Raw genomic sequence first — 57,671 nt, 5'->3', positions numbered from 1 at the left:
AAGCCGCAAGATAAAGAAAAATTGCTTGAGCGTTGCAACGATATTTTCCAAACTTTGCTTGACACTCAAGTTATTGAATGTAGAGAGCTTTCGGACGGTTCTTGCGATTATGATCTTGATGTTGCTATGCCAGAGGGTTTTGCGCTAGATCAGCCACTTTCGCCGTTCTTGCTTGCTGCTTTGGAACTTCTAGACCCAGAATCTGAAAGTTACGCGCTTGACGTAATTTCTATGGTTGAGTCAACTTTAGATGACCCGAAGCCTGTTCTTCGTGCTCAAGAGCGTAAAGCTCGCGACGCTGCAATGGCTGGCATGAAAGATGATGGCATTGATTACGAGGAGCGCATGGAACGTTTGGCGGAAGTTAGCTACCCTAAGCCTCTTGAAGATTTGCTTGAGCCTGCTTTTGCGCAATATCGCAAAGATGTTCCGTGGGCAAACGACTACTGGATTAAGCCTAAATCTGTGCTTCGAGACATGGTTGAAACAGCATCCGATTTTACTGGCTATATTTCGCGCTATGGCATTGCTAGAAGTGAAGGAACGCTTCTTCGTTACCTTTCGGACGCTTATCGTTCGCTTGCTCGCACTGTGCCAGAAGACATGCTTAACGAAGAATTGCGCGATATTATTTCGTGGCTTCGTCTTGTTGTGCGCTCTATTGATTCGAGTTTGGTTGACGAGTGGGAGAGTGCTGGAGGGTCGGACGCTGAAGCTAGTGCTGTAACTATGGCTGCGCCTTCAACTGCTGAGTCTGTTGTTGCGGATCGAAGAGGACTTATTGTGTTGATTAGAAATGCAATGTTCCGCCGCGTGCAACTTATGGATTTGGAAGATGCGGATGCTTTGGGAGAGCTTGACAAAGCTTGGGGTTACGGCGTTCACGAGTGGAATGATGTGCTTGACGACTATTACGACGAACATGAGTATGTTGGGATAGATTCCAAAGCTCGTGGCGGAGACTTGTTTATTTTGGATGATTCTCTAGAAAAAAATGAGCATTCGTGGAAAGTTCGGCAAATTATTGACGATTCGGACGGAGACCATAATTGGGCTATTACTGGAATTGTTGATTTGGATTCCACACAAGATACAGGCGAAGTTGTGTTCTTTGACTACAGCGTGTCGCATGTTTAGTGTTGTTCTACTTAAGTTTTATTTGCGTTTTGTTTATATTTTACTTATGTTTTATGCAAAATCTAAAATATAGTCGAACGTTTGTTCTATGGATTGAGTATACTTAGATTATGGTTCAGGATTTATTTACAGCAAGTAGTGCGCCTAGCGATGTAACACGTCCATTGGCTGTGCGTATGCGACCGAGCGTTATCGAAGACGTTCTTGGGCAGACTCATGCGCTAAAAGATGGTTCGCCTTTGCGTAGGCTTGCAAATCCTCAATCTAAAGGTTCTCTTACATCTCCAAGTTCTGTTGTGTTGTTTGGGCCTCCAGGTGTTGGTAAAACTACGCTTGCTTATATTGTGGCTCAACAGTCTGGTCGCGTGTTTGAAGAGCTTTCTGCTGTAACTTCTGGAGTGAAAGATGTTAGAGCGGTGCTAGATCGCGCGCATGAGCGTTTGGTTAGTAAAGGTCAAGAAACAGTTCTGTTTATTGACGAAGTTCATCGTTTCTCTAAATCACAGCAAGATGCTTTGCTTCCAAGCGTAGAAAATCGCGATGTAACTTTTATTGGAGCTACTACCGAAAATCCAAGTTTTTCAATTATTAAGCCACTACTTAGTAGATCAGTAGTTGTTAAACTTGAGTCTCTTAGTGTAGAAGATCTGCGCACGCTTATTGAACGCGCAATTTCTAGCGAAAATGGTCTTAATAATCAGCTTAAGATTGATGACGATGCAATAGATTCAATTATTCGTTTAAGCGGGGGAGACGCCCGCAAAACTCTTACGATTTTAGAGGCGGCTGCAGGAGCAGTAACAGGAGATGTTGCGTTGCAGCATGGCAAAAAGAAGCCTGTTATTACTGCCGATATTGTTTCTAACGTAATGGATACTACTACAGTTCGCTACGACAAAGATGGAGACGACCACTACGATGTGATTTCTGCTTTTATTAAGTCAATGCGTGGAAGTGATGTTGACGCTTCTTTGCATTATTTAGCGCGAATGCTTAGAGCTGGGGAAGACCCGCGTTTTATTGCAAGGCGAATTATGATTGCTGCTGCGGAAGAAGTTGGTATGGCAGCTCCGCAAATTTTGCAAGTAACTGTTGCTGCAGCTCAAGCGGTTGCTTTAATTGGCATGCCAGAAGCGCGGATTATTCTTTCGGAAGCTGTGATTGCTGTAGCAACTGCTCCTAAATCAAACGCAAGCTATAATGCGATTAATAAGGCTTTGCAAGATGTTGATGCTGGAAATATTGGTCAAGTTCCTCTTCATTTGCGTAACGCTCCGACTGCTTTAATGAAAAGTTGGGGAAATCACGATGGGTACAAGTATGCTCACGACTACCCAGGAGCTGTTGCATCTCAGCAATATATGCCAGATGAGCTAGTTGGTTGCGAATATTATCACCCAAATAATCGCGGATACGAGCACGAGATTTCACAACGTTTATCTCAAATTCGCGCCATTCTTCATAAATCCGATGACAATAAATAAAGTCAATAATTAAAAGGCTCCTTAGAATTTTAAGAAGCCTTTTAATGCAGTATTACTATTTTTTTTTAAGATAGTTTTAGTCACGAACAAGCATAATGTGGTCAATATCTTCGCGATTTGAAACGCGGAACAGCACAAAGCGGTTGCCAATTACTTGCACAACTTCTGCACCAAGATGCTCTGCAAGTTCTTGTGCAGCTTCTTTAGCACTTAAGCCAGAGCCATCTTGCACAGCACACTTCATAAGCTCGTGCGATTGCATTGTCTCGTCTGCTTGCTTAACAGCAGCATCGCTAATATCATTTTTTCCAACATAAAGCAATGGGCTTAAAGTGTTAGCGAGCGCACGCAATTGCTTAATCTGCTTTTTAGTTAATGCCATTATTTTCCTTCCAAATCGCGTTCAACATGCGTAAAACGCTAAAACGTCAATTTTCAAAACATTAAAACACTAAAACGTCAAAACGCTATATTGTCAAACGCAATTATCAACAACCAACTATCGACCATCTATTTATAACGCTTAAATTTTCAATGCTTATCGGATTATACATTAACCGTAAGAATCTGCGCTCAATGCGCTCAATACGTTCAATACAATAAATCCGCTCAATGCGTTCAATACGCTCGATTATAAATATTCAGGCTATATAAATATTCCAGCAAAAATTATTCCGCACACAATAGCTAATGTAACGCTTAAAAGCGCAAAGTCTTTTATGTGAATTTTCTCTGTATGTAAGTGCGTGCGCTTTGCTCCAGGAACGTAACATCTAGAATCTAGTGCAAGCCCTAGTGTGTTTGCGTGCCGAATCACGCTTGCAAATCCTGGAACTATAAGAGATGTTATTGCTTGCAATCGCTTTTTTATAGACCCGTCTTTTATGTTTCCACCTCTTGCGATTTGAGCTAAGGCTACAGATTCTGCTTCTTTTGAAAGAGTTGGCAAAAATCGCAAAGCAAGGCTCATAATAAGGGCAATTTCTTGACTTGGCAATCCTACGCTTTTAAGAGGCGAAATAATAGACGCGCATGCTTCAGTCAATCGCGTTTGGCTTATTGTTAGTACAATTATTGACCCGATTAGTATAACAAGCGAAAATCTTGAAGCGAAAAGTATTGCAAACTTTATTCCATCATCTGTTATTAATAGCGGCCCGATTCTAAAAAGTTCTCTTCCAGAATGCACAACTAGAAGATTAAACATTCCAGAAAATACGAATATTGCAATAAACATATGCAATGACAATAATAATTTTATAGGCGATATTCTAGCGAGAAATATTAGAGCAAGCGTTGATAGTGCAAGAATTCCTAGTTGATAGAAGTTTGTAATGCTAAACGCGCTAAACATAAGAATTAAGCAAGATATTAGTATTATTCGCGTATTGAATAAGCTTAGCAATGACTTGTTTTTGTTTTTGTTTTCGCTACCATTTTCGCTAGCATTTTCAATCTTTTCGTCTTGTGCTTGTGATTGTTCTTGTTCTTGCACTCGCTTCTTTTTGTTCGAATCTAACGTAACTATGCGCGCACCAAGCGATTTTGCTTCATTTAAATCGTGAGTAATAACAATAATTGTTACGCCTTTATTGTGTAAATCGCTTAAAATTTTTAGCACGATTTTTGCATACTCAAAATCTAATCCTGCTGTAGGCTCATCTAAGACCAAAATTTTTGGATTGCAAGCTAAAATTCCTGCGATTGCTGCTAGTCGTTGCTGGCCTCCAGAAAGCTCGAATGGGGATTTCTGCGCTAAGTGTTCAATATGCAATGATTTTAGCGTGTTTAATACGCGGGAATCTAATTCGCATCCTTCTAATCCAAAGTTTTTTGGTCCATATGCTACATCTTCAAAAACAGTTTGCGCAAAAAGTTGTTGTTCTGGCAATTGCATAACGTAACCAATGTTTTTGCGAATTTCTCGCATTTGCGATTTGCTTGTTTTTTCGCTAATTTTTATTCCGTTTACGCAAATAGAGCCAGAATCATATTTAATAAGTGCGCATATTGCTTTTGCGAGCGTTGATTTTCCGCATCCATTTTTTCCCATTATTGCAACGATTTCGCCTGCTTTTACGCTTAGAGAATAATCGCATAATATAGGAGTTTGATTTTTGCTATAGCTAAGTCTTAGATTCGATATTTCAATTGCTATATTCTTGTTTGTTTTATTGGAATCATGTTTATTTTTGCTTGCTATGTTTGAATTTTCTACATTTTCCGTCATGCTTTTTGATTCAATAACAGCTGGCGATTTTTCCGTGAAAAATTCATCTAATTCCAATAAACTTACATCACGCAATTTTCCGTTTTCTAGCATTAATATTCGATCCGCATTTTTGCATTCGCTAATCTTATGCGTTACTTGCACGATTGTTGTGCCGCTCGCTTGCAACTTGTCAAAAAGCTTATTCACATCTTCTTTTGCGCAAGAATCAAGCATGCTTGTAGGCTCATCTAATACAAGAAGTTTTGATTTTGTAGCAATCGATGACGCAATAGCAACACGCTGCTGCTGACCTCCACTCATATTGCTCGGGTCGCTAAAACGGTGATTTTCCATGTTTACAGCGCGTAAAGCATTGCTTATATTTTTCTTCATAAATTCTTTAGAGGCGCACAAGTTTTCAAGCCCAAAAGCAACATCGTCTTCTACAACTGTTGTAACGATTTGGTCTTCTGGGCTTTGAAACAATGCTCCAATAGATTCTCGTGCTTTTTGGTACGATTTTGAATCAACATTGTTTGCTTCAAAAACTTTTATTCCGCATAGCGTAACAATTCCAGAATCTGGGGAAGAAAGTCCTGCAATAATTTTAGATAGCGTAGATTTTCCACTACCATTTTTGCCTATTATTGCAATTCTTTGACCATATGCTATTTCAAGATCTATTCCGTCTAGAATCCAAGTTTTTCCGCTATCATAGCTAAAGCGAACTTTTTGCAAAGAAACAGCATTATCTTTTTTAGCACAATAATCCGTATTGCTTTTTTCGTCTTTGCAACTTGTTTTATCTTGAATAACTTTATTGCTTTGCATAATCAGCTTGCTTTTTACTTGATTGACGAATGCTATTTTGGCTAATGCTATTTGTTTACTACTTGTTGTAGTTAAGAAGTTTTGAAACAGGCTTATAAACAAGCATAGTTATTACGCAATGAATCGCAAGCTTAATAGCATTAAACGGTAGCAGAGCTGGAACTATAAGAGCAGCAACTTGCTCAACGCTAATATGAGCATAAAGCGGCGTAATTATAAGATTTCCGACTATTGCAAGAGCAATCGCAACTACAGAGCCAACCACAAGTGAAATAATAGCGCCTTCTTTGGTTCTAATTTTTTTGTAGACGATTGCAGCGCTAACAGAAGCGCCCATTGAAACCAATATTGCCATTATTGCGCCAAACGGGTTAGTGAAGAAGTGTGGAGCAAATCCTAGCACGCTTACGATTGCAGCGGCGAATGGTCCGTATGCAAATCCTGCAATCAAACACACAATTCCCGAAGGATCGTATTTAAGGTAGTTTACGTCTGGAATAAGTGGAAATTCTATAAAGCTTACAGCAATAGAGAGCGCAACGAATAGCGCGTATTTAGCAATTTTTTCGCTTGACCAATAGTTTGTGCCAGAGTAAGTTGCGTGATTATTTGCTGTGTGATTGCTTGTTTTACGATTACTATCGTTTGAAATGCCCATTAGAGCCTCCGTTTCTTTCATCCGGACTTTAACCGTTGGCTTCGGATTTTAACCGAATCAGCAGCGCAATGCCGCTCGCGGGCTTCGAGTCAATTCAATAATCCAAGAATTACCTCGTTACCGCCAGTAAGGATTTTCACCTTCCCTGAAACTACACTTTATTTTTATCTTATGCTAAGAACATTTATTGCTAAGTGCTAAAAACATTTAGCAGTTTGATTAACTTTTGACTTGTAACGCTTTTTGATGGCAATGCTAAGTGTAAGATTAAAAGCATGAGTGAAATTACGAATACTTCTGTTAATACTATAGACAAGCTTGCGATTATTGTTGTTACTTATAAGCGCCAGGAGCTTCTTGCAAATTTGTTCAAATCATTTGAGTGTTTAAATCAATGCCCGTGGCGAATTGTTGTTGTAGACAACGAAAGTAGCGAAAAAACGCACAAAATGGTGAATGATTTAAGCGATATTCTTTCGCGCAGATGGGGCGCTTCTAGTGCGGACGATTCTGGCGATTCAAGCCGCGTTGTTTACGCGCCACAAAGTAGCAATCTTGGGGGAGCTGGCGGTTTTAGTGCTGGCGTTAAAAAAGCGTATGAGCTTGGCGCACAATGGTTTTGGGTTATGGACGATGATGTTGAAACTGTTCCAGAATCTATTGAGCGTCTTTGCAAGTGGACTAAAAGCCACGATGTTATTCAAGGAAGCCGTTTAGACTACGACGGTGGCGATTTTTATTGGCAATATAACTTTATTGTTTCTCTTGGAATTCCTAATCCAATCGCTCCAGCAGCATTTGGGCCATCTGGCTACCGCGTTATGAACACAATGTGCTTTGAAGGTGGATTGTTTAAGCGCAATATTGTAGAGAAAATCGGACTTCCAGATTCGCGCTACTTTATTTATTGGGATGATACTACTTATGGCTATCTTGCTAGCAAAGTTACGAATCCGATTGTTGTAAATGACATTATTCTTCGCAGAACTCGTAATATTCCTAATTGGGATATTGCTGGAGTTCGTCAACTAAATTCCACTTCCGACATGAATCGTTATCATATTATGCGAAATCGTGGTTTTATGGCGCGCTACTTTATGATACATGGCGATTTTAGGCCATTTATGTTTGCTCTTGGAACCGCTTTGACTGCTGCAAAAGAGCTTATTAGGCTTGTTGCTGTAGATCGCGAGCATATTTTAAGTGGCGTTAAAAAGCTTTTTACTGGTTGGATTGCAAGCAGAAAAATTTTGCATGATCCTAATTGGAAGCCAATGCCTCCGTTGAAATAGTGTACAAAAATTAAGTCTTAAAGCATCTTAAAGAATCTTAAAACTTCTTAAAACATAATCTAGAAGCCACCTAGCGTTTGCTAAGTGGCTTCTAGATTTTTATTTTATCTCTTTTTTCAGTGGGAGAGGTCGATTACCATTCGACCGCGAATCTTACCGCTGAGCATCTCATCGAAGATGTCGTTAATGTCTTCCATCTTGCGCATATGGCATTTTGGAACAACCTTGCCTTCAGCACCAAACTGGAACGCTTCTTCCAAATCCTTACGAGTTCCAACAAGGGATCCAACCAAGCGGATTCCGTCGAGAACAAGGCGAGGGATGCTGAGTTCCATATCTTCTGGTGGAAGACCAACAGCTGCAACAGTGCCGCCTGCTCGTACAGAGTCAACTGCACAGTTAAAAGCAGCTTTGCTTACAGCGGTTACAACAGCGCCATGAGCGCCGCCTACCTTCTTCATAGCAAATTCAGGAACATTTTCCTTAAGTGGGTTTACGCACAAATCTGCGCCATATTCCTTAGCAAATTCAAGCTGAGCATCGTTAACATCTACTGCGATTACGTGTGCACCAAATACGTTCTTTGCATATTGCAACGCAAGATTACCAAGACCGCCAAGGCCAAAGAGAATAAGCCATTCGCCTGGGTGTACGCCCGACTCCTTAATAGCCTTGTAGGTTGTAACACCAGCGCAAGTGATAGAGCTTGCAGGAGCTGGATCCAAGCCTTCTGGAACCTTTACAGCGTAGTCAGCTGCAACAATGCACTCTTGAGACATGCCACCATCGGCAGTGTATCCTGCATTCAAAACGCTGCGGCAAAGTGTCTCGCGGCCAGTAGTGCAATATTCGCAATGTCCGCAGCCCTTAAAGAACCATGCTACAGATGCACGGTCGCCTGGCTTTAATGTTGTAACACCAGGGCCAACTTCCTTAACAATACCAATGCCTTCGTGGCCTAGAACAACGCCAGTTTTATCGCCAAAATCTTGGTTCTTAACGTGAAGATCGGTGTGACATACGCCGCAGCACTCCATATCGAGTAAGGCTTCACCAAATTCCAATGGACGAAGTTCCTTCTCTACAACCTGAGCCTTCTTATCTTTGGTTGCAACAATAGCCTTCATAGAAACCTCCTTGTTCTATGCTTCATCTTTGAAAAACATTGCTTTTTCAGTTTTCTTTTACCTGTTTGGTAAAAGCTATTTTTTATTCTACATTATTTTTACGATTTTTCATGATAAAAATCACATTTTAAGAAAAATTTTTATAAAAATTTATGGCTTAATGATAATAATTATCGTATTCAATATTTTTCTTATCGTTTTCTTATCTTTTTCTTCTGCTCAACACTCCGTAAAATTGCTTGAATACAGCAGAAAATCACTATATATTTTTTTATTTTTGATTATAACTTGCATTCAACAATAAATCAGGCTACTATGGCATCTTGCTTGCGGATATAGCTTAGTTGGTAAAGCGCAACCTTGCCAAGGTTGAGACCGCGGGTTCGAGTCCCGCTGTCCGCTCCATTTGATTTCTCAGCAGACATGTCCTCATATCTACTGAGATTTTTTATTTTCTATTACATGTCTCAGCACGTATGCCAGCTTTCGGTGTTATAGGCAGCCAAAAGGGTATAGGCCAAAACTGCGTAAAGCTAAGCTGATGAATATTCTGAAAATAGAATTAGTCAGCCTAGCTTTGGACTATAAAGCAATTCTTTTTATTCAATGTGTATAACTTTTGTTAGATAATCCTTGATTTTTCGGCGAAAATTCAAGCGTTATGAATGTTTTATCCACATATTAAATTAACTCTTTTATTTTTTGCAATAAGCTGTATGCTTTACTTAAACATTAGAAAATAATGTGAAAACAAAATTAACAAATAAGGAATTAAAAAATAAATGACTTGACAAAATTTTAGGAAAGAAGGAGAGAATGAGAAATTTTTCTAACACTCTGTTATACGCAAACGATGATGATAATGAGACATTTTGGGAGGTTATTAATAGTAACTTCCCAGATCAAGTAGATCCGTCGCGGTTCCAGACTAAAGATAGAAGACCTTTTCCAGTTTATGAAGGTTTAATACCAGTTGGGTCTTCTCGCTCAATGGCAAGTTATCACGTATCATCGTGTTTCAATAATACGCATGGTAAAAAGATGTACCTATATCTTGCAATGCAAATATGCAAAGTAGCGTGCATAGTAGGTGATATTTCTCACGGCAGGCCAATATCGCCAGAGATGAAAAGAGCATTAACAAAAGAGTGTATATACAAACTCGAGAATATGTGGTACTTGATTAATGAATGCTACAAAGATAAGCATAATGAGGCAGAAGTTTCTAAGCTAAGAAGCAATCCAACAATACCTAAGATGATAAATGGAATACTGGTTTCTCCATCACAATTAGAGGCAGTTGTTTTGCTTCATATTGGAGATACAGAATATTGGACATCTTTAACACTTAGATTCATAATGGGAAAATGGGTTTGCACGTTAGCAGATATAGGTTAGGTTTTACCTAATCGTAGTTTGCATAATATGAATTTTAAGTAGTTATTGATTTAATTAAGTATGTACATGCATAAACATGTTGGATTATGTAGCTTATTTGCGTAACGCCCCTAGAATATAATTTGCATTTGCTGTTTTACTCAAGGGGTTTTCTAAATCATTATTTGTTAAATTGTTATTTTGTAAAAAATGCCAATTTTCTGTGCATATTTTTGTATCTTCATAGTTTTGTGTTGGCATGCTTATACCGTACAATTAAGAATATGCTGCGAGAATTTTCTGTAGAAGACATTCACCCAACTAACGATGGTGACACAATTTATTCATTGCTTGCCAATAGGGCAATGCGAGACCCGCAAGGCGTGATTGCACAATGGCAAGATGACAATACTCGTCAATGGCACGATGTTAGCGCATCACAGATGCTATCCAAAGTTCGTTCTACTGCAAGAGGCTTAATCGCTCTTGGTGTTAAGCAAGGAGACAAAATCGTTATTTACTCTCCAACTTGTTACGAATGGGGTGTTGTTGACTTTGCGTGCGCTTGTATTGGTGCTGTAAGCATACCTATTTACGAAACTGACTCCGCTCTTCAAGCTGCAGATATTATTTCGGAAGTAAAGCCTGTTATCGCTTTTGCAGGAGACGATGAGCATGCGCAATGCTTGGAAAGAGTTCGTCAAGACAATAAGCGAATTTCGTTAAAAACGGTTTTTAACTTTAAGGCCAATGGTATTGATGCTGTTATTGATTTTGGAAAATCAATAAGCGACGATGAGCTAAATAATGCTATTAATCAAATAAAAGCAGATGATTTAGCAACTATTGTTTACACTTCTGGCTCTACTGGCAAGCCAAAGGGAGCAATGCTTACTAATAGAAACTTTACGCACATTGTTTACGCAGCATACGATGTTCTAAACGACATGTTGTATAAGCCAAGTAGAATACTTCTATTCCTTCCTCTTGCACATTGCTTTGCAAGGTATATTCAATATGTTGCAGTTGGAGCGAACGGCGTTATTGGTTATGTTCCAAACGCTAAGCATTTGTTGGCAGATTTGCGTAGTTTTAAGCCTACGTATTTGCTTGGCGTTCCTCGAGTGTTTGAAAAAGTTTATAACGCAGCATCTCAAAAAGCTGGCGCTGGAATCCGCGGTAGAATCTTTGCTAAGGCTGTTCAGCATTTTGCTGAGTGGTCTAAAGACGAAGTCGAAGGAAAATCGCATTCTATTTATGCAAAATTGCAGCACGATTTTTATATGAAGACTGTTGGTTCTTCTATAAGATCTGCACTTGGTCCTAATTTAGCGTGGCTAGCTTGTGGTGGTGCTCCAATAAATGCAGAGCTTGCTCACTTCTTTAATGGATTAGATGGAATAACTTTTATTCAAGGTTATGGAATGACGGAAACAGCTGCTCCATGCGTTGTTAACTTTGAGCATGCTAATCAAGTTGGTTCTGTTGGAAAGCCTGGTCCTGGAATCACAATTCGCATTGCAAATGATGGCGAAGTTCTTGTAAAAGGTCCTAATGTTTTTGTTGGATATTACGGAAAGCCAGAGCTTACTGCAGGAGTTATTGACCAAGATGGATGGCTTCATTCTGGCGATTTAGGCGAGATTGATGATGAGGGCTTCTTAACAATTACTGGCAGAAAAAAAGACATTATTATCACTGCTGGCGGAAAGAACATAAGTCCTGCTCCTCTTGAAACCATTATTGCAAAGTGTCCTATTGTTTCGCATGCAGTGGTTGTTGGAGATGGAAAGCCATTTGTTTCTGCTCTTATTGAGCTTGAGCCAGATATGGTTCGTTCTTGGCTTAATAATCAAGGAATGGATGAGACTATTCCAATGAAAGATATTGCACAAAATGATGCAATCCGATCTGTTGTTCAGCAATTTATTGATCAAGCTAATAGCACAGTTTCTAGAGCGGAGTCTATTCGTAAATTTGTTATTTTAGACGAAGAATTCTCTCAAGATGCTGGTACGTTAACGCCAAGCATGAAGGTTGTGCGTCCAAAGGTTTTGAAGAAATATAGCGATATTATTGAAACGCAGCTTTATGCTCCAAAACCTAATAGTAGGCCACTTCCTGCAACGGTTAAGATTTTAGATAAAACAACCGAAACTGTTAAGCAGGCTCAAGAAACTGTTAAGCAAGCTCAAGAGGTTGTTACTCCTAAAGTTAAGCAAGCTATTGATCAAGCTGCAACGCATTTGAAGCGTTTTGGAGAAGATTTGCCTGTGCAATCCGATTCTAAGGAATCTTATTCAACTAATGAAGATGGAGTAAACCAAACCGTTAGTGAATAAGATTATAAAATAAGATACTAATAGGCTAATTAACAATTGCAAATATAGATTTACAGCTGGTATTACGATAAAGCTTGTATAATTATAGATTGCGATTTTAATTAGCCTTTTGTTTTAAGGAGTGCCGTGACTATTAGACAAATCCGCGTTGTTCCAGACCCTGTTCTTAGAACACCTTGTGATGAAATTCGCGAGATTACACCATCTGTTAGAAGTCTTGTAGAAGATTTATTAGAAACTGTAAACGACCCAGGTCGTGCAGGTCTTAGCGCAAACCAAATTGGTGTTAATCTTAGAGCATTTTCTTATAACATTGATGGAACAATAGGCTATATTCTAAATCCTGTTATAGAAGAGCTTAATGGTGAACAATACGGAGATGAGGGCTGCTTATCGGTTCCAGGATTGTGGTACAAGACCCGCAGAGCTGATTATGCTAGAGCAAGAGGAATAGATCTAGACGGTAAAACTGTTGTTTTAGAAGGTAAAGGCTTAATGGCCCGCATGATTCAACATGAATGTGACCATCTTGATGGTCATGTGTATATTGACCGTTTAGAAAAAGATGTTAGAAAGCAAGCTTTACGCCAATTGCGCAATAGCTCTTCTAAGTAGCTAATTTAGATATTGTAGATAATTTTAAGTAGCTAATTTAATAAATTATCGCGATTTTTTATAGAGATTGATTACAAAGTTAGTATAAAGCTTCTGTTATAATTTGGATTTGCGTGTTCGCTTTGAGCATGAGTGTTGTCGCGTTATACGATTGCTCGTTTTTTATTGTCTATCAGAATGCGCATATACGCGCCATGTACGCGTCCGTTCGTGTCGGTCGGCTTGGATTTAGTTATATGCTAGCCAAGTTGCATGCGAACAGACATGGCCAGGCAAGAACCGACAAGAAAGGTATATAGATATGGCACAGATTACCATGAGCGAAATGCTGAAGGCTGGTTTGCACTTCGGTCACCAAACTCGTCGCTGGAATCCAAAGATGAAGCAGTTCATTCTTACTCAGCGCAATGGTATTCATATCATCAATTTGTTCAAGTCGCTCGACATGATCGACAAGGCTTATGACTTTATTAAGCAGACTGTTGCTCATAATGGCACTGTTTTGTTTGTGGGTACTAAAAAGCAGGCTCAAGAAGCTGTGCAAAATCAGGCTACTCGCGTAAACATGCCTTACGTAAGTGAGCGCTGGCTCGGCGGTATGTTGACTAACTTCCAAACTGTTTCTACTCGCGTAAAGCGTTTGAAGGAACTCGAGGAAATGGACTTTACCGACGTTCGTGGATCTGGTTTAACCAAGAAGGAACTTTTGCTTCTTGAGCGCGAAAAGGATAAGCTTTCCAAGCAGCTCGGCGGTATTCGCAATATGAACCGTACTCCTTCTGCAATGTTTGTTGTAGACGTTAACAAGGAAGCTTTGGCTGTTGAAGAAGCACACAAGCTCGGTATTCCAGTTGTGGCAATCGTTGACACCAACACCGATCCAGAATCCGTTGAGTATCCAATTCCAGCAAACGACGATGCAATTCGTGGTGTAGAGCTTCTTACAAGCTTGATGGCCGATGCTGTTGCAGAAGGTTTGCTTGATCACGCTGGCAAGGGTGCAAAGGCTGAAGATGCCAATGCTCAGCCAATGGCAGCATGGGAAAAGGAACTGCTCACTAAGGAATCTGAACAGTCCGACAATGAAGCCAAGGCTGAATAAGCCTGTTGGCAGTTAATGAGGAGAACAAAATGGCAGCAATTACTGCAGCGTTGATTAAGCAGGTGCGCGAAGAAACTGGCGCAGGCATGATGGACGTTAAGAAGGCTCTTACTGAAGCCGAAGGCGATGTAGCTCGCGCTAAGGAAATCATCCGCGCTAAGGGCATTCAGGCCGCTGGCAAGCGTGAAGGTCGCAAGGCTCAAGAAGGAACCGTTGCTTCTAAGGTTGTTAAGACTGCAGAAGGCGAAACTGGTTATGCAGTTGAGTTGAATTCCGAAACTGACTTTGTTGCTAAGACACCAAAGTTTGTTGAATTCTCCGAAACTGTGTTGAACAATGCTATTGAAGCCAATGCTTCTAATGCAGAAGAGCTTCTTGCCGCTAAGGCTGGAGATGCTACTGTTAAGGAAGAAGTTGAAGAAGCAGCAGCATTGTTTGGCGAGCACGTTAAGGTTGGCCAGATTGCTAAGGTTAGCGGTCCTCACGTTGAGGTTTATGCTCACAAGAAGTCCGTTGAATTGCCTCCAAGCATTGTTTCTATGATTGCTACCGACGAAGCAGGCGCTAAGGTTGCTCACGAAGCTGCTTTGCAGATTTCCGCTATGGGTGCTCAGTGGCTCCGCCGCGAAGACGTTCCAGCAGATGTGTTGGAGTCCGAGCGTCGCGTTGCTACCGAAAAGTCCTTGGCAGAAGGCAAGCCAGAAAAGATCGTTCCAAAGATTGTTGAAGGCCGTTTGAACGCCTTCTTCAAGGAAACTGTTCTTCTTGAGCAAGCTTATGTTAAGGATCCTTCCAAGACTATTGGCGACTTGTTCAAGGAAGTTGGCGGCTCTGCTTTAGCTTTCGCTCGTGTTGAGGTTGGCAAAGGCTCTGCTGAATAGTTTTTGCTAAGTTTCAAATAATTTTCTTTTACTGAAAACTATTTGAAATGTAAAAATGGACTTGCGTGTTTAACGCGTGAGTCCATTTTTGTTTGCAACATATTGTTTGAGCAGATAAACTATTAATCACAATGCATACAGGGAGGCTGCGTTAAATGGACAACACTTTTGAATTGTCCGCTGCAAAGATGCGCGAACACGGTATGAGCGAAGTTGCTATTAGCCAATTTGAACGTCTTTATAAAGTGTGGAATGAAGATAAAACTGGCGGATTTATTCGCGAAAACGCAGTAGAACCTATTAAGACTGTGCCAAATTTTCATGAGATTTATGAAACAATTGATCACAATAAAGCAGTTAACGCGTTTTCAAAAACAGCATTTATTAAGCTAAATGGTGGTCTTGGAACGTCAATGGGATTGTCTTGTGCAAAGTCGCTATTGCCAGTTAGAAGACATAAAGCTCGTCAAATGAGATTTATTGATATTATAATTGGCCAAGTTCTTACAGCGCGCCAACGTTTAGGCGTTGATTTGCCTTTGGTTTTTATGAACTCTTTTCGAACGTCTAAAGATACGTTACAAGTATTAAAGCGTACAAAAAAGTTTTCTCAAGAAAATATTCCTGTTGAAATTATTCAGCATCAAGAGCCAAAGCTTCTAGAAGAAACGGGGGAGCCTGTTTCTTGTTCTAAAGATAGCAGTTTAGAATGGTGTCCTCCAGGCCATGGCGACATTTTCTCTACTATTTGGGAATCTGGATTGCTGGATATTCTAAAGAAAAATGGCATTAAATACTTGTTTATTTCTAACTCCGACAATTTAGGTGCAAGACCCTCTAGAACTCTTGCTCAGCATTTTGAAAATACTGGTGCTTCAATCATGATTGAGGTTGCTAAGCGTACTCAAGCAGACCGTAAAGGCGGTCATATTGTTAGAAGTCTTGAAACTGGCAGAATGATGCTTCGAGAAATGACTCAGGTTGCCGCAGAAGATAGGCGAAGTGCGCAAAGCATTAATAAACATCCTTATTTTAATACTAATAATATTTGGATTCGCGTTGATGCTTTGCAAAAGATTCTTAAAAAATATAAAGGTGTGCTTCCTCTTCCAGTTATTTGCAATCACAAGACTGTTGACCCAACTGATGATTCAAGCGAAAAAGTGATTCAGCTTGAAACTGCTATGGGTTCCGCTGTTTCGCTTTTTGACGATGCGATTTGTGTTGAGGTTGATAGAATGCGATTTTTGCCTGTAAAGACTACTAACGATTTGTTTATAATGCGTTCTGACCGCTTCCATCTTACAGATTCTTACGAGATGGAAGATGGCAATTACATATTTCCAGATGTGGATTTAGATCCACGATTCTACAAAACTATTGATGATTTTAACGAAAGATTCCCGTATTCTGTTCCAGCTTTGGCTGCTGCAAAATCCGTTACGATTCGAGGCGATTGGACTTTTGGAAGCCAAGTTTCTATGTTTGCGGATGCTATTTTAGAAGATACAGGGGAGCCAAGTTACGTTCCAAATGGCGAATTTGTGGGTCCGCAGGGCATTGAGCCAGACGAGTGGGTGTAGTCACAAAATAAATTCATTCGGGCGTGTCGTGTGGAAAATGGCCTTATTTCAACGTTTTTATAGTGTTGATTATTGTATTTTCAAGAAATTTGATGACTTTTTTTGAAAATGTCCACACGTATGGCAAAACACCATTAAAATAGTTAAGGTGTGTGTTGAGAATTTAGCGTTTTTCGCATGTTTTTAACACAAAGTGAAATTACAAAGAAACGATACGTGAGGACAAATGGCAGAAGGAAGTAACGGAAGACGTCGTTTTTCCGATAAGTGGGGCAAACACGAGCTTGATGTACTGGCTGTGTTGTCTTCCGCATTTCCACAATGGCTGACTTCGCGTCAGATTGCGCAACGAGTTAAGGCTTATGCCGATTCTTATGGAGAGCTTGCCGATCAAGCTGCAAAGGCTGCGTTTGCAAAGCAATTCCAAAGAGATCGTGCCAAGCTTGCAGCTATGGGTATTGCGATTGAATCTCGCCAGCCTGAATATTCTTCAAAGTCTGAAGGCCAAGATTTTGCATCCTACAGGTTGCAACTTGGTGACGAACCACGCGTGCGTATTCGTTTTGAACAAGAAGAGCTTCCTGTTCTTGCGGCTGCTAATTATTTAGCTCGTTCTATGTCGATTTCTTCTTCTGAATCACGCAAAGTAGATCAGCAACATTCTTCTGCGTCTCGTACTGCTCCGCGCGTTCCTCAAACGCCTATTCCTGGCTTGGGCTTAGATTCGATTGCTCCAGGGCTTGGAACTCAAACAATTCCAGACGCATTGGTTAAGGTTATTGATTCTAGAAGATTTGCAGCAACTGTTGACGTTGATGGTGAACATTTGAACGTTGCATACACTGATTCCGACGATTTAGCAATGTTTGTTCTTGAGCATCCAGGTTCTTGCGTTGTAAGCCCTCAAGAAGCGGTTGATGCTTTCCATAGAAGACTTAATGCTGCTACGCAATTCGTTGAATGCGACGAGAATTACGCTGATCAAAGCGTTGATTCTGCACGTTCTAATGCGGAAGATAATCAAGATCTTTCGGAAAACGAGCCAGACAAGTCTCGTCAAAAAAAGACGTCTTTCCAAACGGGAAGTGAAGTAGATCGCAGACTTCGACTAATGCTCTTCCTTTCTGCTCATCTTGGAGAAGAATTCCCACTAAATGAGCTTGCTGTAAGATTTATTGGCAAACCTAAGAATGACGATGAGCTTCGTAGATTTGTTGCGATTTTGCATAAAGACATTAATACGCTTACTACCGTTTCCGACGATGGAGAGATGGCAGGTAGCCAATTCTTCGATATTGATTGGTCGCTTTTAGAAACGGAAGGTATTGTTTCCGCAACTAACTCGCTGGGTCTTGAGCGTTTAGCAGGAGTTTCTCAACAGTATATGAGTATGCTTACTGCTTCTATCAATTACCTTGCGCATTCTCCTCTTTTGCCTGTTGAACAAAGAGATCAAGCCAAAGCGCTTTACATGCGTTTGCGTAGACATGTTAGCCCTGGTGAGACTCCTTGGCTTAGCCTTACTGGTTACGAGGTGGAGCCTAGAAATTGTTCCGTTGTTCGCAGTGCGATTAGCGCTAACGCATTAATCGACATGGAGTACACTGACGGCGCTGGTAGAACTCGCAGAAAGATTGTTGCTCCTTCTAAGATTTTTGTTGACGAAGGCGTGTACTACGTTGCTGTTTGGACAGATGTTGAGAATCAAACTCCACAAGATAAGCGTAGTTTTGTTGCAAAAGACACTTCGATTAATAAAGCGAACGGTTTGCCTAGAATTTGGCAGGTTTTGCGCGTTGCAAGAATTGAGCGTGCAGAAGTTGTTAAGCCTATTTGTTCTGTAGAAATTCCAGATGTTCCAGTTAGTGAACTTAGAAAATGGAGTTTTGACAATGGCACTCAAACATGCTTTATTACAGATGAGCCAGATTTGAACTTCTTAAAGAGTCTTTCTGGAGCTACCATCGAGCCTTGTGGGGCTGGTGTTAAGGTTCACTTAACGGTTTCTTCCGACTCCTGGTTTGTTGCATTTTGCATTGCCCACGCTCGTCATATTAAAGCTGTTTCTCCAGAGACTTTGCGCACTATGATTATTGCTCGAGCACAGCGAGAATTAAGCGTTAATAATAGCGATTTCCAAAACGTGGAGAATTAAAATGCCATGGTGGATTTGGCTTTTATTAATTCTTTTTATGCTATGCATGATTGGTGCAGGGCTTGCGTACGCACTTAAATGCGCGTATAAGATTTTAACGAATTGCACTAGTTTTTCCACTAAGGTTTATTCTTGTTTTGAAAAGTTGCAAAACGGTGATGATTCGTTGAAAAAGAATTCATATCCATTTTTTACGCGTCCGATTAGCGATGCTGCGCAATGTGTAGAAGAGGCTCGCATTCGAGTTTTAAGACGCAGAGAAAAAGTAGGGGATTCTCATAGGACTGTTTGGCAGCATTGGAATAATGTGTCTTTGCGTAAGGAAGATATTGACAATCCAATTTTTAAGGAATCTAAAGAAACTAAAGGAAACTAACGAATAGTTTATGACTACGCTCCCATTATCTCCGTCGCAACGATTTAGTGCGTTTCGCAAGACTTTGCAGCATTCTAAATCAATGGCTGCAAAATTTGAAAGCTCTTTAAGTTTTGACTTGGATGATTTTCAACTTGAAGCAATTGATGCTCTAGAAAATGGAGATAATGTTCTTGTTGCTGCTCCTACAGGCGCTGGTAAAACGGTTGTAGCAGATTTTGCTGTTTTTTTGGGCGTTAATCGTGGTGTTAAAACCTTCTATACAACTCCAATCAAGGCTCTTAGCAACCAAAAATATCATGATTTTTGTGAAGTTTATGGCTCTAATAAAGTTGGTCTTTTAACAGGAGACACGTCTGTTAACAGTGAAGCAGATATTGTTGTTATGACAACAGAAGTCTTACGCAATATGCTTTATGAGCGTTCAATAACACTTAATTCTCTTGGATTTGTTGTTTTAGACGAGGTGCATTATTTAGCAGATAAATTCCGAGGAGCAGTTTGGGAAGAAGTTATTATTCATCTTCCGCAAAGTGTTAAAATTATTGGACTTTCGGCAACTGTTTCTAATGTTGAAGATTTTAGCGCATGGATTTCTTCTGTTCGCGGAAACACTCATTTAATTGTTGATGAGCATAGGCCTGTTCCTCTTGAACGTCATGTTATTATTCAAAAAGATGGCCAAACAGAGCCAGAGCTTCTTAATCTTTACGATACAGACAAAAATGGTAATGCAACGAATCGTGTAAATCTTGCTTTAACTAGAAAGTTAAGCCAGTTGGAAAACGCTGCTTTGCGCAAAAAATCTTCTTATTTAAGTAAAGATAAGCGTTCTTATAAAGGTAAGTTTTCTAGAAGAAAATCGCGAGATCGTTCTAGTGATTTACAAAAAAATTCCAAGTCGTCTTTAACTGTTCGTCATACTCCTAAAAGATGGGCTGTTATTGACGAGCTTGATTATCTTAATATGCTTCCTGGGATTTACTTTATTTTCTCACGTTCTGGTTGTGATCAAGCTGTTCAGCAATGCTTAAACGCTGGTCTAGCTCTTACCAGCGATGAAGAGATGTACGAGATTCGTAGAATTGTTGATTCAATGATCTCGCAAAATAAGCTTTCTAAAAGTGACTTAAAAGCTCTTAGATTTGAACGCTTTAGATATGCTCTTGAACAAGGATTCGCGGCTCATCACGCAGGCATGATTGCGATTTTTAGGCATATTGTTGAAACTCTTTTTGAGCGTGGTCTTATTAAGATTATTTTTGCTACAGAAACGCTTGCTTTAGGCTTAAATATGCCAGCTAGAAGCGTTGTTGTAGAAAAGCTAGTTAAGTATGATGGCACAGGTCATGTTCCTCTTACTCCTGGAGAGTTTACTCAACTTACTGGCCGAGCTGGCAGGCGTGGAATTGACGATATTGGTCATGCTGTTTTAATAGACAATCCTGATTTTGACCCAGCTAAAGCGGCTTCTCTTTCTAGCAAGCGTGTTTATCCTCTTCACTCTAGCTTTGTTCCAACTTTTAACATGGCTGTTAATCTTCTTAATAATAGCGATGCAAAAACAGCTCGAGTAACACTTAGCAGCTCGTTTGCGCAATGGGAAGCAAATGCTTCTGCAACGCGCCTTTTGAGTCGTATTGAAGAGCTTCAAGAGGCGATTAGTGGCTATGAGCAAGCTTTCCATTGTTCTAATGGCGATTTTGCTGAGTTTATGACTCTTAGAATGCGCCTTAAAGACGCTCAACATGATCAGCGTAGAAAACTTAAGCATACGCTGTTTTCCAGCGATTTAGAGCGTTCAAATGCATTCAAAGAGTTAGATAACAAAATTGCTAGCTTGCGCATTCAAGAAAGAAACCATCCTTGTGCAAATTGCCCAGATATTCAAAACCATTTACATTGGGGATATTATTGGGCTAGAGAAACAAAAGAGCTAAATCAAGTTAAAGAGCGTTATAATTCTAGAACTGGTTCTGTTGCAAGATGTTTTGACAACATTTGTAATGTTTTATGTAGTTTGGATTACTTAAAACAAACAGGTAATACGTTTGTTTTGACTAATAAGGGTCAGCTTCTTAGACGACTTTATAACGAGCTTGATGTTGTTTTTGCGCAAGCTATTTGCGAAGGTATTTTTAACGATTTAACTCCTATTGAGCTGTTGAGTTGCGTATCTTCTTTGGTTTATGAGTCTAGAGGCCCAGTGGGATCAGAGCCAAGAAGATATCCTGGTGGATTAGACGGCGCTGTATTCAATACTGTTTCTAGATTAAAAGAATTGTTTATGCGCATAAGCAATATGTGCTTAAACAATCATCTTGATGCGTTGAAATCGCTGGATTTTGGCGCAGTAGACCTTATATATGATTGGGCGCAAGGCGCTGACTTGCTTGATATTTTGCAAAATACGGATATTACGGGTGGAGATTTTGTGCGCTTTGCTAAAAGACTTATAGACTTGCTTAATCAGCTTGCTGTTCTTAGCGATTATTTAAGAATTTTGCCTAATGTAGACGATTCTTTAGCACACAAAGCATATGAAGCAGTTCAAATAATTAATCGTGGGGTAGTAGCCTATTGTGATGTTTAGTATGCGTGCAATGGAATGCATGAACCTTAATGAACCTTGTGTAGTCCGTGCAATTCGCTAGCTTTATAATGGAAACTAAAAGGAGAATATAATATGGCAGAACGCAGTTTACGTGGTATGAGCATTGGTGCAAAGTCGCTAGAATCCGACGATAATGTTGATTTTGCAGCTCGTAATGATGTTACATATGTTTGTCCTAAAGGGCATAGGACTATTCTCCCTCTTGCTCAAGGTGCAGAAGTTCCAGAAGAATGGGAATGCCGTTGCGGTGCTTTAGCACATAAAGAAGGCGACGCAGATAGGCCAGATGATGATTTTAATAAGCCAACTCGAACTCATTGGGATATGCTTTTAGAGCGTAGAAGCGAAGAAGAGCTAAAAGCTTTGCTTGATAAGCGCTTGAAAATGCATCACGAAGGTTGGATTCCTGATTACGAGTAGTCTTTGATGTGTAGTTTTACTTTAATTTTGTGATTAATCACTAATATTAATTATTTAATTTAGGATTTTAGGGAAAACTCCATGAAAGTTGTTTTGCTTGATTTAGATGGCACTTTGACTCAATCTCATATGGGAATTATTGCGTGTGCTAAAAGAGCTATGAGCGATTTAGGCATGCAAATTCCAGACGATGAAGAGATGATGCGCTTTGTAGGACCATCTATTCTTGAATCTTTTCAACGAAATGGCATGCCAGAAGATTTGCAATTAGAAGGCGTAAAGTTGTATCGAAAGTATTATTCCGAAGTTGCAACTTTTACAGATCAGAAAAATCCTAGTGGTAGTAAAATCACTGGAAGTCTTTTGAATAAGGTTTACGAAGGTATTCCAGAACAATTAAAGAAACTACGTGAATCTGGATATTATCTTGCTACAGCATCTTGCAAGCCAGAATATCAAGTTAAGCCTATTTGTGATTATTTTGGTTTAACAGATTTAATTGATGGAATTTACGGCGCAAGTGCCGATATGTCTAGAATTAAAAAAGACCAAGTTATTCGCTATGTTTTGAAAAATATTGGTTTTGACTATTCGCTAGACAAAGCATTAATGGTTGGCGACCGATGGACGGACGCAGATGGTGCTTTAGCATGCTACATTGATTGTCTTGGTTGCGCTTGGGGCTACGCAGAGCCTGGTGAGCTTAAAAAGCACGGTGCTTATAGGATTATTGACAATGTTTGTGATTTGAGCATTGCTATTGATGAATATTTTGATAATACTTTGCGCAAATAGTATTTCTATATAAAAATAATTCTATATAAGTATCCGATAATGTACGTTATGTCAGATTTGTTATAAATCACGAATACAACACACTAAATAAGAATTAGAATCAGCACACCACTTTCATTTTTTATTATTCATTATTTTTTTTTATTCTTAATATTTCAATATTTTCAATATGATATAAAAATTTTATGTTTTAAGATTCTTTAGTTTTAAGATTCTTTAGATAAATCAGCTCGTACTTGCTTAACAATGCATCCAACTGCGATTGCAAAAACAGCTGAGCCGCCTTCGAGCATGCTAAACATGTTTTCTTGATTATTGTTACATTCCATAACAGATTGACCATCGCAAATTATTGTCATGCGCTCAAGATGATTAACACTATAACAATTCAAAAAAACTATAGCTGTTGTAACGTTTGTAAGATTTACACCAGCGTCTAAAAGTCGCTTAGCAACCGCCATAATAGAAATATCTTTGAAAGAATATAAACGCCTAGATCCAGACCCGTGTGAAGGATTAATCGAAGGCATAATAATGCTTTTTCTAGCCCAATAATCAAGTTGCCTATAGGTTATTCCAGCAATCTTCATTGCAACGCTTCCGCGATATCCAACGGACTCTTCTCCATCGCTAGAAAAAGAAAACAACTCCCCCTGCACTGGCTGATTATTAGATTCATCAAAATCGGCCAGCGCATTCTTTTTAGAAGAGTTTTTCAATACCATTATTGTTTATTGTGTTTATTGTGTTTATCGCTATCGTTTACTAACAGCACTTTGCGTAAAGAACATTAAGCGATATTTGCCAATCATAATCTCATCGCCATTATTAAGAACTGCTTCATCAACTCGATTACGATTAACATATGTTCCGTTTAAGCTGCCCGCATCTGCAATGCTAAAAACGTTCCCATTCCTTCTAAAAACAGCATGCGCTCTAGAAACAGTAGAATCGTCAAGCATAATATCTGCTCTAGAATCACGCCCAACCGATACAACATCTTCGTCTAACAAATAACGAGACCCAGAAACTGCTCCACGCGTAGAAATAAGCAAAGCGGTGCCTGGCAGCAGTTTTGCTATTGTGTCTAAATCATCCTGTTTTAGTGGACGGTCTGCGTTCGAGTTTATTGGAATAGTTATTGCTGGCATGCCAATAATGGTTGTTTCGCCAGCTGTAGGAATAGGTTCAGTCATAATTGCTATTTTACCTTCTTATTCGACCGGTTTTGCGTATTGGTACTGTTTTGGTTCGCGTGTTGAACGAATCTCAACCTCTTCAGGCGTTGAAACGTATACGGAAGCGCCAAATTTAACTTTTAATCTAGATCCAACTCCCCCTGCAATATTTACGGCGTTTTGCAAATTTTGCGCATCGCCAATCGCCTTAACTATGTAAGGAGGATTTATCTCAATTCCATCGCACAGCAATCCATGCTTAGTGTCGGAAATATAAGTAGAAGTAACAATGCGAATATCATTAATAGACATAACTTCCACGCCAGCGTTGCGAAGCTCCTCTATAAGTTGAAACATGGTTGCAGCATCTACACGCTCTTTTTCTCCAGCTGTAATATGAATAATTACACCTTTTCCGATTGCTGGAAGTCTACCAGAAATCAAGCCGCTTGTTTGCGAATTTTGCTTAGCAATTCTAGCAGCTTCTTCTTGCTTATTAACAGATGCTTTTAGAGAATTAAGCTGACTTGTTAATTCAAACTTTCGCTGCTCAAGATTTTGTATTTGAGAATTAGTTTCCGTGATCAATCGCGTAAGCTCATCTTCGCTCATAGTTTGATACACAAGAGCACTTCGATTTACTTGAATCATGTATGCAAAGCTAAGAAGTGCGCAAAGAAGCATAACAAGCAAGCCTGTTAAAATGCGCGTTCTAGTAACATGACCTTGCAAAGATGGCTTATTTTTGCGCTTAACGATTGGGAAGGAACCCGTTTGCGTGCGGTCGCTTTCTCGATCTTTAGCATGCTGGCGATGAAGCCGTTTAACAATATTGTCTACATTTTTATCAATATTATTATCGCTTAATTCATTGTTTTTTATACTGTTTTTTGAAGTATTCGCAAGTGGATGTTTCATATTATCCCCTGAATCTATCCCCTAAATATAAAACGACGAATTGCAGAAACGTTAGAGAAGATTCGTATTCCTAAAACAACAATAACAGCTGTTTGCAATTGTGCACCAACTCCAAGCTGGTTGCCAAGCAAAACTAAAAGCGTTGCAGCAATAACATTTGAGAAGAACGAAATAACAAACACTTTGTCGGAAAAGCTGCGCTCAAAATAAGCTCTAGCAGCGCCAAGAAGAGCATCTAGTGCAGCAAGCACCATGATTGGCAAATACGGTTGAATAACCACTGGAATATCTGGATGCACAACAATGCCAATAAGTGCTCCTAAAATCAATCCAAGAATAGCTGTCATAACCTATTTCCTATCTTTCCTATCTTCTACTAGTCAACTCTTTTGCAAAATTGACTTCTCCCGTTCCAGCTGCCGACAACTTTAAGTTATTAGTAGCTGAAACTTGTGGATTAATACCAGCATTTGTAAGAGAAGTAAACCATTCAGAATGCTTTTGAGAATTTAACTTTTCAATAAGGCTAGAGCTGTCTCCTATTGCCTCAATCGTATACGGGCTTTGAGTTTGATTAACACCAACAAGAATTGTGGATCCTGCAGTACGAATTGATGTTTGAGAGCCAATCCTGTATCCGTTAACTGATATTGCTTCCGCTCCAGCATCCCAAAGAATGGAAACAAAGATTTGAATATCCCTATCGCTAACAACCTTGATTCTAGCGCCTTTAGACATTTCTCTAGGAAGAGAACCATTAGAAACATCGTTACTTGCAGAAATAGGATTTGCAATAGTTAAAACAACACCAGGCCCATATACAGCGTGAGTACCATTAGTCATGTTGTCGGATTTATCAACTTGATTTTCGTACGGAGTGTTAATTCTTTTAGACTCTTTGTCTACACTAGCGCGAAGCTTTGCAACTTCTTTAACAAGATTATCGAATCTGCTTGCGTGAGTCGTAAGCTCGTTTGCTAAAGATACGCGTATAGCTTTACGCGAATCAGCGTGTAGTTTACGTACAAATTGGCTACCAACAGTGCCAACAGCAATGCAAATTAAAAAAACAATTATTCTTGTAATCCAAAGACTAATCTTGCTAACATTTTGCCTATTTAGTCTAGAATCCATAAAAAGCGGATCCACTGGCCTGTTGCTTAAATCATCTATTAGCCTAAGAGAATAATCTTCAAGCCTACGACGCCTATCTCGATGCGACGAAAAAGTATACGATGAATTTGTAACGTGATGAGCGCCTAAATTAAACACGGATTTAGAAAATACTGCTCTGCGCTTAGAAAACAAAACAACAGTTGGAGCAGGAAAAGACTCTGGAGCTTTGCCACTAGAGGCATAATCTCCACTTTGATTTAGATTAGAAGTCTTTTCCACCATGATTCATCCGTTGTTATTGATTAGTTTTCAAAAATCGTAAGAATTATTTAGCCTTTTTTATTAGTAGCTTATAGGCTTGTATGCAATATAATATTCCCGCAAACCAATAAAGCGTTATTCCCCAAATCGCACATGCAATTGCAGCAGCATATAGAATAAGCATTGGCTCTGTTGCAATCGCGAAAACAATCATAAATAGAACAATAGTTACCATTAGCAATGCTGTTCCAGTTTTGCCCATAAAATTAACAGGCAAAGGGCCATAGTCGAATTGTGCAAGAATCACAATTAAAATTGCCATTATTGCGTCTCGCAAAACAACTAAAGCTAATGCCCACCAAGGTATAATCTTTGCAAATGCTAAAGCTAATGTGCTGCAAACTATAAGAAGCCTATCTGCAATAGGGTCTAGAATCTGACCTAATTTGCTAACTTGATTAAAAGTTCTTGCAATATAACCGTCAATACAATCAGAAAGTGCAGCTATTGCAAGAACAATTAAAGCAGGCCACATTTTGTGTTGCGCAATTAAAACAGCAAGATAAGGTATTGAGCATATTCTTAAAAAGCTAATAACATTAGGCACAGTAAGAACTCGATTAAGCGCTTCAGGACTGTATTCCTGACTATAAACGAATTTGACCATACCTAATTTCCTTAAAACTTGCTAAAAATAAAATTTCAATACTAATACTATTGCGAATAATAAAATATTGGGGCACTTTTATGCCCCAATATTTCTACGCACGCCAAGCTTCTTGAGCAATATTACGAATAGAATCAATTGCTTGAGCTGGGCTACTTGCTCCGTAAACTGCAGAGCCAGCAACAAGAACATCTGCTCCAGCTTGTGCAACAGTTGCAGCAGTAGATGGGCTAACACCGCCGTCAACCTGAATATGCGTGCTTAGTCCGCGGCGCGTAATCTCATCGCGTAAGCGGCGAACCTTGTTCATTTGATTGCTTAAGAACTTTTGACCACCAAAACCAGGCTCTACAGTCATAATAAGAACCATGTCGAACTCGTCTAAAATATCAAAAATAGGCTCAACTGGCTCAGCTGGGCGAACCGCAAAGCAAGCTTTGCAACCCATATCTCTAAGCTGACGAGCAAGGCGCACAGGAGCGTGAGTTGCACCCATGTGGAAGCTAACAGAATCAGCCCCGAGCTTAGCGTATTCTGGTGCCCAACGGTCTGGATCCTCAATCATCAAATGAACATCTACAGGAAGATTAGTAACTTCGCAAATGCGCTTTACAATCGGCTCCCCCAAAGTCAAATTTGGTACAAAATGATGATCCATAACATCAACATGAACAAGATCAGCGTTGGAAATTGCTATAAGATCTCTTTCAAGATTGCAAAAATCTGCAGAAAGAATGCTAGGTGCTATTTGTATATTCATGTGTTCCATTCTAAGAAAAGCAAGCGACTAGAAAAGCAAAATCTAGCTAAATCTAACTATTTAACTTAGATTCCTCTTTCGCTTCGTTTTTGGAAACCATTTTTGCTTTGGATTGAAGTTCACGCTCACGCTCGTATGCTGTAATGTCAATCAAGCGGTTCACAAGATTTGCTCGCGATTTTTTACTATTTTGCAAAATAACAAAAACAATAATCGAAGCAATAAAAATTGCAATCGACACCCAAACGTTAATTCTTACTCCAAGGAAAGTGTGTGAAAAATCAATACGTAAAGCTTCAATCCACATTCTTCCAGCTGTATACCACATTACGTAAAGAACAAACTCGGAACCAGACTTAAGCTTGCTTTTAAGCGCTTTGCTAAAGCATATAAGCAAAGCAGCGCCTGCAAAATTCCAAAGCATCTCGTACAAGAACGTTGGATGGAAAAGTGTGCCTTCTGGGCATGTAAGACCGTCGTAGCATCTTTCAGCGTGACCAATTGCATTTGATGCCGAATAATTAAGTTTTAATCCCCATGGAAGTTTTGTAGGAGCGCCATAAAGTTCTTGATTAAACCAATTGCCTAAACGCCCTATTCCTTGAGCTACAAGCAATGCAGGAGCTGCACAATCAGCAAGTAGGCTTATAGGATATTTTCTGTACGCGCAAAATGCGCTAGCAGCCAAAGATCCGAGTATCACTCCGCCCCAGATTCCAAGTCCACCATTCCAAATCCTAAAAATTTCTAGAAAATCGCCATTTGCGCCAAAAAACTTCTCTGGAGTTGTAATAACGTGATATAGACGCGCGCCAACAATTCCCATAGGAAGGCTTACAAGAGCTATATCTAAAATTTGGTTAAAATCTCCACCTTCTCGCTTCCATCTGCGATTTGCAATCCAAATTGCAACTAGTGCTCCAGCAAGAATCGAAAGCGCATAAAATCTTAATGTAATAGGTCCGAATGTAATTTGAGAAATACTTGGACTAGGAATAGCGCAAATTGTCATATTCTTTACTTTCCTTTATTTTCTTTTACTTTCAACAAAACATAAGGACTTTTGTTAAAACGTTTAATTGGTAAAAACTAATATTAGAATCCAACTGCTTTGATTAAGGCCATTAAAACTGGCGCGCACAGCAAGATTGAGTCCACTCTATCTAGAACACCGCCATGACCTTTAAGCAAATGACCCATGTCTTTAATGCCAATATCTCGTTTAAGCATAGATGCGCACAAATCACCAAAAGTTCCAACAATTCCAGACAAAATGCCCATAACAGCAGGCATCCACCAGAATTTAATCCAAGATGTTCCATAGAATCCAGCAACAATCGCGTAAGCTCCGATTAGTGCAAGAAGCATAGATCCTATAAGTCCTTCAACAGACTTTTTTGGAGATATTCGTGGAGAAAGCTTATGTTTACCTAACCATGCTCCAGCAAAAAGTCCGCCTGTATCGCTTAAAGCAGGTAAAAATATAAGTAGCATTGCGTGCGCTACAGCTTGTTTAGAATCAGCTATAGATAAAATAATGCAAGAAGCAAGAAGAGGAATATACAACACTACAAACAGCGAAACAGCTGTATTAGTAAAAGTACTAGCTTTTGGGCTTTTAGAAGTTGCATGCTGTAGTTTCTTTTCTACAGCACGCATAGTTCTTTTAGATACAGTGCTATTTAGAGTTGCAAAAATAACAGTTAAAATAAGCGAGGCTGTTATTCCACTTGCCATTGCAACTGCATGCCACTTTGCGTAGAAGGTTGAAAAAATCGTAATAACCGAGCAAATAGACAGTATAGCAAAAGGAATCCTAAACCCCGCTGTAGCAAAGTCAACGTGCAATTCCCACAATGCAAGAAGCATAAAAACAGTTAAAAGAACAACAAAAGCATCTATACTTACAAGAAGACATGCCACAATTACAGCAATCAGCAGCACTGCAGTTGCAATAGCTTGTGGCATGTTCCTGCCAGTTCGCTTGTTTATATCTGTTAAAGCTTCATAAGCATCGTTTGTAGCATTTGAATCCAAAGAATCAAACCTCCATGATTTCCTTCTGCTTGCCTTCTAGCAAAGCATCTAAGGAATCGGTAACTTGCTTAGTTACTTTATCTAGTTCTTTTTGCAAGCGATCGCCTTCATCTTCGCCAATTTCGCCATCTTTAACAGACTTATCAATGCTTTCTTTAGTCTTGCGACGAATATTTCTAACAGCAACCTTGCCTTCTTCTGCCTTGGTCTTAGCAAGCTTTACGTATTCCTTACGTCTATCTTCAGTAAGCTCTGGCATTGTAACGCGAATAACATTGCCATCTCTGTTAGGGCTAACACCCAAATCTGAATCGCGAATAGCTTTTTCAACAGCATTTGCTTGCGATGCGTCAAAAGGAGTAACAGAAAGAGTTCTTGGCTCTGGAACGCCAATAGAAGCTACAGCCTTAATAGGAGTTGGAGCACCATAATAGTCAACCATAATGCCATTAAGAAGAGCAGGATTAGCTCGACCAGTCCTAATGCCCATAAAGTTTTCTTTTGTAGCTTCAACAGACTTGTTCATTTGTTCAAGAGCCTGATCAATAATAGCTGGCATGTGTTCTCCTTTATTGGTATTAGTTGTGCCAATTAAAATTCTATTTATAAATTTTGTGATTGTTAAATTTTACGTTGTTAAGTTATTGCCTAATTTGCATGTTTTATTTATTGATGATTTATTTATTGGTGATTATTCACTAATATTTCATCTATTAAGCAAACGTAGGCTCGTCGTTAGAAACCAAAGTTCCAATTTGATCTCCGACTAATGCACGAGTAACGTTTCCTTCTCCTTCTAAGCCAAATACGCGAATCTTTTGGTTGTTGTCTCTAGCCATAGAAAGCGCAGAAGCGTCCATAACAGCAAGACCATCAACAAGCGCGCGATGGTAATTAAGAGTGAGGAATTTTTTAGCATTAGGATCTTTACGAGGATCTGCACTATAAACTCCGTCAACGCCATTCTTGCCCATTAAAACTTCATCGCAATGAATCTCTAAAGAACGCTGAATAGAAACGGTATCGGTTGAAAAATAAGGCATGCCAGCGCCTGCACCAAAAATCACAACTCGGCCTTTTTCTAAGTGTCGAATTGCTTTAAGTGGAATGTAAGGCTCAGCAACTTGACCCATTGTTATAGCAGTTTGAACGCGAGTTGCCTGCCCTGCTTGTTCAAGAAAATCTTGCAAAGCTAAGCAATTCATAACAGTTCCAAGCATACCCATGTAATCGCCGCGACTACGATCGATGCCAGCTTGTTGAAGCTCTGCACCGCGGAAGAAGTTTCCGCCGCCAACAACAATTGCAACTTGCACGCCTTCATGCACTGCTTTTACAATCTCGCCAGCAATTCTACGAATAACATGAGTATCTATACCAACGGCGCCACCGCCAAATGCTTCTCCCGAGAGTTTCAATAAAACTCTACGAGACTTGCTTTCCCCCGCTTGTGCGATAGTCATAAAACTTTCCTCCAGTCATAACGGCGAACGCAAGCATATCTTTGCTATGATATCTTTCAATAACGACACATCACAACACGATTTTTAACATGATTGTGTCGATTTTTATCGATTTTTATTTTGAACATGTTTAGTCGTGTTTTAGTAAATACTAAAAAGCGTTTTGTTCAAACGAATAAAATCAAACGAATAAAATCAAACGAATAAAAATAGCGCAATAGGCGGAATCAAACCCATTGCGCTATCAATCCATGATTAATCTAAAAGTTAAGATTAATCATGCTTTTTATTATTTTTATCTTGGTTAGTATTTTGACCATCTTCTAGATTCTCGTCACCTGTTTCTAGATGATGCTCATCGTAGCCTTGCAAGTAACGCGTACGACGCCAATGGTGAATAGAAGCGTTTGTACCGCGGTGATGCACGTGGTACTTTCTAGGAGTTCCACCATGTGGCAGCTCTTTAACTTCCTTAGCAACAGCAATCTGATTCACGTTAGAAGGATCCATAATTGCGATTGGTGCAACAGGTTCTGGCTCTGTTGGAGCTGCAGTTCTGCTACTAAGCTTTGATGGAAGCCATTCAGCAAACCAAGAAAGCGCCCAGCAAATCAAGAAGTATACAACTGCAGCAACAGTCAAAGTTTGCAAAATGTTAAAGTACATTGATCCAAGTCGTCTAGATTCTTGAAGCAAATCAGTGTACATAATTATGGAACCCAATGCAGTATCTTTTAACACAACAACAAGCTGAGTTACAGCTGCAGGAAGCATTGCGATTATTGCTTGCGGCATTTCGATTTGTGTTAAAGATTGATATTGCGAAAGTCCAAGAGCTAAAGATGCTTCGCGCTGACCATTAGGGAGATTTCCAACTCCAGATCGAACTAACTCTGCAACAACAGAACCGTTGTACAAAATCAAAGACAAAACAACAGCCCAATAAGACGCTCCACTTATTCCAGCAAATGCAAATCCTCGCCAAAGGAAGATCATAAGCAAAAGCACTGGTACAGCTCGGCAAAACTCAACGACAACTGCAGAAATGCTACGAAGAATCAAGCTAGGCAATAGTCTTAAAAGACCAAATAAGAGTCCAAAAACTATTGAGCCTACAACAGCAAGAAGTGAAGCTTTAAGAGTCATCCACAATCCTGGAAGATAAAAATCGCTCCAAGCTTCCGATTCTACAGCTGGATTCCACAATGCCCACGAAAGCTGGTTCTCGCCTTCTGGAGGATTGCTAAGTCTTAAAAGCAAAGCAATAACAAAAAGCGCAAACACAACGCATGCAATAATATTTGCAATACGAATCTTCTTTAGAGCCTTAGGTCCAGGCGCATCAAATAACAGAGATTTTTCTTGTTCTTTTGCCATTTTTATCACCTTCTAACCGCAAGCTTATTAGACAAATAAGTTGTGAGAATACCGATTGGAATAATCAAAACAATGTATCCGCACGCAAAAATCAAAAAGATTGGAACAATCAAATCTGCGTGCCTTTCAATCATCTCGCTCATAAGAGTAGATGTTTCTGTAGCAACAGATGCAGCAGCGGCAACAGTGGAATTTTTGAGCAACGCAATAAACGTGTTTCCAAGTGGTGCTACAGATCCGCAGAAAGTTTGAGGCAAAATCACACTAAAAGCCGATTGGAAGAAGTTAAGTCCAAGCGCCCTACATGCTTCTGCCTGACCCAAAGGTACAGTGTTTAAGCCAGATCTTAAAGATTCGCAAACAAATGCTGCAGTGTAAAAACTCAAGCCAGCAATTGCAAGCCAGAAGAAGTTTACGCTAAAAACAGTGGAAAAACCGAGCTTTAGCTGTGCATACACGCCAAGAACCATAAAAACCATGATTATAGTTAGAGGCATATTCTTAAAGAACTCAACGTATGCGCTTGCAATAATGCGAAGCGAATGAATTGGACAAATCCTCATCATAACTAGAATCACGCCAAGAATCGTGGAAAAAAGCACGCTCCACAATGTGATTTCAATATTCACTAAGAATGCTCCTGGAATATTGTATGAGGTAAATAATTGCACAAAGTCTTGCATTTTACTCCTCCCCCTCTTCTGGTACTGGCGGATTATACTTTGCGTTTGGCTTAAAACCAGTTCCGCGCATGTTATCGTCTAAAGCTCTTTTCCATGAACCATTTTTAATCATGTCTTTAAGAGCAGCATTAATGCGCTTAGCTAGCTTAGTGTTTCCTTTTTTAATGCCAATTCCGTAGTGTTCTTCGGTAAATGGCTTACCAACAAGCTTTAGTCTGCCTCTAGATGCTGTAGCAAGACCAGCGAGAATAATATCGTCTGTTGTAACAGCGTCTACGATTCCAGAGAATAATGCTGTTGCGCACTCTGCATAGCCAGGCTGTTGCATAAGTTGAACTTTTGAAGAGTATTTCTCTTTAATAACTATTGCAGACGTTGAGCCAGTTACGGAGCATAAGCGCTTTCCATCTAAATCGTCTGGACCGCTTACTTTATGCTCGTCTTTACGAACCAATAAATCTTGACCAGCAATAAAATATGGTCCTGCAAAAGAAACAGCGTTTTTTCTGGCATCTGTTATGGAATATGTTGCAACAATCATATCTACATCGCCATTTTGAAGCATTGCTTCGCGCTGTTTTGAAGGCGATTCCTTCCAAACAATCCTATCTTCGGAGTAACCCAACTTTTTGGCAACATACTTTGCAACGTCTACATCAAAACCAACGTAGGTTCCAGACTTTTTGAAACCAAGACCAGGCTGATCAAACTTAATACCAATGCGTATTACGTTACTGCGATTATCGCTACTGCAAGCGCTAAGCGGGAAAACGCAGCACAATACGCAAACCATAGATAAAATTGCGCGATATGTATGCCTGAATCCCAGTCTACAACGCTTACACTTAAGAGCAATATTGTGTAAATATTTCATAGCTACCTCTTAAAGACTTAAAAATCGATATTAATGATTTCAATTAAGAATCAAATTAATGAGTCAAAATCTTTGAAAGGAAGTCTTTTGCTCTATCTGTCTTTGGATTCTCAAAGAACTCTTCTGGCGTATTTTGCTCAAGAATACGACCATCTGCCATAAACACGATTTTGTCTGCAGCTTTACGCGCAAAGCCCATCTCGTGAGTAACGCAAATCATTGTCATACCTTCTTTTGCAAGCTCAACCATAACATCAAGAACTTCGTTAACCATTTCTGGATCAAGCGCAGATGTAGGCTCATCAAAAAGCATAACCTTTGGGTGCATTGCAAGCGCGCGAGCAATTGCCACTCGCTGCTGCTGACCTCCAGAAAGCTGAGAAGGCATCTTGTTTGCTTGATTATCTACACCAACTCTAGCAAGAAGATCCATTGCTAAACTTTCCGCTTCTTGCTGTTCCATATGGCGAACCTTAATAGGAGCAAGCGTAACGTTTTCTAGAATTGTCTTGTTTGCAAAAAGATTAAAAGATTGGAACACCATTCCAACTTCCGCACGCAATGCAGCAAGTTCTTTTCCTTCTTGAGGAAGAGGCTTACCATCAATGCGAATATCTCCAGAGTCGATTGTTTCAAGACGATTAATCGTCCTGCACATTGTTGACTTGCCAGAACCAGAAGGTCCAATAATAACAAGCACTTCGCCTTTATTAACTGTTAAGTTAATATCTTTCAAAACGTGAAGCTTGCCATAATGTTTTTCAACATGGCTAAGTTCCACCAATGGCTGTGCTACTTTTTTTGTGTTGTTTAATTTAGTATCCATAAAAAGGATTCTAATGTTCTTGTGTTACATGCGTTTATCGTAATAGTTACTTTTAACCACCTATAAAGTTACGAAAAACATTAAAAATGATACAAAAATGTTAATTTTACTTAAAAAAATGCCGTTAAGCCTTGATTTTGGTTTAGTTAACCAAACGACTTAACGGCATATATGAATATTAATTCTTGTTTAACGCTTGCGACTATTCGTCTTCTTCTGGATCGTAATCAACGCCAGTTTCTGCACGCTGTTCAGCAGAGATTGGAGCAGGAGCGCCAGTTAGAGGATCGCGGCCGCCGCCAGCCTTAGGGAAGGCGATTACGTCGCGAATCGAGCTTGCACCTGCCAAAATTGCAGCAGTACGATCCCAGCCCAAAGCAATACCAGCGTGAGGTGGAGCACCATACTTAAACGCTTCAAGCAAGAATCCAAACTTTTCTTCTGCCTCTGCTTTGTCGATTCCAAGAACGTCAAGCACACGGTCTTGAATATCATCGCGATGAATACGAACAGAGCCGCCGCCCATCTCGTTTCCGTTGCAAACAATGTCGTAAGAATCGCTCATTGCATGCTCTGGGTCTTTATCGAACTTGTCAATCCAATCAGCAGATGGCATTGTAAATGGATGATGCATAGAAGTCCACTTTGAGTGGCCAACTGCAACATCGTCATCGTCTGGATCATCCGTTCGCTTAAACAGTGGGAAGTCAACAACCCAAGTAAACGCAAACTCATCTGGGTGAAGCAATCCTGCGCGGCTAGCAAGCTCTACACGAACTGCACCAAGCAAAAGCTGAGAAGATTCGCGGCCTCCTGCTGCAAAGAACACAGCATCGCCATCTTGCGCACCAACAGCTTCCTTAAGTCCTGCACGCTCTTCTTCACTAAGATTCTTAGCAACAGGGCCTTTAAGCTCGCCATCTTCGCCAAAGACTACATAAGCCAAACCCTTAGCACCGCGCTGCTTAGCCCAATCCTGCCATGCGTCAAACTGACGACGAGGAGTTTCGGCACCGCCCTTAAAGAGCACAGCGCCAACATAAGGAGCTTGGAACACGCGGAATGGAGTGTTCTTAAAGAAGTCAGTCAACTCAATAAGTGGGTTTCCAAAACGCAAATCAGGCTTATCGGAACCGTACTTATCCATTGCTTCTTGCCAAGTAATTCTAGGCAAAGGAAGAGTGATTTCGTGGCCTGCTTCCTTCCAAATAGCAGCGATAACGCGCTCTGCCATAGCCATAACATCTTCTTGGCTTGCAAAGCTCATTTCCATATCGAGCTGAGTGAACTCAGGCTGACGATCTGCACGGAAGTCTTCATCGCGATAGCAACGAGCAAGCTGATAGTAGCGCTCAACACCAGAAACCATAAGCAACTGCTTTAAAAGCTGAGGAGACTGTGGAAGAGCGTACCAAGAGCCTGGAACCAAGCGTGCTGGAACAACAAAGTCGCGAGCGCCTTCTGGAGTGGACTTAATAAACGTTGGTGTTTCTACCTCAGTAAAGTCCATATCTTCCAAAGCGTGGCGAGCAGCCTTAGCCATATTAGAGCGGAGCTTTAGATTACGCTGCATAGATGGACGGCGTAAATCAAGATAACGGTACTTCAAACGTACGTCTTCGCTAGGAAGCTTGTTTTCGGACTCGTTTTCCAAAGCTGTAGAAACTTGGAATGGTAATGCATCGGACTTAGCGAGAATTGTTACTTTATTTGCAACGATTTCGATTTTTCCTGTTGCTAAATGGTCATTTTCATTGCCATCTGGACGCAAGCGAACTTCGCCAGTAACTTGCACAACAAACTCGCTTCGCAATGGTCGCGCAGTTTCTTCATCGTAAATAACAACTTGCACTAAGCCAGTGTTGTCTCGAACGTCTACAAAGGCAACGCCACCGTGGTCGCGGCGACGATCAACCCAACCAGCAATGGTTACGTTTTGTCCAACTAATGTCTCAGTCACTTCAACGGCATGGTGTGTGCGATACGCCGTCTGGCTCATAAGTCCACTTCCTTGTTTGAATAATTTTGTTAATTTTTGTTTTGACTTTAATAGTTTACCGCATGAATCGCGCTTTCAAATATTAAAATCTTAAAAAGCAAATTGCAAATCTTAAATCTTAAAAGTAAATTGCAATTATTGAGCGCAAGAAACAGTTTGATGTGCATATGCGTCATCTGGCTGCCAAGACATAACGTCTGCGCAAACTTGCTCTCCCGTAATAATGTTTTTTACTTCGTCTTTGCTGGATTCAGAATCTGTGCTATCTGCTGGGAACCAAACGTAAGGAATGCCCAACTTATCTGCATACTTGATTTGTTTACCAAGCTTTGCAGCACTTGGAGATACGTCTGTTGCGATTCCTCTAGAGCGAAGCTTTTGAGCAATCTGATTACAAGATGGCCTATCTTCCTCATTCCAAACTGCAACCAAAACTGCAGCAGGAGAAACGCGTGAAACTGTAGCTCCAGACGTGTGAAGCATGTAAGAAAGCAAGCGCGAAAGTCCTATAGAAAGACCTACTCCTGGATACTTTTTGTTTCCTTGAGAAACAAGATTGTCGTATCTTCCACCAGAGCAGATTGACCCCAAGGATTCAGCGCCTTCTAAGAATGTCTCGTAGACTGAGCCAGTGTAGTAATCCAAGCCGCGCGCAATCTTCAAATCAGCAACAACAGATCCTGGACGAATTTTTGACGCATCGTCTACAATCATCGCAAGCGTTTCTACGCCTTCAATCGCTAATGCGTAAGATTCATTGCTGGCATCCCTAGAAATATTGTTTTTATCGCATAAAGCGTTGAATTTAGTCTTTAATTCTTCTCCGCTATTTGCGCTAAGCTCTGCAAGCTCTAAGCATGCTGCAGCTTGAGAATCCGTAGCTTTGCATTCTTTTACAAGAAGATTTGCAACTTCTTTTGCGCCAATCTTATCTAGCTTATCGATTTCTCGAAGAACACCTTCAATATCACTTAAGCCAATTCCTCTATAAAAGCCTTCGGACAGCTTGCGATTATTTGCGTGAACAGTGGCTTTTGGCAAGCCAAACTCACGCAAACGCTCAAGTGCTTCTACCATAACAAGTGGAAGCTCCACTTCGTAGTGAGATGGCAAGTCGCCATTTCCTACAACGTCAATATCTGCTTGAACGAACTCACGGAAACGTCCTTCTTGTGGACGCTCTCCACGCCAAACTTTTTGCATTTGCCAACGCTTAAATGGGAATGCTAAATCGCCAGTGTGTTCAACAACATACCTGCTAAGAGGAACTGTTAAATCAAAGTGCAATCCAATGCGATTTTCAACTGGAGTGTCGCTTTCGTGACCCACTTCTTGCAATCTAGATAAAAGATATATTTCTTTGCTAGTTTCACCCTTTTTTAACAAGCTTGAACCCTGCTCAACAGCACGAGTTTCAATGCCTATAAAACCATTTAATTCAAATACTTCCCGCAATGTGTCCATAACACGCTGCTCAACAGCGCGCTCGCTTGGAAGCCACTCCGGAAAACCAGATATTGATGAGCCTTGTACCATGTCCACTATAATAGGTTATGTTACGGAAAAATCATGGCTTACCGTCATACTTATTCGTAACACTATTACCGTGCATATGCTCTAAGGAGTCGTCCCGTGACCGAACAGACTAAACCTATAGAAACTACTAAACAAGCTACCCCAAAGCCGCATGCTCCTTCGCCTGCAAGCTTAGCAAATAAAGCTCGCGTTGTTGCTGCTGTTCCAGCTATCTCATATAGCGAAGAAGACGTTAAAGGCGCAAAAACCTTTGGGCGTGTTGATGAAAATGGAAATGTGTATGTTCGAGAAGCTGGTGGAGAACGCGAAGTAGGGCAATACTCTACTGGCACTCCAGAAGACGCTTTGACTTTCTACGTACACCGTTATCTTGACTTAAAAATCAAGCTTGATCTTTTTGAAAAAAGACTTGAATCTTCTAACGTAAGGCCAAAGGAAATTGACGAAACCTTAGCTACTTTAGATGCGGAGCTTAAGGAGCCATCTGTTGTTGGAGATCTTGCCGCTTTAAGCTCGCGACACGCCGAGCTAAAAACTAAAGCTGCATCTAAAAAAGAAGAACTCGCTAAAGCTCGCAAAGCAGAATTAGAAAAAGCTCTTAAAGATCGCACAGCAATTGTTGAACAGGCAGAAGCGCTTGTTCAACAAATGGGCGAGTCTACAAACTGGCGCTCGCTTTCCGATAAGCTTCGTTCGCTGTTCGATAAGTGGCAGCAGCATCAGCGCACTACAATTCACTTAAACAAGGCGGATGCGGATGCTCTTTGGCAGCGTTTTTCCAAGGCTCGCTCCGCATTCTCTCAAGCTCGCTCTGCTTGTGTTAAAGAGCGAGACAATGAGCGCAATAGTGCTAAAGAGATTAAGGAAGCAATCATAAAAGAAGCAGAAAGCCTAAAGGACTCTACTCAATGGCGTGAAACTTCAATGAAGTTTAATGCTTTGATGGACCGCTGGAAGAAGGCTGGAAATGCTGGACGTCAACACGACGACGAATTGTGGACTAAGTTCCGCGAAGCTGCAGATGCTTTCTACCATGCTCGTCAAGAAGATAGAGAAAAGATGAGTGCTGGCGAAAAAGAAAATCTTAGCAAGAAGGAAGCATTACTAGTTAAAGCAGAAGCTCTTGTTCCTGTTAAAGACGAAGAAGCCGCTAAAGCTGCTCGCAAAGCATTGTCTGAGATTCAAGAAGAGTGGGACAAGATTGGCTTTGTTCCACGCGAAGATATGCGCAGAATTGAATCTCGCTTGAACGATGTAGACAAGAAGATTAAGGCTGTTGAAGACGCTGCTTGGAAAGATGCAGACCCAGAAGCAGATGCTCGCAAATCTAGTTTTGCTGCTCAATTAAAGGCTCAACTCGAAGAGCTTGAGTCTAAGATTGCAAGCGAAAAAGATGCAAAGCGTAAATCTAAGCTACAAGCAGAAAAAGCAACTAAAGAACAGTGGCTTAACGCTATTAAGTAGTTTGGCTTATAAAGCAAAGCATTAATCAAAGCATATTGCAAATAAGGCTGCTTGACGAAAAGTCAAGTGGCCTCATTTTTTATCGATTAATCGATTAATGATTTTGCAAGACTAACAAATGTATTCGCTAATTGAGTGTTTGCTAGTTTGCCATCTTTTGTAAGAACAGCAGGTCTGCCCGATTCTCCAATTTCTCTAATACTTGTGTCTAACGGAATTTGAGCAAGAAGAGGAACACTCTTACCAAGAGCTTTGCAAAGCTGATCGCTCACGCGCTTTCCGCCTCCCGAACCAAAGATTTCTAGGCGTGCTCCATTATTATCAAACCAACTCATATTTTCTACAACACCGCGCACATTAACTGGAATTTGCAAAGCCATAAGCCCAGCTCTAACAGCAACATCCGAAGCGCTAGGTTGAGGTGTTGTAACAACAACAAGCTCCACATTCGGCAATGATTGTGCAACAGCTAAAGCCATATCTCCTGTTCCAGGAGCCAAATCTAAAAGAAGCACGTCTGGATCTGCCCACCAAACATCGCATAAAAATTGCTCAAGAGAACGTTGCAAACGAGGTCCCCTCCACAAAATCGCGCGATCTGTTCCAGCAAACATTCCAATAGAAATCAGCTTAACTCCCCAAGCTTCAACTGGCATAAGCATGCCGTTCAGATTAGTCGGTTGAGTTGTAATTCCAAACATGCGAGGTAATGAAAAACCATAAACATCTGCATCTATTGCTGCTGTTTTGTAGCCAAGAGATGCAAAAGTGGCAGCTAAATTAGCTGTTATAGAAGACTTTCCAACTCCGCCTTTTCCAGATGCAATAGCAAAAATCCTTGTTTTAACGCCATTTTTATTGAACGGATTTTCTTTACGCTCCTCTTTTAAATCCGAAACAAGCTTTGCAAGCTTATCTTTGCTCATAGAGCTTACGTTTACTGTTGGAATAAGCGTTGCATTTGGGTACTTTGCTACAACTGATTGAACTCTTTGCGTAATAACTTGAGCTAATGGGCAGTCTGGAACAGTAAGCTCAATATCTATAGAAACGCTATAAGTTGGATTATGATTATTTGATTCGCATGATTTTTCGCATGATTTTTCACTTACGCGAACGCCCGTAACCATGTTTAATTCGGTAACAGAACGCCCTAATTCTGGATCAATCACACTACCCAATAAGTCGTAAATACGAGTTTCCAATTCAACAAGATTATTACTCATGTTTTTACAATTCACTTTGCGAATCAAGTGTAATATCGTTTTTTAGTGCAGATTCAACACTACCTGTTTTAAGTAAAATCTTAAATTGATTCTCGTTCAACATTGGTATGCCAAGTTCTTCTGCTTTAGCTTCTTTAGATCCAGCATTTGCTCCAACAATCACACAATACGTTTTTTTACTAACAGAAGATGCAGCTTTTCCGCCTCTAGATACAATAGCTTCTTTAGCAGAATCTCGTGTGAAATCTTCTAAAGACCCTGTAACAACAACAGTTTTGCCATTAAGCGTTTGCTCAAGATTATTGGATTGTGCAGAATCGTTTCCAACAACTCCAGCTTCTTTCCATTTTCTTAAAACTTCGCTACGCCAATCGTTAGAATCTTTTGATTTTTCAAACCAATCGAAAACAGCTTGAGCAATTTCTGGACCAACGCCATCAATTTGAGTTAAATCCTCAATAGTCGCATTTGCAATATTCTCGATTGAGCCAAATCTTGCAGCTATAAGACGAGCTGTTGGCGGCCCAAGCCTGCGAATAGAAAGTGCCACTAGCACACGCCAAAGAGGCGCAGACTTACCTTTTTGAGCTATTTCTTCTAGCATTGCTCTTGTTGTTTCGCTAGGACGAGTGTATTCTGGCGCTTCAACTGTTTTAAGAATATTATTTACGCGAATTTTCTTTTCAACTAGCTTTGTTACGTAAGCATCTACAGGAACTTCAAACATTGGGTAGTTTGGGTTAAAAGATTCGTTAGACTCATCACTACTAAAGTCGTTAGAATTACTAGAGTCGTTAGAATCTTTAGAATCATCATTCGACTTTCTTCTAGTAGCTTCTAGAGGCCTAGTCCAAAAAGCTGAGACTTGCCTCCATAATCCACTTCCGCCAATCTTTTTAGATCGTTTTTTGAGTTTTCCGTCTTTTCCTACTTCTTCCCATTCTTCAACAAGCGGAATTTCCTTCCAAACTTTAACATTTCTTAAATCGTTAGCACTAAGGTTAAAAATATCGGCTTCGCTAGTAAGAACAGGAGTTTGAGGAGCAGGAAGATCGCAATTCGACTCTGGTAGAATCGGCGGATTAGAAGATCCACGCTCAACAACTATTTTGCTTATGCTTTTATCTTCAATATAAACTTTTGACGTTATTGGCCTAGAATCTTCTGGATTAGTTAGAGCAAGAGCGGATGCTTCGCCAAGATTTTCAATATCAAAAGCTTGTCTTGAAGCCAAGTTGATTATGCGCTCAGTCAGCTGAGCTGGGCAATTTTCTACATTAGGGCAGCGAATATCTTTGTCGCCTTCTTTTGTAGGAGCAAGTTTTGTTCCGCAAGATGGACAATACTCTGGCATAACGAATTTTTTCAATTCATTTTCTCTGCCATTTCTATATTTGAGCACAGGTCCAACTAATTCTGGAATAACATCTCCAGCTTTACGCACAACAACAGTATCTCCAATAAGTACGCCTTTATGCTCAACTTCGTATGGATTGTGCAAAGTTGTACGAGATATAGTGGAACCTGCAACAGTTACTGGCTCTAAAACAGCTACTGGAGTTACTCTTCCTGTTCTTCCAACTTGAACAATAATATCTTTTAAGCGCGTATTAACTTCTTCTGGCGGATACTTGTACGCAATCGCCCAACGCGGCGCTCTAGAAGTTGCACCAAGCTTTTTTTGCAATGCGCGATCATCTACTTTAACTACAATTCCATCTAGTGCATGAATAATAGTGTTTCTATGCTCACCATAGTAGTCAATCATGTCTTCTATTTGTTCAAAAGACGTAACCTTGCGAGTATATGGAGAAATAGGAACACCCCATTTTTTGTACAATTCGTAAGCGTCCGATTGGTTGAATGATGTTTGAGCATGAGCATTAGATTCGCCACCGCTTTGCGCTAAGTCCTTCCACTTTAGATTTCCTAATCCGTGTGCTATAAAACTCAAGCGCCTTGTAGATGTAATTCTAGGATCCTTTTGTCTTAAAGATCCTGCAGCCGCGTTTCTTGGATTTGCAAAAGCAGGCTTTCCTAAATCTTCTTGCTCAATGTTTAGCTTTCTAAAATCCGCCCACTTCATAAATACTTCACCGCGGATTTCCACAAATTCTGGAATATCGTCTGGATCTTCACCATGCAATTGCGTAGGAATTTCTTCGATTGTTCTTACGTTTAGCGATATGTCTTCTCCAGTAACACCGTCTCCTCGGGTTAGCCCTTGTTCCAAAGTTCCATTTCGATAAATAAGATTTAGCGCAAGACCATCGATTTTTACTTCGCATGTCATTGGCAGCGGCTTATTTTCGGGCCATTGCAAGTCTCGAATAATGCTGTTATACCAGGATTTTAATTCATCAATCGAAAAAACATCATCCAAGCTCATCATTCTTGAAGGGTGACGAACTGGTGCAAAATCGTTAGAAAAAGTTCCGCCAACTCTATGCGTTGGCGATTGAGGCGTGTCTAAAATCGGGAAAGTAGACTCAAGCGCGCTTAAAAATCGTATTCTTGCGTCGTAAGCTGCGTCGGAGCTTGTTGGAGAATCGTCAACATAGTATGCGATTTGATCTGCTTGCGCCCATGCAGCCAATTTTGCCCATAATCTTGCGCCTTGTTCTGTTGTTAAAAGCGAAGGATCAAGCTTAGCTAATTGCATTGCGTCCGAATCTGATGGCTCTAGCTTAGCAATCCAATTGTCAAAATCTGCGATTGAACTAAAAGTGTTAGACTCACTTAAATCACTTGTTACATCATGTGATTGCTTTGTGCTTTGAATCGTTGATGCAAATTTGCCATTAACGCTTGGCTCATTATTATTTTGTATATTTTCAACATTATTAACACTATCTAGATCATCAAAAAGTGACAATTGAGCACCGATTGAATGTTGCATTGAATCACCATTAGATGCAGCCATGAGTCTTCCCTTCAAAGCGTTTTAGTCTATTTTATAGCCCATTTAACAAGAATTTATTAAGCGTTAAGAGATCGCAAAAATTGCATTTGAACAATACTTTCAGAAGAATCGTTTCTAAACAGCATTCTAGATCTAGCAACAGAAAGAGTTCGCGCAATAACAAACATACCCTCATTAACAGTGACTTTTGCAGCTTCGTCAATAATCTCATATGCATTAACATCTGGCCAATTCACAATATTATTGATTTCTAGCATTTCTTTTGCTTGATGCAAGCTTCTAGGAACAGAAATGCATTGAGATTCAACTCTACTTAAGAGTTCTGCAAGCTCTACTTCTAGAGATTCATTTTTTTCACTAAACAAGTCATCTGCAACCATATATGCAGCAACAGCGAGCGGGAAGTTATCTTGCATCCACTCTGCATATGCTAGCCTGTAGTAAATAAACGCAGCATCTTCTCTATCGAAACATACTTGTAAAGCGTTTAAGCATACTGCTTCTACAGAAGGCCAATCTTCTTGACGAGATAATTGCGAAGCTAGCTTTAAGTGAGATATAACATATGTTGGAGCATAAGAAACCATTGTATTTAGATGTTTTAGCGCCTCTTTACTCCTTCCAAGCTGTCCGAGTAAATCCGCAATCTCCATATGCGCGTAGAAAAGTCCGTCTGGTATAAGCCTCATTTGCTCGTTTTGCGTTGCAAACATGCGATTATAAACAACGCGCTCAGCATACGAGTTGAAGTATCTTGGAACAACGTCTCCAGAAGCAAACATATCGTCAAAATGCTTTATATTGTTTTCATACTCTTCGATTGCGCTTTCTAAATCCCCACTCATAAATTGTTCGTGAGCATGCACTCGCATATTGTAAATATCTTTTGAAGCGTTAAACGATATTTCTGGTATTTCTTTTTCGTCTATTAATGCGCTTATTACATGGTTTGCTTGATCGTTCAGCTCTGGATCGTTAATGCTTTCAACAATATCCATTGCCATACGAGCTTTTTCTGCGTTCGTCATAATTGCTTTAGACGCTATGTGATTAAAATCAGCAACCGCTTGTTGTAAAACGTCTTCGCGCTGTATTGAAAGGCCTTTTGCGTCTTGAGTTGCTAACAATTCTTGCGACTTTGCGTCAAAAATTATGTCGGAAAACTCTGGTTCTTCTTGAGCACCATGCGGCGCAAAGCAGCTGTCTCGTAAGTCAAACGTTGGCTCAATTTGGTTTAATGAGCCGTTTTCATCGACTTGCAAAGTTGCATTAAACTTTTTATACGTTTCAAGAGGATTATTTAATCCGTTTGCGCGTATGTGCTTTAAGAACGACTTTCTAGTAAAAGTAACAGTTAGCAACGGTATAATCGAAGGAGATTTGCTAAACGCTGCCATTGGGTCTTCGTTTTTTGCGCTATTATTGCTATCGCTATTACTACTATTGCTATTATCGCTACGATTACCGTTAGCGCTATTATCACTGTTGCTTGCGCTTGTATCTTCAAGATTTTCTACAATGCTTTCAACAAGACTATCTGAAGCACTGTCTGCACTACTATCCGCGCTAGACCCTAAATTAGCAAAACCACTACTAACGTCTCCATGAATATCCCCATCTTTTGGATCGCCTTTTGCTCTTGCAGCATTTTTATTCATGTGATTAAGAGCATTAATCGTTTGGCTTAAAATTTTATTCATAGCAACGTCTTGAGCTGCAACCATCTCTTCTAAGCCGATTGAATCTAATCGTATTGAAACGTTTTGCACTTCTTCGCTAGCACCAAAAGCAAGAGTAGCCAGCATTAATCCAAGACGAAGATTGTAGTTAGTTATCATTTTAGATCTGTTTCGTTCGCTTATTGGAACAAAATCTTTTTTAACACAATCGTATGTTAGATTAGGCATCATTGAATTTCCTGTTGCCATAAACGCTAATGCAACATTCCCACTATCTAAATTAGATCTAAAATCAGCATCGAATCTAAAAGGCAAATAAAGGCTTCTGATTAGTTCCGAGAGTCTTTGCCTGTACGACCATTCACAATTAGAAGATCCGTCAGCTTTATAAATATACAAATCATTAGATTTTCTTGCACGATTAAGTAAATGCAATAATGGCCTAATATTGTTGTCTTGCAACGGGTCACCAAAAGAATTCATGTCGATCTCGCCACTTGCGCAAAAAGCTGGATCGTTTATAAAAGCCATATCCATTGCACAAACTTGATTATAAGTTGCGTTATTTTCTGTTAAATCACCGCCATTAGAGCAGTTTTCTTCTAAGCAATTGCTAATAGACTGAAATCTGTTTATTGCACCTTCTATACGCAAAGCTTTTAACGCGGATTTTGCCTCCAAAGAATCATCCCAAACTAAAAAGTTTGCATCTGAACATTTAGATTTTTGCAAATGCAATCTTTCAGCGGCGTGTTCAGCCTCTAATGCTCCAGCGTCCTCTAACGCTCCCGCATCTGCCATTAAGTACGTAAAATATTTCTCCATTGCAGATACGCGTAGACCAGCTCTCTCTGCCGTGTTTGCTTCGCAAACGCTTCGCCTAATAGCACTCAAAGGTGCTTCTTTTGTAAGATGCCTAAATATGTTTCCAGATCCAAATCCGCTAAAAGCTAACAACATATCTGGAACAAAAAATGACGCAAAGTAAGATATAGCGATTGCGTCAAAATAACTAAGATTGCAACGCAAATTATTTGGCAAATCTACACGCGTTTCTTCTAGCGTATAAGTTTCTTTTTTAGTATTTGCTTTGCGAATCCAAGACGATACCCATTGAATTCCGTCATCTTTAGAAGTTTGAACAACAACATCTCCCTTAATAACAACTAAATCATTATTTGACTTATTCTTAAAACCACTTTTTTTGATATGGCTTGCGCTATGGCTCGCTTTATGACTTGCTCGAGTAGTTTTTTTATCAATGCAACCGTAGAATCTATCTGAGTTAGAAAGAGTCATAGAGTTTTGCTCAACAAAAGACAATTCGGGTATATTTTCCGTTGTATCTTCAATTGTTACAGTGTGCCCTTCGTAAACTCTGCCTTCTAAATCAGCAACAGCAACTTGGTAAAAACGTTTGCAATCTTTGCTAAACAATCCAATTGAAATACCTTGTTTTTTGCCGTAAATTTTAATCCAACCCAGTTTTGTTGAACTAGGCATAAAAGGAAAATCGTTAAAAATATGTTTTTTTGAAAATAGCTTAACAGGAATTGAGTTTTTGCTCTCCCAAAGCGTATCAATTGTACGTAGCGCAATCTGCATGCTTCTATCTGCGTTATAATTGCAATTTTTTGCATTATGGCAGATTGAATCAGCGTTATTGCTAGATTGCACTTGGTTTTGCATAATCCCCATTCTTTCTTATTGCACAACTTTAACGTAAGACAATAAAATTCTACACAATTGATTTATACGCATCTTATTGATTCTTACTGAACATTCTAAGTATAGCGAACATTCTAAATATAAATGATTGTTGAATCGCAAGCATGCAATCAAATTTTATCGAAAATCTTACTAAGATTCTGCTAAATCATGTTAAATATGCAAATATATGATCGCAACTATTTTTCATGCAAATTCGCGCAAGTTCCACAAATAATCGTGCATAATCCTTCCATAATCTTGTCTACTGGAGAAGCAGCTCGCCAATTTAAGTACAGCGATCGGTACGGCTTTGGACTATTAAACTCGCGAATTGTTAAACCAGCTGGCTGAACAATAGGCGGAAGAGTTGCAAGACGCGGAAGTAATGTTACATCTTTGCTTCCAACAACCATGTATCGTAAGGTTTCCAAAGATGTTGCACAAAATTCGGACTGTTTTGCTCCAACCTTTTGACAAACATCAATCATACTTCGTCTCATACAATGTCCATCTTCCAAAAGAAGTATTTTTTGACTAGATAATTGAGACAAATCGATTGGAGATTTTTGGTTTCCTAATTGCGAATTTGTTGACGCTGCTAAAACAAAATCTTCATCAAAAATATGATTAACCTTTATTGACGATTCGTCTAACTTTTCACTCAATATCGCTGCATCGATTTGACCATTATTTAGCAATTCGATTAAAGTTGCGGACTTTTCTTCAACAAAACGAATAGTAAAATTCGGCTTAATCTTACGCAAAACAGGTATTATTCTAGGCAAAAGATATGGGCATAATGTTGGGAAAATGCCTAAAACTATTGTAGAAGACCAGGGATCTTCTAAGCGCCTTGCTGCTTGATAAATGTTAGAAACATCTGAATGAATACGCTTTGCATAATACACCACTTCCCTTCCTGCAGGAGTTAAAATCTGCTTTCCTGGAGTCCGCTCAATAAGACAAACTCCAAGCGCGTCTTCTAGCTTTTTAATCTGCGTAGATAAAGTTGGCTGAGAAACGTGCATGCGCTCGGCAGCTTTTGTAAAGCTTTCTTCTTTTGCAAATGCAATTAAGTATTCAAGAGATTTAATGTTCAAGTATTTATCTTTCTGTGCGTACTATAGGCGTGCTATAGGAGTATTCTACGCGCGTTCTATGAATGTTCCATGCATGATTTTAATTATGTGGATCTCTAATTAAATAGTCGAAAGCGCTAAGAGCTGCATTTGCGCCAGAACCATATGCTGTAACAATCTGCTTATAAGGCTCATCCGAGCAATCGCCAGCAGCAAAAATGCCAGGAATACTCGTGCATCCTTTTCTATCTGTTACGATTTCTGCTCGATTATTTAAGCTTAGTTTATTTGCCACCCACTTTGTATTTGGCATTAGTCCAATTTGAACAAACACTCCGTCTGTGTGCAAAATTTTCTCACGATTTTCCGCATTATTATCATTGCGATCCATATAATGCACTGCGCTAACTTTTTTGCTATCTCCTTCTATTTTGCTAAGAGATGCACTTGTTATTACATTCGCATTAGAAAGAGAATGCAAAGTGTTTAGCAATATTTGATCCGCTTTAAGAGAATCCATAAACTCTATAACAGTAACGTGATTTGCAATTCCTGCTAAGTCTATTGCAGCTTCGACTCCAGAATTTCCTCCGCCAACAACTACAACATTCTTGTTCTTAAACAAAGGGCCATCGCAATGCGGGCAGAACGACACTCCCCTGTTTCTGTATTCATCTTCTCCAGGAACGCCAAGTGTTCTCCACGTAGCGCCTGTTGAAATAATCACCGCTTTAGCTTTTAGACTTCCGCCAGATTTAGTGTTAATTGTATGTAATCCGTAAGGCTCTTCTGCAACGTCTAAAGACGTAGCCCAATCAGGAGTAAATACGTCAATATTGTATTGAGCAATGTGGTTTGTTAAATCGTTAGCCAGCTTTGCGCCTGTTGTATGTGTTTGAGAAATGTGGTTTTCAATGCTTTCTGTTTCAACAACCTGACCGCCTCTGTGGTCCATAATCATTGCTGTTTTAAGACCTTTTCTAGCTGTGTAAATCGCAGCAGCGCTGGCAGCAGGACCTCCGCCTACAATAAGAACATCGTATGGGTTTTTAGCGTTCATTTTTTGCGCTAGTGAAGAATCGCTAGCCTCCGTAGAATCGCTTGAATCGCTAGAATCCCCATTTTCTTCTTGACTTAAAAGCATAGCAACTAATTCGTCTATAGATGACCTTCCAGAAGAAATCATCTTTCCGTTTTCAAAGACAGCAGGAACGCTCATTACACCAAGAGCATCGACTTCGTCTTTGAAAGCGCTTCCTTCTACAGCGATATGCTTTACTTTTGGATTAATAATCGAAATTGTATTAAGAGACTGAACAACCTCTGGGCAATTAATGCAAGAAACAGACATGTACGTAGTAACATCATGACTTCCAAGTCGCAAAATTGCTTTACGCTGCTCGTCGCTTATTTTTGGAGCATAACCACTTACTTGCAAAATCGCCAAAACTAAAGAGCTAAACTCGTGACCAAGTGGCAAACCTGCAAAGCTTACAGAAATGTTATTTTGCGGATTAGTAATTGAAAAACTTGGTGTTCGATTCTGGCTACTCTTATCACCTTTTATAACAGTGATTTTGTTGCTTTGATTTGCTACTTCTTGCAAAAGCTCAATAACTTTTTGAGAATTTTCACTACTATCAACGTATACAACAAGATTAATAGGATTAACCATTTTTTCTAGCAATCCAGCAAGTTGAGTAGTTAAATTTGAATCTAATAAAGTCATTATTTTCACTTTCTGTAGCAATCAAAGCAACATGTAAATTGTGTTAAAATTTGTCGATAAAATCAGCAGTTAAAATCAGATTTTTCCAACTAAGTCAATAGATGGAGCAAGTGTTTCTTCTCCCTGCTCCCACTTTGCTGGGCATACTTCTCCTGGGTGAGATGCAATAAATTGTGCAGCTTTAACTTTGCGAAGCATCTCGTCGGCGTTTCTGCCGATTCCATCTGCTGTCATCTCGTAGAATTGAATATTGCCTTGAGGATCCACCAAAAAAGTTGCGCGATGAGCTAAACCAGATTCCTCATTTAGCGCATTAAAGTTTCTAGAAAGCGCGCCGTTTGGGTCTCCAAGCATTGTGTATTGAACTTTTGCAATAGCTTTAGAATCATCGTGCCAAGCTTTGTGAACAAAGTGTGTGTCTGTTGAAACAGAATAAACTTCTACGCCTAACTTTTGAAGCTCTTCATAGTGGTTTGCAAGATCTTCAAGCTCTGTTGGGCACACGAATGAAAAGTCTGCTGGATAGAAGAAGAAAATAGCCCATTTTCCAAGAACGTCACTGTCGCTTACTTCTACAAAATTGCCATTCTTGTATCCATTTACCTTAAATGGAAGAATATGCGTACCAATAAGGCTCATAACAACTCCAATCTTTACTTGTTTGCTAAAATCTTTTATTGCTTTTTGCAATATTTTTAGTTAAACGTGTTAAATAGCTTGCTTAAGAATCTAGATTTAACCGTATTTTTATAATAGATTATTTATATTAATAATCCTATATGTATAGATAATCTCTATAGACTTACATGTGTTATGTCAATAATGATTTTGAAAACTAACTTAACTTTGTAAAATTCTGGGACAAAAGTCGATGCGCAAAAACAAAACTATCAAAAACGGGATTATGAGCCAAAAGCTAACTGACTAATCGTATTTCACTAACATTAATCAACTTAGCTTTAAACATTTTTTGGCCTATACACAAGAATTGCGCACTCAAAATTGAATTGAGCGCGCAATCTTGTTCATCCCTATAAAATGATTATAAGATTTTTATTATTTATCTTATGTCTTGATGGAATGGGTTGAAAACAACACTACAGCGTTGGAAGCTCTTAACATCAACATACCCAGTAGATGCCATTGTTCGTCTTAAAGCTCCAACATAATTTGTTTTTCCGTCTGCCATATGGCTTGGCCCAAACAAAATATTCTCAAGCGGAGCAACAGTTCCAACATTCGTGCGCATACCGCGCGGCAAAGAAGGATGACGAGCTTCTGCTCCCCAATGCATTCCGCGACCTGGAGCCTCAGTTGCACGCGCCAAAGGAGTGCCAAGCATTACTGCATCTGCTCCCATGGCAAGCGCCTTAATAAAGTTGCCAGACGTTCCCATTCCACCATCTGCAATAATCTGAACGTATCGACCGCCAGACTCGTCCATATAATCTCTGCGAGCTTCTGCAACGTCTGCAATGGCAGTTGCCATAGGCGCTTGCACTCCGAGCGTATTCATTGTTGCAGAAACTGCTCCACCGCCAAAACCAACAAGGATTCCAGCAGCACCAGTTCTCATAAGATGTAATGCGGAAGTGTAGTCTGCACAACCTCCAACAATAACTGGAACATCTAAATCGTAAATAAACTTCTTTAAATCAAGAGGCTCATGGTCTTTAGAAACATGTTCTGCACTAACAGCAGTTCCACGAATAACAAATAAATCAACGCCTGCTTCTAGAACAGTAGAATAAAATTCTTGAGTGCGTTGCGGAGAAAGAGCACCTGCAACCGTAACACCAGCATCGCGAATTGTGTGCAAACGCTTAACAATAAGTTCTGGCTTGATTGGCTCCGAATAAATCTCTTGTATGCGCTTAGTTGCAACTTCGTCTTTAAGTTCTGAGATTTCTTTAAGAAGCGGTTCTGGATTCTCGTAACGAGTCCACAATCCTTCCAAATCAAGCACGCCCAATGCTCCCATTTGACCCATTGCAATAGCCGTATCTGGGCTTGTAACAGAATCCATTGGCGCAGCAATCACTGGTACGTCAAAACTATAAGCGTCGACTTGCCATGATGTAGATACAGCCTTTGGGTCGCGAGAACGACGAGAAGGAAGTATAGCAATATCGTCTAATGAGTAAGCAACTCGGGCTTTTTTGCCCAAACCTATTTCGATTTCTTGAGACATACTTATAAGGCTAGTTGCTTATCATGACTAATCAACATGCCATAGAATTGTTTAGATTTGTTGAGGGTGCAAAAACTCATAAATAGTTTTAGCTTTTAACAAACCGATTCCAGGAACTTTTTGTAACTCTTCTACGCTTGCTTCTTTTAGATTTTTAACACTGCCAAATTTTGAAAGCAAACGTTTTTTATAAGATTCGCCAATTCCAGGAATTGAGTCAATAGATGAATACAACATTGCCTTTGCACGTTTTTTTCTATGATAAGCAATAGCAAAGCGATGAGATTCGTCTCTAGCTCTTTGAAGCAAATACAATCCTTCGGAGCTTCTTTTTAGAATAATTGGGTATTGACTATTAGGCAGCCAAACTTCTTCTAATTTTTTAGATAATCCACACACTGTTATGCCTTTAACATTGCAATCAATCATTGCTTTTTGAGCTGCTTTTGCTTGCTCGATACCACCATCAACGATTACAAGATTTGGCGTATATGCAAATTTTTTTGAGGATGCTTGTGCGCGATTTTCTACGCAATCATCATCTTCATTGTTGCAACTATCGCTTTCATGCTTAAAACGTCTAGAAATAGTTTCATATAATGCGCTTAAATCGTCTAATTGACCAATACCATTGGGGCCTTTTATAGAAAATCTTCTATATTCACTAGGTTTAGCAATTCCATCTTCAAAAACAACCATTGATGCAACTTGATATCTTCCATCAGCTGAGTTTGAAATATCGTAGCATTCGATTCGCAAAGGAGCTTCACTCATTGAAAGAGCTACAGCAACTTGATTCATAGCATTAGTTCTAGATTCTAAAGTAGAAATCCTACTTGTTTTCATCTGTTTAAGAGACTGCTCAGCATTCAAGTTTGCTTTATCCATAAGCGAGCGCTTATCTCCACGTTCTGCAACTTTAATAGTTACTTTCGCGCCTCTTAACCCACTAAGCCATCTTTCAAGATTTTCTTTATGAGATTTTTCTAATTCAATAGGAACAATAATCTCTCTAGGAATAGGGCAAATTGGGTCAAGCAAATCCCCTCTTCCAGTTGTTTCTTGACGCTTTTTGCGTTCTTTTGTTTCTTTAGCTCTATACGACGAATCCATATTTGCATTGCTAGAGTAATCGATTTGTAACGCATTCCTGGATTGCTCTATTTTTAATGAGTTTGCATATTGCAAATCATTATTTGATTCATATTCACAATAAACTCGTATAAGCAAGTTTGCGATTATATCTTCATCACTAATGTCTTCGCTTCTTTCGACTTGCCAATTTTTTTCTCCGCGAAGTAGACCTTCTCTAACAAAGAATGCGTGAACGCATGCTTCAAGCGAATCTGCACTAAAACCAAAAACATCAGCTTCTACATTATCGTTAAAAACAACGGAATTTTGTTGAATAACAGTTCTAAAAATGTTGATTTTGTCTCTTATTTTTGCAGCATTTTCAAAATCTAAGTTATTGCTTAACTCCTTCATTTTTCTTGTTAAATCGCTAATGTATGAATCTCCAATAGCACCACTTAGAATGCCAACTAATTGTTCAACATTGTTCCTATGCGTTTTTTTGTCTACTTTTTGAACGCAAGGTGCAGAGCACTTTCCAATAGATGCAAGAAGACAAGGTCTTCCTGTTTTTTGTGCTTTATTGAAAACAGACTGTCGGCATGTTCTAACTGGAAAAGTTTTTAGCAAAGAATCCAAACTGTGTTTTAATTGCCAAACTTTTGCATACGGTCCAAAATATTGCGTTGACTTTGAGTTTCGATTTCTAGTAATCCAAACTCTTGGAAAATCATCATTTACAGATACTGCAATATATGGGTATGTCTTATCGTCTTTAAAAACAATGTTGAACCTTGGATTAAACTCTTTAATCCAAGTATATTCAAGCGTTAGAGCCTCAAGCTCTGTATTTACAACAGTCCATTCTAAGCTTCTAGCTGTTAATACCATTGATTGCGTTCTAGGATGAAGCTGGTTTAAGGGCTGAAAATAATTCGATAGCCTGTTTCTTAAACTTTTTGCTTTTCCAACGTATATTACTTTTCCACGCTCATCTCTCCACTTGTATACTCCAGGCTGATTTGGAATATCTGAAGTTTTTGGCCTAAATAAATCACGACTATCTCCTAAAAGAGGAGCACCAAAATCGTTTTTTGACGAATTCTCAAAGTAGTTTGCATGACTTTTATCATATTTAGATTGGTGAGTTTTCTTCCATTCTCCCCTACTGATTTCTATATTTTTTCTAGCTTCTCTAGTCTCCATATTTTCTTCATCATTTCTAATATTTGATTCTTTAGAATTTAGAACATTCATGATCTCACCTCCTTTCATAAGATATTCATAAAATTATTCATAAATTTTTACTTAAATACTGCTGATTTTGCTCTATTCAAGCATTGACTTTAAGAATTTACCAGTCCAGCTTTCTGGCTGCTTTGCAACATCTTCTGGAGTACCAGTTGCCACGATTTCGCCGCCTTTATCTCCTCCTTCTGGTCCTAAATCTATAATCCAATCTGCGCATTTTACAACATCAAGATTATGCTCAATAACTATTACACTATTGCCTTTATCTACTAAAGATTGAAGAACGCTTAAAAGCTTGCGAACATCTTCAAAATGCAAGCCCGTAGTAGGTTCATCTAGAATATAAACGGTTTTACCAGTAGAACGCTTTTGTAGCTCCGTAGCAAGCTTTACTCTTTGCGACTCTCCACCAGAAAGTGTTGGCGCGCTTTGACCAAGCCTAATATAACCTAATCCAACTTTAACTAAAGTCTCTAAGTATCTAGAAATAGACGGATATGCTTTAAAGAACACAGCAGCTTGCGATATTGGCATATCTAGCACGTCTGAAATAGTTTTACCATTGTACTTTACTTCTAGAGTGTCTCGATTATATCTTTTTCCGTGGCATTCTTCGCATTGCACGTATACGTCTGGCAAAAAATTCATCTCGATTTTAAGCGTTCCGTCTCCGCTACAAGCTTCACATCTTCCGCCTTTTACGTTAAACGAGAATCTTCCAGGACCATACCCTCTAACTTTCGCTTCTGGAGTTTGAGCAAAAAGCGAGCGAATTTTATCCCAAACTCCAGTGTAGGTTGCAGGATTTGATCTTGGTGTTCTGCCAATAGGATTTTGATCTACGTGAACAACCTTATCGCAATTTTCTATTCCATCAACGCGCTTATGCAATCCTGGAACAATGCGAGCGCCGTTTAGCTTATCTGCCAAAACTGGGTAAAGTATCGAGTTTATTAAGCTTGACTTTCCAGATCCAGATACTCCTGTTATGCAAGTAAATACACCTAAAGGTATTTCTACATCTATGTTTTTAAGATTGTGCTCTTTTGCGCCAACAATAGTCAACTTACGACTTTTGTTGATTTTGCGGCGCTTTTTAGGAACATCTATTGCGCGTCTTTTTGCAATATAGTCTCCTGTAATTGATCGCTTTGCCTCTGTTATATGTTTTGCAGGTCCGCAATATACAACTCCTCCGCCGTTTTCTCCAGCTTCTGGGCCAATGTCTACAAGCCAGTCTGACTTTCGTATTGTATCTTCGTCGTGTTCTACAACTATAAGCGTATTTCCAAGATCTCTAAGATTGTGCAACGTTGATATAAGCTTCTCGTTGTCTCTTTGATGAAGACCAATAGAGGGTTCGTCAAGAACGTACATAACACCAACTAAACCAGACCCTATTTGCGTTGCAAGTCTTATTCTTTGAGCTTCTCCGCCAGAAAGAGTTTTTGCTGCTCTAGAAAGCGTTAAGTAGTTTAAGCCAACGTCGTTTAAGAAGCCCAGTCTTGCTTTGATCTCTTTTACAATCTCTTTAGCAATTATCTTTTTTGAGCCTTCTAGATTTAATGAATTAATCCATTCAAGACTTTTTTCAATAGGCATATCACATACGTCTGCGATTGAGCACGAGCCAACTTTAATAGACAAGACTTCTGGATTGAGTCTTTTTCCTTTGCATGTTAAGCATGGCACTTCTCGCATGTATGACTCGTAGTATTGACGCATTTGATCTGAGTCTGTTTCGTCATGCTTACGCATAAGAGTACGCACTACGCCTTCAAATCCTGTTGAATACTCTCTCTGCCTACCCCATCGATTTTTATACGATACTTTTACTTCAAAATCATGACCATAAAGTATTGAATCTTGCACATCTTTTGGAAGATTTTCCCACGTAGTATCCATACTAAAGCCAAGCTCTACACTTAAGCCTTTTAACACATGCCTGTAGTATTCTCCTGCTGCTTTATTCAACGCCCAAGGTTCTATAGCGCCTTCGTTAAGTGACTTTTCTGTATTTGGAACAACAAGAGCAGGGTCAATCTCTAGATTGTAACCTATTCCAGAGCAATCATGGCATGCTCCATACGGAGCGTTGAACGAGAACGTTCTTGGCTCTATCTCTAATAGGTTAAATTGATGACTATTCGGGCACGCCATATTTTCGGAAAAACTTTGACGCCTGTTTTTAGAAGAAGCATCTTCGTCTACAAAATCAGCAACAACAATACCTTTAGAAAGCTTTAGCGCTGTTTCTATAGAATCTGTAAGGCGTGTACGTATGCCATCTTTTATAACTAACCTATCTACAATAACTTCGATTGTGTGTTTCTTTTGTTTTTCTAAAGTAATATCTTCAGAAAGCTCGCGCATTTGCCCGTCTACAAGCGCTCTAGAATAGCCGTCTGACCTAAGAAGAGTAATAGTATCTTTAAACTCACCTTTTCTGCCGTTAACAATAGGAGCCAGTAATTGCAACCTTGTTTTTTGCGGCAAAGAAAGCAATGCATTAGCTATTTGTTGAGGAGTTTGCGCGCTAACGATTTCACCACATTTAGGGCAATGTGGAATACCTACGCGGGCAAAAAGAAGCCTTAAATAGTCATAAATCTCCGTAATTGTGCCAACAGTAGAACGAGGATTGCGATT

45 protein-coding genes, 1 tRNA gene and 1 riboswitch (2 of these 47 running past the window's edge) are annotated in these 57,671 nt (G+C 39.7%); of the genes, 16 read left to right on the top strand and 30 right to left on the bottom strand.

Translation table 11 applies throughout. The annotated features are described in order from the left end of the window. Nucleotides 1-1,137 carry the final stretch of a DEAD/DEAH box helicase gene (locus tag D0T20_RS03875; protein WP_116438438.1) on the top strand. The gene continues 1,392 nt to the left of window position 1, outside the view, so only the last 1,137 of its 2,529 coding nucleotides appear in the window; the start codon falls outside the window, past its left edge; its stop codon occupies nucleotides 1,135-1,137. Nucleotides 1,138-1,247: 110 nt separating this feature from the next. Beyond that, a complete protein-coding gene (locus tag D0T20_RS03870) occupies nucleotides 1,248-2,621 on the top strand; it encodes a replication-associated recombination protein A (protein WP_116438437.1) in 1,374 nt (457 codons plus the stop codon). Nucleotides 2,622-2,697: 76 nt separating this feature from the next. Here the strand turns inward: D0T20_RS03870 and D0T20_RS03865 are convergent, their stop codons facing one another. From D0T20_RS03865 to D0T20_RS03855, 3 genes are all read right to left on the bottom strand, one after another. Further along, nucleotides 2,698-3,003 carry a YhbY family RNA-binding protein gene (locus D0T20_RS03865; protein WP_004130815.1) on the bottom strand — a complete coding sequence of 102 codons (306 nt, stop codon included), beginning with the start codon at nucleotides 3,001-3,003 and terminating at the stop codon, nucleotides 2,698-2,700. 264 nt (nucleotides 3,004-3,267) lie between these two features. Further along, nucleotides 3,268-5,664 carry an energy-coupling factor transporter ATPase gene (locus tag D0T20_RS03860; RefSeq protein WP_116438436.1) on the bottom strand — a complete coding sequence of 799 codons (2,397 nt, stop codon included), beginning with the start codon at nucleotides 5,662-5,664 and terminating at the stop codon, nucleotides 3,268-3,270. Between the two features lie 58 nt (nucleotides 5,665-5,722). Then, nucleotides 5,723-6,322 (bottom strand): ECF transporter S component, encoded by a 600-nt coding sequence (locus tag D0T20_RS03855; RefSeq protein WP_116438435.1) that lies wholly within the window; start codon nucleotides 6,320-6,322, stop codon nucleotides 5,723-5,725. Between the two features lie 5 nt (nucleotides 6,323-6,327). Continuing rightward, nucleotides 6,328-6,479: riboswitch (FMN riboswitch) on the bottom strand. 118 nt (nucleotides 6,480-6,597) lie between these two features. Between D0T20_RS03855 and D0T20_RS03850 the strand changes: the two genes are divergently transcribed. Beyond that, nucleotides 6,598-7,614, top strand: a complete 1,017-nt coding sequence (locus tag D0T20_RS03850) for a glycosyltransferase (protein WP_116438434.1) — start codon at nucleotides 6,598-6,600, stop codon at nucleotides 7,612-7,614. 116 nt (nucleotides 7,615-7,730) lie between these two features. Here the strand turns inward: D0T20_RS03850 and adhP are convergent, their stop codons facing one another. Then, nucleotides 7,731-8,741 carry an alcohol dehydrogenase AdhP gene (gene adhP, locus D0T20_RS03845; RefSeq protein WP_004125922.1) on the bottom strand — a complete coding sequence of 337 codons (1,011 nt, stop codon included), beginning with the start codon at nucleotides 8,739-8,741 and terminating at the stop codon, nucleotides 7,731-7,733. Nucleotides 8,742-9,070: 329 nt separating this feature from the next. Between adhP and D0T20_RS03835 the strand changes: the two genes are divergently transcribed. The 12 genes from D0T20_RS03835 (at nucleotide 9,071) to D0T20_RS03780 (ending at nucleotide 23,001) form a co-directional block, all read left to right on the top strand. Then, nucleotides 9,071-9,146 (top strand) — tRNA-Gly (locus tag D0T20_RS03835). 411 nt (nucleotides 9,147-9,557) lie between these two features. Beyond that, nucleotides 9,558-10,139: a hypothetical protein gene (locus D0T20_RS03830; protein WP_004130824.1), complete on the top strand. Its 582-nt coding sequence runs from the start codon at nucleotides 9,558-9,560 to the stop codon at nucleotides 10,137-10,139. A gap of 263 nt (nucleotides 10,140-10,402) precedes the next feature. Continuing rightward, the gene (locus tag D0T20_RS03825; protein WP_116438432.1) at nucleotides 10,403-12,460 is read left to right on the top strand and encodes an AMP-dependent synthetase/ligase; all 2,058 of its coding nucleotides are present in this window, start codon (nucleotides 10,403-10,405) and stop codon (nucleotides 12,458-12,460) included. A 126-nt stretch (nucleotides 12,461-12,586) separates the two neighbouring features. Beyond that, nucleotides 12,587-13,075, top strand: a complete 489-nt coding sequence (locus D0T20_RS03820; RefSeq protein WP_016801421.1) for a peptide deformylase — start codon at nucleotides 12,587-12,589, stop codon at nucleotides 13,073-13,075. 301 nt (nucleotides 13,076-13,376) lie between these two features. Next, the gene (gene rpsB, locus D0T20_RS03815; RefSeq protein WP_016792016.1) at nucleotides 13,377-14,177 is read left to right on the top strand and encodes a 30S ribosomal protein S2; all 801 of its coding nucleotides are present in this window, start codon (nucleotides 13,377-13,379) and stop codon (nucleotides 14,175-14,177) included. A gap of 29 nt (nucleotides 14,178-14,206) precedes the next feature. Next, nucleotides 14,207-15,058 (top strand): translation elongation factor Ts, encoded by an 852-nt coding sequence (tsf, locus tag D0T20_RS03810; RefSeq protein WP_016635306.1) that lies wholly within the window; start codon nucleotides 14,207-14,209, stop codon nucleotides 15,056-15,058. A 155-nt stretch (nucleotides 15,059-15,213) separates the two neighbouring features. Further along, on the top strand, nucleotides 15,214-16,641 hold the full coding sequence (locus tag D0T20_RS03805; protein WP_116438431.1) for a UTP--glucose-1-phosphate uridylyltransferase: 1,428 nt from the start codon (nucleotides 15,214-15,216) through the stop codon (nucleotides 16,639-16,641). Nucleotides 16,642-16,867: 226 nt separating this feature from the next. Further along, nucleotides 16,868-18,796 (top strand): helix-turn-helix transcriptional regulator, encoded by a 1,929-nt coding sequence (locus tag D0T20_RS03800; RefSeq protein ID WP_016840167.1) that lies wholly within the window; start codon nucleotides 16,868-16,870, stop codon nucleotides 18,794-18,796. A gap of 1 nt (nucleotide 18,797) precedes the next feature. After that, complete coding sequence (locus tag D0T20_RS03795) at nucleotides 18,798-19,172, top strand: hypothetical protein (protein WP_116438430.1); 375 nt, start codon at nucleotides 18,798-18,800, stop codon at nucleotides 19,170-19,172. Between the two features lie 10 nt (nucleotides 19,173-19,182). Next, entirely contained in the window at nucleotides 19,183-21,765 is a 2,583-nt protein-coding gene (locus tag D0T20_RS03790) for a DEAD/DEAH box helicase (RefSeq protein ID WP_240320594.1), read from the top strand. A 93-nt stretch (nucleotides 21,766-21,858) separates the two neighbouring features. Further along, on the top strand, nucleotides 21,859-22,206 hold the full coding sequence (locus D0T20_RS03785) for an RNA polymerase-binding protein RbpA (RefSeq protein WP_004130843.1): 348 nt from the start codon (nucleotides 21,859-21,861) through the stop codon (nucleotides 22,204-22,206). 81 nt (nucleotides 22,207-22,287) lie between these two features. After that, nucleotides 22,288-23,001, top strand: coding sequence for an HAD hydrolase-like protein (locus tag D0T20_RS03780; RefSeq protein WP_116438429.1), 714 nt, complete (start codon nucleotides 22,288-22,290; stop codon nucleotides 22,999-23,001). Nucleotides 23,002-23,207: 206 nt separating this feature from the next. Here the strand turns inward: D0T20_RS03780 and D0T20_RS03775 are convergent, their stop codons facing one another. The 17 genes from D0T20_RS03775 to hisS all read right to left on the bottom strand — a co-directional run bounded on the left by D0T20_RS03775 (nucleotide 23,208) and on the right by hisS (nucleotide 38,696). Continuing rightward, nucleotides 23,208-23,726: a MerR family transcriptional regulator gene (locus tag D0T20_RS03775; RefSeq protein WP_016840163.1), complete on the bottom strand. Its 519-nt coding sequence runs from the start codon at nucleotides 23,724-23,726 to the stop codon at nucleotides 23,208-23,210. Nucleotides 23,727-23,756: 30 nt separating this feature from the next. Next, nucleotides 23,757-24,197 carry an FHA domain-containing protein gene (locus D0T20_RS03770; RefSeq protein WP_016635312.1) on the bottom strand — a complete coding sequence of 147 codons (441 nt, stop codon included), beginning with the start codon at nucleotides 24,195-24,197 and terminating at the stop codon, nucleotides 23,757-23,759. Nucleotides 24,198-24,215: 18 nt separating this feature from the next. Beyond that, nucleotides 24,216-25,097, bottom strand: a complete 882-nt coding sequence (locus D0T20_RS03765) for a DUF881 domain-containing protein (protein ID WP_116438428.1) — start codon at nucleotides 25,095-25,097, stop codon at nucleotides 24,216-24,218. Nucleotides 25,098-25,111: 14 nt separating this feature from the next. After that, on the bottom strand, nucleotides 25,112-25,444 hold the full coding sequence (locus D0T20_RS03760; protein WP_004130859.1) for a small basic family protein: 333 nt from the start codon (nucleotides 25,442-25,444) through the stop codon (nucleotides 25,112-25,114). Nucleotides 25,445-25,463: 19 nt separating this feature from the next. Beyond that, nucleotides 25,464-26,495 carry a DUF881 domain-containing protein gene (locus D0T20_RS03755; RefSeq protein ID WP_116438427.1) on the bottom strand — a complete coding sequence of 344 codons (1,032 nt, stop codon included), beginning with the start codon at nucleotides 26,493-26,495 and terminating at the stop codon, nucleotides 25,464-25,466. 43 nt (nucleotides 26,496-26,538) lie between these two features. Beyond that, complete coding sequence (locus D0T20_RS03750; RefSeq protein ID WP_116438426.1) at nucleotides 26,539-27,141, bottom strand: CDP-alcohol phosphatidyltransferase family protein; 603 nt, start codon at nucleotides 27,139-27,141, stop codon at nucleotides 26,539-26,541. Nucleotides 27,142-27,235: 94 nt separating this feature from the next. Next, nucleotides 27,236-27,901, bottom strand: coding sequence for a ribulose-phosphate 3-epimerase (gene rpe, locus D0T20_RS03745; protein WP_004130865.1), 666 nt, complete (start codon nucleotides 27,899-27,901; stop codon nucleotides 27,236-27,238). 52 nt (nucleotides 27,902-27,953) lie between these two features. Beyond that, nucleotides 27,954-28,913: a prolipoprotein diacylglyceryl transferase gene (lgt, locus tag D0T20_RS03740; RefSeq protein WP_116438425.1), complete on the bottom strand. Its 960-nt coding sequence runs from the start codon at nucleotides 28,911-28,913 to the stop codon at nucleotides 27,954-27,956. 83 nt (nucleotides 28,914-28,996) lie between these two features. Continuing rightward, on the bottom strand, nucleotides 28,997-29,938 hold the full coding sequence (locus tag D0T20_RS03735; RefSeq protein ID WP_004130869.1) for a phosphatidate cytidylyltransferase: 942 nt from the start codon (nucleotides 29,936-29,938) through the stop codon (nucleotides 28,997-28,999). 4 nt (nucleotides 29,939-29,942) lie between these two features. Then, on the bottom strand, nucleotides 29,943-30,497 hold the full coding sequence (frr, locus tag D0T20_RS03730; RefSeq protein WP_016635318.1) for a ribosome recycling factor: 555 nt from the start codon (nucleotides 30,495-30,497) through the stop codon (nucleotides 29,943-29,945). A gap of 154 nt (nucleotides 30,498-30,651) precedes the next feature. After that, nucleotides 30,652-31,401 (bottom strand): UMP kinase, encoded by a 750-nt coding sequence (pyrH, locus tag D0T20_RS03725; RefSeq protein WP_016635319.1) that lies wholly within the window; start codon nucleotides 31,399-31,401, stop codon nucleotides 30,652-30,654. Between the two features lie 273 nt (nucleotides 31,402-31,674). Further along, the gene (locus D0T20_RS03720; RefSeq protein WP_020973583.1) at nucleotides 31,675-32,778 is read right to left on the bottom strand and encodes an amino acid ABC transporter permease; all 1,104 of its coding nucleotides are present in this window, start codon (nucleotides 32,776-32,778) and stop codon (nucleotides 31,675-31,677) included. Between the two features lie 5 nt (nucleotides 32,779-32,783). Next, nucleotides 32,784-33,461 carry an ABC transporter permease subunit gene (locus D0T20_RS03715; RefSeq protein ID WP_016792042.1) on the bottom strand — a complete coding sequence of 226 codons (678 nt, stop codon included), beginning with the start codon at nucleotides 33,459-33,461 and terminating at the stop codon, nucleotides 32,784-32,786. 1 nt (nucleotide 33,462) lies between these two features. Beyond that, complete coding sequence (locus tag D0T20_RS03710; RefSeq protein ID WP_032815674.1) at nucleotides 33,463-34,335, bottom strand: glutamate ABC transporter substrate-binding protein; 873 nt, start codon at nucleotides 34,333-34,335, stop codon at nucleotides 33,463-33,465. Between the two features lie 55 nt (nucleotides 34,336-34,390). Beyond that, complete coding sequence (locus tag D0T20_RS03705; RefSeq protein WP_004137994.1) at nucleotides 34,391-35,161, bottom strand: amino acid ABC transporter ATP-binding protein; 771 nt, start codon at nucleotides 35,159-35,161, stop codon at nucleotides 34,391-34,393. Nucleotides 35,162-35,363: 202 nt separating this feature from the next. Next, entirely contained in the window at nucleotides 35,364-37,160 is a 1,797-nt protein-coding gene (gene aspS / locus D0T20_RS03700; protein ID WP_116438424.1) for an aspartate--tRNA ligase, read from the bottom strand. A gap of 135 nt (nucleotides 37,161-37,295) precedes the next feature. Next, nucleotides 37,296-38,696: a histidine--tRNA ligase gene (hisS, locus tag D0T20_RS03695; protein WP_116438423.1), complete on the bottom strand. Its 1,401-nt coding sequence runs from the start codon at nucleotides 38,694-38,696 to the stop codon at nucleotides 37,296-37,298. Between the two features lie 96 nt (nucleotides 38,697-38,792). On the opposite strand from hisS, the gene D0T20_RS03690 reads away from it, so the two are divergent. Beyond that, the gene (locus tag D0T20_RS03690; RefSeq protein WP_116438422.1) at nucleotides 38,793-40,160 is read left to right on the top strand and encodes a DUF349 domain-containing protein; all 1,368 of its coding nucleotides are present in this window, start codon (nucleotides 38,793-38,795) and stop codon (nucleotides 40,158-40,160) included. Between the two features lie 86 nt (nucleotides 40,161-40,246). Here D0T20_RS03690 and D0T20_RS03685 read toward each other — a convergent pair whose 3' ends face one another. The 9 genes from D0T20_RS03685 to uvrA form a co-directional block, all read right to left on the bottom strand. Continuing rightward, entirely contained in the window at nucleotides 40,247-41,386 is a 1,140-nt protein-coding gene (locus D0T20_RS03685; protein WP_116438421.1) for an Mrp/NBP35 family ATP-binding protein, read from the bottom strand. Between the two features lie 4 nt (nucleotides 41,387-41,390). Then, the gene (gene ligA / locus D0T20_RS03680) at nucleotides 41,391-44,309 is read right to left on the bottom strand and encodes an NAD-dependent DNA ligase LigA (RefSeq protein ID WP_116438420.1); all 2,919 of its coding nucleotides are present in this window, start codon (nucleotides 44,307-44,309) and stop codon (nucleotides 41,391-41,393) included. Nucleotides 44,310-44,365: 56 nt separating this feature from the next. Further along, the gene (locus tag D0T20_RS03675) at nucleotides 44,366-47,677 is read right to left on the bottom strand and encodes a tetratricopeptide repeat protein (protein ID WP_162862720.1); all 3,312 of its coding nucleotides are present in this window, start codon (nucleotides 47,675-47,677) and stop codon (nucleotides 44,366-44,368) included. Nucleotides 47,678-47,895: 218 nt separating this feature from the next. Beyond that, complete coding sequence (locus D0T20_RS03670) at nucleotides 47,896-48,798, bottom strand: LysR substrate-binding domain-containing protein (RefSeq protein ID WP_020973578.1); 903 nt, start codon at nucleotides 48,796-48,798, stop codon at nucleotides 47,896-47,898. A gap of 79 nt (nucleotides 48,799-48,877) precedes the next feature. Next, nucleotides 48,878-50,506, bottom strand: coding sequence for an alkyl hydroperoxide reductase subunit F (ahpF, locus tag D0T20_RS03665; RefSeq protein ID WP_116438418.1), 1,629 nt, complete (start codon nucleotides 50,504-50,506; stop codon nucleotides 48,878-48,880). Nucleotides 50,507-50,581: 75 nt separating this feature from the next. Continuing rightward, entirely contained in the window at nucleotides 50,582-51,145 is a 564-nt protein-coding gene (ahpC, locus tag D0T20_RS03660) for an alkyl hydroperoxide reductase subunit C (RefSeq protein WP_032816827.1), read from the bottom strand. 421 nt (nucleotides 51,146-51,566) lie between these two features. Continuing rightward, entirely contained in the window at nucleotides 51,567-52,697 is a 1,131-nt protein-coding gene (locus D0T20_RS03655; RefSeq protein ID WP_016635332.1) for a GuaB3 family IMP dehydrogenase-related protein, read from the bottom strand. 51 nt (nucleotides 52,698-52,748) lie between these two features. Then, nucleotides 52,749-54,977, bottom strand: coding sequence for an excinuclease ABC subunit UvrC (uvrC, locus tag D0T20_RS03650; protein ID WP_420870445.1), 2,229 nt, complete (start codon nucleotides 54,975-54,977; stop codon nucleotides 52,749-52,751). 123 nt (nucleotides 54,978-55,100) lie between these two features. After that, nucleotides 55,101-57,671, bottom strand: the 3' portion of a protein-coding gene (gene uvrA / locus D0T20_RS03645) for an excinuclease ABC subunit UvrA (protein WP_162862719.1). 405 nt of this gene lie beyond the right edge of the window; the window shows 2,571 of its 2,976 coding nt (coding positions 406-2,976); its start codon lies beyond the right edge, outside the window — the gene reads right to left on this strand; the stop codon is at nucleotides 55,101-55,103.

Origin of the sequence: Gardnerella piotii (assembly GCF_003397585.1) — a bacterium.
GTDB lineage: Bacteria > Actinomycetota > Actinomycetes > Actinomycetales > Bifidobacteriaceae > Bifidobacterium > Bifidobacterium piotii.
This window is presented reverse-complemented; position numbering and strand designations above follow the sequence as displayed.

Bases quoted from the DNA above. Each gene is read 5' to 3' on its own strand.
- D0T20_RS03870 (WP_116438437.1), top strand. From the start codon at position 1,248: ATGGTTCAGGATTTATTTACAGCAAGTAGTGCGCCTAGCGATGTAACA.
- D0T20_RS03865 (WP_004130815.1), bottom strand. From the start codon at position 3,003: ATGGCATTAACTAAAAAGCAGATTAAGCAATTGCGTGCGCTCGCTAAC.
- D0T20_RS03860 (WP_116438436.1), bottom strand. From the start codon at position 5,664: ATGCAAAGCAATAAAGTTATTCAAGATAAAACAAGTTGCAAAGACGAA.
- D0T20_RS03855 (WP_116438435.1), bottom strand. From the start codon at position 6,322: ATGGGCATTTCAAACGATAGTAATCGTAAAACAAGCAATCACACAGCA.
- D0T20_RS03850 (WP_116438434.1), top strand. From the start codon at position 6,598: ATGAGTGAAATTACGAATACTTCTGTTAATACTATAGACAAGCTTGCG.
- adhP (WP_004125922.1), bottom strand. From the start codon at position 8,741: ATGAAGGCTATTGTTGCAACCAAAGATAAGAAGGCTCAGGTTGTAGAG.
- D0T20_RS03830 (WP_004130824.1), top strand. From the start codon at position 9,558: ATGAGAAATTTTTCTAACACTCTGTTATACGCAAACGATGATGATAAT.
- D0T20_RS03825 (WP_116438432.1), top strand. From the start codon at position 10,403: ATGCTGCGAGAATTTTCTGTAGAAGACATTCACCCAACTAACGATGGT.
- rpsB (WP_016792016.1), top strand. From the start codon at position 13,377: ATGGCACAGATTACCATGAGCGAAATGCTGAAGGCTGGTTTGCACTTC.
- tsf (WP_016635306.1), top strand. From the start codon at position 14,207: ATGGCAGCAATTACTGCAGCGTTGATTAAGCAGGTGCGCGAAGAAACT.
- D0T20_RS03805 (WP_116438431.1), top strand. From the start codon at position 15,214: ATGGACAACACTTTTGAATTGTCCGCTGCAAAGATGCGCGAACACGGT.
- D0T20_RS03800 (WP_016840167.1), top strand. From the start codon at position 16,868: ATGGCAGAAGGAAGTAACGGAAGACGTCGTTTTTCCGATAAGTGGGGC.
- D0T20_RS03795 (WP_116438430.1), top strand. From the start codon at position 18,798: ATGCCATGGTGGATTTGGCTTTTATTAATTCTTTTTATGCTATGCATG.
- D0T20_RS03790 (WP_240320594.1), top strand. From the start codon at position 19,183: ATGACTACGCTCCCATTATCTCCGTCGCAACGATTTAGTGCGTTTCGC.
- D0T20_RS03785 (WP_004130843.1), top strand. From the start codon at position 21,859: ATGGCAGAACGCAGTTTACGTGGTATGAGCATTGGTGCAAAGTCGCTA.
- D0T20_RS03780 (WP_116438429.1), top strand. From the start codon at position 22,288: ATGAAAGTTGTTTTGCTTGATTTAGATGGCACTTTGACTCAATCTCAT.
- D0T20_RS03775 (WP_016840163.1), bottom strand. From the start codon at position 23,726: ATGGTATTGAAAAACTCTTCTAAAAAGAATGCGCTGGCCGATTTTGAT.
- D0T20_RS03770 (WP_016635312.1), bottom strand. From the start codon at position 24,197: ATGACTGAACCTATTCCTACAGCTGGCGAAACAACCATTATTGGCATG.
- D0T20_RS03765 (WP_116438428.1), bottom strand. From the start codon at position 25,097: ATGAAACATCCACTTGCGAATACTTCAAAAAACAGTATAAAAAACAAT.
- D0T20_RS03760 (WP_004130859.1), bottom strand. From the start codon at position 25,444: ATGACAGCTATTCTTGGATTGATTTTAGGAGCACTTATTGGCATTGTT.
- D0T20_RS03755 (WP_116438427.1), bottom strand. From the start codon at position 26,495: ATGGTGGAAAAGACTTCTAATCTAAATCAAAGTGGAGATTATGCCTCT.
- D0T20_RS03750 (WP_116438426.1), bottom strand. From the start codon at position 27,141: ATGGTCAAATTCGTTTATAGTCAGGAATACAGTCCTGAAGCGCTTAAT.
- rpe (WP_004130865.1), bottom strand. From the start codon at position 27,901: ATGAATATACAAATAGCACCTAGCATTCTTTCTGCAGATTTTTGCAAT.
- lgt (WP_116438425.1), bottom strand. From the start codon at position 28,913: ATGACAATTTGCGCTATTCCTAGTCCAAGTATTTCTCAAATTACATTC.
- frr (WP_016635318.1), bottom strand. From the start codon at position 30,497: ATGCCAGCTATTATTGATCAGGCTCTTGAACAAATGAACAAGTCTGTT.
- pyrH (WP_016635319.1), bottom strand. From the start codon at position 31,401: ATGACTATCGCACAAGCGGGGGAAAGCAAGTCTCGTAGAGTTTTATTG.
- D0T20_RS03720 (WP_020973583.1), bottom strand. From the start codon at position 32,778: ATGGCAAAAGAACAAGAAAAATCTCTGTTATTTGATGCGCCTGGACCT.
- D0T20_RS03715 (WP_016792042.1), bottom strand. From the start codon at position 33,461: ATGCAAGACTTTGTGCAATTATTTACCTCATACAATATTCCAGGAGCA.
- D0T20_RS03710 (WP_032815674.1), bottom strand. From the start codon at position 34,335: ATGAAATATTTACACAATATTGCTCTTAAGTGTAAGCGTTGTAGACTG.
- D0T20_RS03705 (WP_004137994.1), bottom strand. From the start codon at position 35,161: ATGGATACTAAATTAAACAACACAAAAAAAGTAGCACAGCCATTGGTG.
- aspS (WP_116438424.1), bottom strand. From the start codon at position 37,160: ATGAGCCAGACGGCGTATCGCACACACCATGCCGTTGAAGTGACTGAG.
- hisS (WP_116438423.1), bottom strand. From the start codon at position 38,696: ATGGTACAAGGCTCATCAATATCTGGTTTTCCGGAGTGGCTTCCAAGC.
- D0T20_RS03685 (WP_116438421.1), bottom strand. From the start codon at position 41,386: ATGAGTAATAATCTTGTTGAATTGGAAACTCGTATTTACGACTTATTG.
- ligA (WP_116438420.1), bottom strand. From the start codon at position 44,309: ATGGCTGCATCTAATGGTGATTCAATGCAACATTCAATCGGTGCTCAA.
- D0T20_RS03675 (WP_162862720.1), bottom strand. From the start codon at position 47,677: ATGCAAAACCAAGTGCAATCTAGCAATAACGCTGATTCAATCTGCCAT.
- ahpF (WP_116438418.1), bottom strand. From the start codon at position 50,506: ATGACTTTATTAGATTCAAATTTAACTACTCAACTTGCTGGATTGCTA.
- ahpC (WP_032816827.1), bottom strand. From the start codon at position 51,145: ATGAGCCTTATTGGTACGCATATTCTTCCATTTAAGGTAAATGGATAC.
- D0T20_RS03655 (WP_016635332.1), bottom strand. From the start codon at position 52,697: ATGTCTCAAGAAATCGAAATAGGTTTGGGCAAAAAAGCCCGAGTTGCT.
- uvrC (WP_420870445.1), bottom strand. From the start codon at position 54,977: ATGGAGACTAGAGAAGCTAGAAAAAATATAGAAATCAGTAGGGGAGAA.